Annotated in this window: 52 protein-coding genes, 1 pseudogene and 1 riboswitch (1 of these 54 only partly in view); of the genes and pseudogenes, 23 read left to right on the top strand and 30 right to left on the bottom strand. The window is 71.1% G+C overall.

The window, feature by feature from the left end; genetic code table 11:
* From ACFXMG_RS36640 to ACFXMG_RS36610, 7 genes are all read right to left on the bottom strand, one after another.
* On the bottom strand, nt 1–1014 hold the 5' portion of the coding sequence (locus ACFXMG_RS36640; RefSeq protein WP_383830929.1) for a ribonucleotide-diphosphate reductase subunit beta. It extends 3 nt beyond the left edge of the window; the window shows 1014 of its 1017 coding nt (coding positions 1–1014); its start codon is at nt 1012–1014; its stop codon lies beyond the left edge, outside the window.
* Complete coding sequence (locus ACFXMG_RS36635) at nt 1014–3386, bottom strand: ribonucleoside-diphosphate reductase subunit alpha (protein WP_383830932.1); 2373 nt, start codon at nt 3384–3386, stop codon at nt 1014–1016. The genes ACFXMG_RS36640 and ACFXMG_RS36635 overlap by 1 nt, the downstream gene beginning before the upstream one ends.
* A gap of 127 nt (nt 3387–3513) precedes the next feature.
* Nucleotides 3514–3652, bottom strand: a riboswitch (cobalamin riboswitch).
* Nucleotides 3653–3701: 49 nt separating this feature from the next.
* Nucleotides 3702–4205, bottom strand: a complete 504-nt coding sequence (locus ACFXMG_RS36630) for a GNAT family N-acetyltransferase (protein ID WP_383830935.1) — start codon at nt 4203–4205, stop codon at nt 3702–3704.
* Between the two features lie 19 nt (nt 4206–4224).
* Nucleotides 4225–4815, bottom strand: a complete 591-nt coding sequence (locus ACFXMG_RS36625) for a hypothetical protein (protein WP_383830938.1) — start codon at nt 4813–4815, stop codon at nt 4225–4227.
* 81 nt (nt 4816–4896) lie between these two features.
* A complete protein-coding gene (gene mctP / locus ACFXMG_RS36620; protein ID WP_383825686.1) occupies nt 4897–6498 on the bottom strand; it encodes a monocarboxylate uptake permease MctP in 1602 nt (533 codons plus the stop codon).
* Entirely contained in the window at nt 6495–6758 is a 264-nt protein-coding gene (locus ACFXMG_RS36615; RefSeq protein ID WP_383825683.1) for a DUF3311 domain-containing protein, read from the bottom strand. Before ACFXMG_RS36615 ends, mctP begins: the two co-directional genes overlap by 4 nt.
* A gap of 199 nt (nt 6759–6957) precedes the next feature.
* The gene (locus ACFXMG_RS36610) at nt 6958–7722 is read right to left on the bottom strand and encodes a GntR family transcriptional regulator (protein ID WP_383825700.1); all 765 of its coding nucleotides are present in this window, start codon (nt 7720–7722) and stop codon (nt 6958–6960) included.
* Between the two features lie 282 nt (nt 7723–8004).
* Here ACFXMG_RS36610 and ACFXMG_RS36605 point away from each other — a divergent pair, with 282 nt between their 5' ends.
* The 4 genes from ACFXMG_RS36605 (at nt 8005) to ACFXMG_RS36590 (ending at nt 12942) form a co-directional block, all read left to right on the top strand.
* Nucleotides 8005–9297, top strand: a complete 1293-nt coding sequence (locus tag ACFXMG_RS36605; RefSeq protein WP_383825680.1) for an extracellular solute-binding protein — start codon at nt 8005–8007, stop codon at nt 9295–9297.
* Between the two features lie 208 nt (nt 9298–9505).
* Nucleotides 9506–10528 (top strand): carbohydrate ABC transporter permease, encoded by a 1023-nt coding sequence (locus ACFXMG_RS36600; RefSeq protein WP_383825677.1) that lies wholly within the window; start codon nt 9506–9508, stop codon nt 10526–10528.
* A gap of 41 nt (nt 10529–10569) precedes the next feature.
* Entirely contained in the window at nt 10570–11406 is an 837-nt protein-coding gene (locus ACFXMG_RS36595; RefSeq protein ID WP_383825697.1) for a carbohydrate ABC transporter permease, read from the top strand.
* A 9-nt stretch (nt 11407–11415) separates the two neighbouring features.
* Nucleotides 11416–12942 (top strand): glycoside hydrolase family 3 protein, encoded by a 1527-nt coding sequence (locus tag ACFXMG_RS36590; protein ID WP_383825675.1) that lies wholly within the window; start codon nt 11416–11418, stop codon nt 12940–12942.
* Nucleotides 12943–13066: 124 nt separating this feature from the next.
* On the opposite strand, the gene nagB is transcribed toward ACFXMG_RS36590, so the two are convergent.
* Together nagB and ACFXMG_RS36580 are read right to left on the bottom strand one after the other, a co-directional pair.
* A complete protein-coding gene (nagB, locus tag ACFXMG_RS36585; protein ID WP_383825672.1) occupies nt 13067–13852 on the bottom strand; it encodes a glucosamine-6-phosphate deaminase in 786 nt (261 codons plus the stop codon).
* Between the two features lie 205 nt (nt 13853–14057).
* Nucleotides 14058–14810 (bottom strand): SDR family oxidoreductase, encoded by a 753-nt coding sequence (locus ACFXMG_RS36580; RefSeq protein ID WP_383825669.1) that lies wholly within the window; start codon nt 14808–14810, stop codon nt 14058–14060.
* 82 nt (nt 14811–14892) lie between these two features.
* Between ACFXMG_RS36580 and ACFXMG_RS36575 the strand changes: the two genes are divergently transcribed.
* Complete coding sequence (locus ACFXMG_RS36575; RefSeq protein WP_383825666.1) at nt 14893–15489, top strand: TetR/AcrR family transcriptional regulator; 597 nt, start codon at nt 14893–14895, stop codon at nt 15487–15489.
* Nucleotides 15490–15918: 429 nt separating this feature from the next.
* Entirely contained in the window at nt 15919–17385 is a 1467-nt protein-coding gene (locus ACFXMG_RS36570) for a sensor histidine kinase (RefSeq protein ID WP_383825694.1), read from the top strand.
* A gap of 210 nt (nt 17386–17595) precedes the next feature.
* Here ACFXMG_RS36570 and ACFXMG_RS36565 read toward each other — a convergent pair whose 3' ends face one another.
* The gene (locus ACFXMG_RS36565) at nt 17596–17853 is read right to left on the bottom strand and encodes a WhiB family transcriptional regulator (RefSeq protein WP_003953983.1); all 258 of its coding nucleotides are present in this window, start codon (nt 17851–17853) and stop codon (nt 17596–17598) included.
* Between the two features lie 318 nt (nt 17854–18171).
* A complete protein-coding gene (locus ACFXMG_RS36560) occupies nt 18172–19140 on the bottom strand; it encodes a diacylglycerol/lipid kinase family protein (RefSeq protein WP_383825663.1) in 969 nt (322 codons plus the stop codon).
* 124 nt (nt 19141–19264) lie between these two features.
* Between ACFXMG_RS36560 and ACFXMG_RS36555 the strand changes: the two genes are divergently transcribed.
* A complete protein-coding gene (locus ACFXMG_RS36555; protein WP_383825660.1) occupies nt 19265–19693 on the top strand; it encodes a hypothetical protein in 429 nt (142 codons plus the stop codon).
* Nucleotides 19694–19697: 4 nt separating this feature from the next.
* On the opposite strand, the gene ACFXMG_RS36550 is transcribed toward ACFXMG_RS36555, so the two are convergent.
* From ACFXMG_RS36550 to ACFXMG_RS36540, 3 genes are all read right to left on the bottom strand, one after another.
* The gene (locus ACFXMG_RS36550) at nt 19698–20885 is read right to left on the bottom strand and encodes an RNA polymerase sigma factor SigF (RefSeq protein WP_383825692.1); all 1188 of its coding nucleotides are present in this window, start codon (nt 20883–20885) and stop codon (nt 19698–19700) included.
* Complete coding sequence (locus tag ACFXMG_RS36545) at nt 20774–21187, bottom strand: anti-sigma regulatory factor (RefSeq protein WP_383825658.1); 414 nt, start codon at nt 21185–21187, stop codon at nt 20774–20776. Before ACFXMG_RS36545 ends, ACFXMG_RS36550 begins: the two co-directional genes overlap by 112 nt.
* Nucleotides 21188–21472: 285 nt before the next feature.
* Nucleotides 21473–21733 carry a UBP-type zinc finger domain-containing protein gene (locus ACFXMG_RS36540; RefSeq protein ID WP_383825655.1) on the bottom strand — a complete coding sequence of 87 codons (261 nt, stop codon included), beginning with the start codon at nt 21731–21733 and terminating at the stop codon, nt 21473–21475.
* A gap of 76 nt (nt 21734–21809) precedes the next feature.
* On the opposite strand from ACFXMG_RS36540, the gene ACFXMG_RS36535 reads away from it, so the two are divergent.
* The gene (locus ACFXMG_RS36535; RefSeq protein WP_383825652.1) at nt 21810–23405 is read left to right on the top strand and encodes a Na+/H+ antiporter; all 1596 of its coding nucleotides are present in this window, start codon (nt 21810–21812) and stop codon (nt 23403–23405) included.
* Here ACFXMG_RS36535 and ACFXMG_RS36530 read toward each other — a convergent pair.
* Nucleotides 23402–24298: a 1-aminocyclopropane-1-carboxylate deaminase/D-cysteine desulfhydrase gene (locus ACFXMG_RS36530; RefSeq protein WP_383825649.1), complete on the bottom strand. Its 897-nt coding sequence runs from the start codon at nt 24296–24298 to the stop codon at nt 23402–23404. The genes ACFXMG_RS36535 and ACFXMG_RS36530 overlap by 4 nt on opposite strands.
* 150 nt (nt 24299–24448) lie before the next feature.
* Nucleotides 24449–25039, bottom strand: a complete 591-nt coding sequence (locus tag ACFXMG_RS36525) for an N-acetylmuramoyl-L-alanine amidase (protein ID WP_383825646.1) — start codon at nt 25037–25039, stop codon at nt 24449–24451.
* Nucleotides 25040–25298: 259 nt separating this feature from the next.
* Here ACFXMG_RS36525 and ACFXMG_RS36520 point away from each other — a divergent pair, with 259 nt between their 5' ends.
* The 4 genes from ACFXMG_RS36520 to ACFXMG_RS36505 all read left to right on the top strand — a co-directional run bounded on the left by ACFXMG_RS36520 (nt 25299) and on the right by ACFXMG_RS36505 (nt 30134).
* The gene (locus ACFXMG_RS36520) at nt 25299–26711 is read left to right on the top strand and encodes a family 2B encapsulin nanocompartment shell protein (protein WP_383825642.1); all 1413 of its coding nucleotides are present in this window, start codon (nt 25299–25301) and stop codon (nt 26709–26711) included.
* Nucleotides 26712–27564: 853 nt separating this feature from the next.
* A complete protein-coding gene (locus ACFXMG_RS36515; protein ID WP_383825640.1) occupies nt 27565–28617 on the top strand; it encodes a family 2 encapsulin nanocompartment cargo protein polyprenyl transferase in 1053 nt (350 codons plus the stop codon).
* Between the two features lie 104 nt (nt 28618–28721).
* Nucleotides 28722–29303 carry a dihydrofolate reductase family protein gene (locus tag ACFXMG_RS36510; RefSeq protein ID WP_383825637.1) on the top strand — a complete coding sequence of 194 codons (582 nt, stop codon included), beginning with the start codon at nt 28722–28724 and terminating at the stop codon, nt 29301–29303.
* 393 nt (nt 29304–29696) lie between these two features.
* On the top strand, nt 29697–30134 hold the full coding sequence (locus ACFXMG_RS36505) for a DUF6304 family protein (protein ID WP_383825632.1): 438 nt from the start codon (nt 29697–29699) through the stop codon (nt 30132–30134).
* A 61-nt stretch (nt 30135–30195) separates the two neighbouring features.
* Here the strand turns inward: ACFXMG_RS36505 and snpA are convergent, their stop codons facing one another.
* Complete coding sequence (gene snpA / locus ACFXMG_RS36500) at nt 30196–30873, bottom strand: snapalysin (protein WP_383825629.1); 678 nt, start codon at nt 30871–30873, stop codon at nt 30196–30198.
* A 189-nt stretch (nt 30874–31062) separates the two neighbouring features.
* On the opposite strand from snpA, the gene ACFXMG_RS36495 reads away from it, so the two are divergent.
* Nucleotides 31063–32022 (top strand): LysR family transcriptional regulator, encoded by a 960-nt coding sequence (locus tag ACFXMG_RS36495; protein WP_383825626.1) that lies wholly within the window; start codon nt 31063–31065, stop codon nt 32020–32022.
* Nucleotides 32023–32528: 506 nt separating this feature from the next.
* The gene (locus tag ACFXMG_RS36490; RefSeq protein WP_383825623.1) at nt 32529–34979 is read left to right on the top strand and encodes an SIR2 family protein; all 2451 of its coding nucleotides are present in this window, start codon (nt 32529–32531) and stop codon (nt 34977–34979) included.
* Nucleotides 34980–35001: 22 nt separating this feature from the next.
* On the opposite strand, the gene ACFXMG_RS36485 is transcribed toward ACFXMG_RS36490, so the two are convergent.
* The 5 genes from ACFXMG_RS36485 to ACFXMG_RS36465 form a co-directional block, all read right to left on the bottom strand.
* Nucleotides 35002–36054, bottom strand: coding sequence for a hypothetical protein (locus ACFXMG_RS36485; protein WP_383825620.1), 1053 nt, complete (start codon nt 36052–36054; stop codon nt 35002–35004).
* A 599-nt stretch (nt 36055–36653) separates the two neighbouring features.
* The gene (locus ACFXMG_RS36480; RefSeq protein ID WP_383825618.1) at nt 36654–37274 is read right to left on the bottom strand and encodes a DUF5753 domain-containing protein; all 621 of its coding nucleotides are present in this window, start codon (nt 37272–37274) and stop codon (nt 36654–36656) included.
* A gap of 100 nt (nt 37275–37374) precedes the next feature.
* On the bottom strand, nt 37375–37737 hold the full coding sequence (locus tag ACFXMG_RS36475) for an ASCH domain-containing protein (RefSeq protein ID WP_383825615.1): 363 nt from the start codon (nt 37735–37737) through the stop codon (nt 37375–37377).
* Nucleotides 37734–38849, bottom strand: coding sequence for a hypothetical protein (locus ACFXMG_RS36470; protein ID WP_383825613.1), 1116 nt, complete (start codon nt 38847–38849; stop codon nt 37734–37736). Before ACFXMG_RS36470 ends, ACFXMG_RS36475 begins: the two co-directional genes overlap by 4 nt.
* The gene (locus ACFXMG_RS36465) at nt 38846–39346 is read right to left on the bottom strand and encodes an ATP-binding protein (protein ID WP_383825610.1); all 501 of its coding nucleotides are present in this window, start codon (nt 39344–39346) and stop codon (nt 38846–38848) included. Before ACFXMG_RS36465 ends, ACFXMG_RS36470 begins: the two co-directional genes overlap by 4 nt.
* A gap of 104 nt (nt 39347–39450) precedes the next feature.
* Here ACFXMG_RS36465 and ACFXMG_RS36460 point away from each other — a divergent pair, with 104 nt between their 5' ends.
* On the top strand, nt 39451–40788 hold the full coding sequence (locus tag ACFXMG_RS36460; protein WP_383825607.1) for a helix-turn-helix domain-containing protein: 1338 nt from the start codon (nt 39451–39453) through the stop codon (nt 40786–40788).
* Entirely contained in the window at nt 40785–41714 is a 930-nt protein-coding gene (locus tag ACFXMG_RS36455) for a class I SAM-dependent methyltransferase (RefSeq protein ID WP_383825604.1), read from the top strand. Before ACFXMG_RS36460 ends, ACFXMG_RS36455 begins: the two co-directional genes overlap by 4 nt.
* Here the strand turns inward: ACFXMG_RS36455 and ACFXMG_RS36450 are convergent.
* Complete coding sequence (locus ACFXMG_RS36450; RefSeq protein WP_383825601.1) at nt 41606–42739, bottom strand: hypothetical protein; 1134 nt, start codon at nt 42737–42739, stop codon at nt 41606–41608. The genes ACFXMG_RS36455 and ACFXMG_RS36450 overlap by 109 nt on opposite strands.
* Nucleotides 42740–43049: 310 nt before the next feature.
* On the opposite strand from ACFXMG_RS36450, the pseudogene ACFXMG_RS36445 reads away from it, so the two are divergent.
* Nucleotides 43050–43214: pseudogene (locus ACFXMG_RS36445) on the top strand (site-specific integrase); the annotation flags it as partial.
* Between the two features lie 7 nt (nt 43215–43221).
* Here ACFXMG_RS36445 and sodN read toward each other — a convergent pair.
* The gene (gene sodN / locus ACFXMG_RS36440) at nt 43222–43617 is read right to left on the bottom strand and encodes a superoxide dismutase, Ni (protein ID WP_041131199.1); all 396 of its coding nucleotides are present in this window, start codon (nt 43615–43617) and stop codon (nt 43222–43224) included.
* 142 nt (nt 43618–43759) lie between these two features.
* Here sodN and sodX point away from each other — a divergent pair, with 142 nt between their 5' ends.
* A complete protein-coding gene (gene sodX, locus ACFXMG_RS36435; protein WP_383825597.1) occupies nt 43760–44194 on the top strand; it encodes a nickel-type superoxide dismutase maturation protease in 435 nt (144 codons plus the stop codon).
* Here the strand turns inward: sodX and ACFXMG_RS36430 are convergent.
* Nucleotides 44089–44727: a CGNR zinc finger domain-containing protein gene (locus ACFXMG_RS36430; protein WP_383825595.1), complete on the bottom strand. Its 639-nt coding sequence runs from the start codon at nt 44725–44727 to the stop codon at nt 44089–44091. The two genes, sodX and ACFXMG_RS36430, sit on opposite strands and share 106 nt — an antisense overlap.
* Nucleotides 44728–44842: 115 nt before the next feature.
* On the opposite strand from ACFXMG_RS36430, the gene ACFXMG_RS36425 reads away from it, so the two are divergent.
* Nucleotides 44843–45592: a class I SAM-dependent methyltransferase gene (locus tag ACFXMG_RS36425; RefSeq protein WP_383825592.1), complete on the top strand. Its 750-nt coding sequence runs from the start codon at nt 44843–44845 to the stop codon at nt 45590–45592.
* A gap of 87 nt (nt 45593–45679) precedes the next feature.
* Here the strand turns inward: ACFXMG_RS36425 and ACFXMG_RS36420 are convergent, their stop codons facing one another.
* The 3 genes from ACFXMG_RS36420 to ACFXMG_RS36410 are packed head-to-tail and all read right to left on the bottom strand — an operon-like array spanning nt 45680 to nt 48395.
* Nucleotides 45680–46447 carry an amino acid ABC transporter ATP-binding protein gene (locus ACFXMG_RS36420; RefSeq protein WP_383825589.1) on the bottom strand — a complete coding sequence of 256 codons (768 nt, stop codon included), beginning with the start codon at nt 46445–46447 and terminating at the stop codon, nt 45680–45682.
* Nucleotides 46444–47394 carry an amino acid ABC transporter permease gene (locus ACFXMG_RS36415; RefSeq protein ID WP_383825587.1) on the bottom strand — a complete coding sequence of 317 codons (951 nt, stop codon included), beginning with the start codon at nt 47392–47394 and terminating at the stop codon, nt 46444–46446. The genes ACFXMG_RS36420 and ACFXMG_RS36415 overlap by 4 nt, the downstream gene beginning before the upstream one ends.
* A 41-nt stretch (nt 47395–47435) precedes the next feature.
* The gene (locus tag ACFXMG_RS36410; RefSeq protein ID WP_383825584.1) at nt 47436–48395 is read right to left on the bottom strand and encodes an ABC transporter substrate-binding protein; all 960 of its coding nucleotides are present in this window, start codon (nt 48393–48395) and stop codon (nt 47436–47438) included.
* A gap of 547 nt (nt 48396–48942) precedes the next feature.
* On the opposite strand from ACFXMG_RS36410, the gene ACFXMG_RS36405 reads away from it, so the two are divergent.
* From ACFXMG_RS36405 to ACFXMG_RS36395, 3 genes are all read left to right on the top strand, one after another.
* Nucleotides 48943–50154, top strand: a complete 1212-nt coding sequence (locus ACFXMG_RS36405) for an NADP-dependent malic enzyme (protein ID WP_383825581.1) — start codon at nt 48943–48945, stop codon at nt 50152–50154.
* Nucleotides 50155–50314: 160 nt separating this feature from the next.
* Nucleotides 50315–51280: a zinc-binding dehydrogenase gene (locus tag ACFXMG_RS36400; protein ID WP_383825578.1), complete on the top strand. Its 966-nt coding sequence runs from the start codon at nt 50315–50317 to the stop codon at nt 51278–51280.
* Between the two features lie 87 nt (nt 51281–51367).
* The gene (locus ACFXMG_RS36395; protein ID WP_383825689.1) at nt 51368–52825 is read left to right on the top strand and encodes a cellulase family glycosylhydrolase; all 1458 of its coding nucleotides are present in this window, start codon (nt 51368–51370) and stop codon (nt 52823–52825) included.
* Nucleotides 52826–52876: 51 nt separating this feature from the next.
* On the opposite strand, the gene ACFXMG_RS36390 is transcribed toward ACFXMG_RS36395, so the two are convergent.
* Complete coding sequence (locus ACFXMG_RS36390; protein WP_383825575.1) at nt 52877–53773, bottom strand: helix-turn-helix transcriptional regulator; 897 nt, start codon at nt 53771–53773, stop codon at nt 52877–52879.
* 1 nt (nt 53774) lies between these two features.
* Nucleotides 53775–54740, bottom strand: a complete 966-nt coding sequence (locus ACFXMG_RS36385) for a DUF4097 domain-containing protein (RefSeq protein WP_383825572.1) — start codon at nt 54738–54740, stop codon at nt 53775–53777.
* A gap of 169 nt (nt 54741–54909) precedes the next feature.
* Here ACFXMG_RS36385 and ACFXMG_RS36380 point away from each other — a divergent pair, with 169 nt between their 5' ends.
* Entirely contained in the window at nt 54910–55725 is an 816-nt protein-coding gene (locus tag ACFXMG_RS36380; RefSeq protein WP_383825570.1) for a hypothetical protein, read from the top strand.
* Nucleotides 55726–55785: the final 60 nt, after the last annotated feature.

Genomic DNA, 55785 nt, shown 5'->3' with positions numbered 1-55785 from the left:
GAAGTCCTCGTCCAGGTCGACCGTGCCCTCGACCGCCACCTGGTAGGCGGACGGGCGGCGCTCGAAGAAGTTGGTGAGCTCCTGGACGCCCTGGAGCTCCATGAACGCGAAGGGGTTCTCGGAGCCGTAGACCGGGGGGAAGCCGAGGCGGACGAGGCGCTGGTCCGCGACGCACTGGAGGTACTCGCGCATCGACTCGGTGTTCATGCCCGGCAGCCCGTCGCCGCACAGGTCGCGGCCGAACTGGAGCTCCGCCTCGACGGCCTCCTTCAGCATCTCCGTGACCTGCTGCCGGAGCGCGTCGTCGAAGAGCTCCGGCTCCTCCTTGCGGACGGTGTCCACGACCTCGAAGGCGAAGTTCATGTGCATCGTCTCGTCGCGGAACACCCAGTTGGTGCCCGTCGCCAGGCCGTGCAGCAGACCGCGGGACCGGAACCAGTACACGTACGCGAAGGCGCCGTAGAAGAACAGGCCCTCGATGCACGCGGCGAAGCAGATCAGGTTCAGCAGGAAGCGGCGGCGGTCGGCCGCCGTCTCCAGCCGCTCGATCTTCTCGACCGAGTCCATCCAGCGGAAGCAGAACTGCGCCTTCTCGCGGATGGAGGGGATCTCCTCGACCGCGTCGAACGCGGCGGCCCGGTCGTCCGGGTCGGGCAGGTAGGTGTCGAGCAGCGTCAGATAGAACTGGACGTGCACGGCCTCCTCGAACAGCTGCCGCGACAGGTAGAGGCGCGCCTCGGGGGAGTTGATGTGCTTGTAGAGCGTCAGCACCAGGTTGTTCGACACGATCGAGTCGCCCGTCGCGAAGAACGCGACCAGCCGGCCGATCATGTGCTGCTCACCGGGGGTGAGCTTGGCGAGGTCGGCGACGTCCGAGTGGAGGTCCACCTCCTCGACCGTCCACGTGTTCTTGATGGCGTCCCGGTAGCGCTCGTAGAAGTCCGGGTAGCGCATCGGGCGGAGGGTCAGCTCGAAGCCCGGGTCCAGGAGGTTCTTGTTCTCGGTGGTACTCATTACTGGCATGCCTCGCAGGACTCGGGGTTCTCCAGGGAGCAGGCGACCGCGTCGGGGTCGGCGGCCTGCTGGACGGGGATGGGGGCGGCGGTGGTCGCGGCCTGGGCGGCGCGGGCGATCCGGGTCGCCGGGCGCGAGCGCAGGTAGTACGTCGTCTTCAGACCCTGCTTCCAGGCGTACGCGTACATCGACGACAGCTTGCCGATGGTCGGCGTCTCCATGAAGAGGTTCAGGGACTGCGACTGGTCGAGGAACGGGGTGCGGTCGGCCGCCATGTCGATCAGGCCGCGCTGCGGGATCTCCCACGCCGTGCGGTACAGCTCGCGCACCTCGGCCGGGACCCAGTTGAAGCCGGCCACCGAGCCGTTGGCCTCGCGCAGCGCCTCACGGGTCTGCGCGTCCCACACGCCGAGCTCCTTCAGCTCGGCCACCAGGTACGAGTTGACCTGGAGGAACTCGCCGGAGAGCGTCTCGCGCTTGAAGAGGTTGGAGACCTGCGGCTCGATGCACTCGTACACGCCGGCGATGGACGCGATGGTCGCGGTCGGCGCGATGGCGAGCAGCAGGCTGTTGCGCATGCCGGTCGTCGCGATCCGCTCGCGCAGCGCCGCCCAGCGCTCCGGCCAGGTCAGCTCGACGCCGTAGTGGTCGGGGTGGAGGACGCCCCGGGCGGTACGCGTCTTCTCCCAGGCCGGCAGCGGCCCGTTCCGCTCGGCGAGGTCGGCGGACGCCTCGTACGCGGCGAGCATGATCCGCTCGGCGATCCGGGTGGACAGCGCGCGGGCCTCGGCGGAGTCGAAGGGCAGCCGCAGCTTGAAGAAGACGTCCTGGAGGCCCATCGCGCCCAGGCCCACCGGCCGCCAGCGGGCGTTGGAACGGCCGGCCTGCTCGGTCGGGTAGAAGTTGATGTCCACGACCCGGTCGAGGAAGGTGACGGCCGTGCGGACGGTCTCGTCGAGCCGCTCCCAGTCGATGTCACCGCCCGACACGAAGGCGCCGAGGTTGACCGAGCCGAGGTTGCAGACGGCCGTCTCGCCGTCGTCCGTGACCTCGATGATCTCGGTGCACAGGTTGGAGGAGTGGACGACCGTGCCGGGCTCGGCGGTCTGGTTGGCCGTACGGTTCGAGGCGTCCTTGAAGGTCATCCAGCCGTTGCCGGTCTGGGCCAGGGTGCGCATCATCCGGCCGTACAGGTCGCGGGCCGGCATCGTGCGGCGGGCCAGGCCCTTGGCCTCGGCGGCGCGGTAGGCGGCGTCGAACGCCTCGCCCCACAGGTCGACGAGCTCGGGCACGTCGGCGGGGGAGAAGAGCGACCACTCGGCGTCCGCGTTCACCCGGCGCATGAACTCGTCCGGGATCCAGTGGGCGAGGTTCAGGTTGTGGGTGCGGCGGGCGTCCTCGCCGGTGTTGTCGCGGAGCTCCAGGAACTCCTCGATGTCCGCGTGCCAGGTCTCCAGGTAGACGGCGGCGGCGCCCTTGCGGCGGCCGCCCTGGTTCACGGCGGCGACCGAGGCGTCCAGCGTCTTCAGGAACGGCACGATGCCGTTGGAGTGCCCGTTGGTGCCGCGGATCAGCGAACCGCGCGAACGGATCCGGGAGTACGACAGGCCGATGCCGCCCGCGTGCTTCGACAGGCGCGCCACCTGGTGGTAGCGGTCGTAGATCGAGTCCAGCTCGTCCAGCGGCGAGTCCAGCAGGTAGCAGGAGGACATCTGCGGGTGGCGGGTGCCGGAGTTGAAGAGCGTGGGGGAGGAGGGCAGGTAGTCGAGCCGGCTCATCAGCCCGTACAGCGCCGCGACCTCGTCCAGCGCGCGCGCCGAGTCGTCCTCGGCGAGGCCGGCGGCCACCCGGAGCATGAAGTGCTGGGGGGTCTCGATCACCTTGCGGGTGATCGGGTGGCGCAGCAGGTAGCGCGAGTACAGCGTCCGCAGGCCGAAGTAGCCGAAGCGGTCGTCGGCGGCCAGGTCGATCAGCGCGTCCAGCCGGTTCGCGTGCAGGGAGACGAAGGCGGCGGTGCGGTCGGCGATCAGGCCCTCGCGGTGACCGGTCGCGACGGAGGCGGAGAAGCGGACGGCGCCCTGCGAGGCCGCCTCCTCGGCGATGGTGAGGGTGAGCAGCCGGGCGGCGAGCCGGGAGTAGGCGGGGTCCTCGGAGATGAGACCGGCCGCGGCCTCGGTGGCCAGTTCGCGCAGTTCCGCCTCGTCCGACCCGGCGTGCCGGCCGCGCAGCGCGGCGGCGGCGACCCGGCCGGGGTCGGTGTCGATGAGGTCGGCGGTGAGGTCGGTCAGGGTCCGCAGCAGTACGGTCCCGGGGCCGTCGCTCTCGATCGCGGCGGCCTCGGTGGCTGACGGACCCGCAGGCGCGATGGTCACGTGGGGGCTCTCCCTCGCTCGGCCCGGGGTCACGGCGGGGAGGGGCGGACGGGCGCACACACGCGGATGCACCCGTGTCCACCGGCCCACTCCGCGAGGCCCGGACGTCGTCGGCACCCGGAACGGTCGTACCGGGCGCACTGCCGGCAGGTGCTCGGACTCGCTCCGTGGACAAGGGCACACGAAGTACACCGTTGCGGGACAGTTCCGGATTCGCACCGGATTCCCCTGCGACGACAGCGAGCACGAGCATACATGTGGGGGGCGCCGATCTCGGCACCCCCCACATGTTGTGTCCCCCTCGGGTGTGAGGTGTCAGAGCTCCAGGGTGAGGGCGAGCAGCGGGGACAGGCCGGGAACCGGGCTCCAGTCCCGCTCGGGCAGCCGCGTGAAGCCCAGCCGCCGGTAGATCCGGTGGGCTGAGGCCATCCCGTCCTGGGTGGACAGCACCAGCCGGGCGCAGCCGTCGAGGGCCCTCGCCCGGTCGGCGCAGGCCCGGACGAGCGCCTCGCCGACGCCCCGGCCGCGCGCCGCGCGCGCCACGGCCAGCAGCCGGAACTCGGCCTCGCCGGGGACCGCGATGTCCGCCCACGCCCCGCCGCCGCGCGTGAAGGTGACCCCGCCGAGCAGCGCCCCGTCGGGGTCCACGGCGACCAGGACCTCCGCCTCGGCGGCCCGCCGGGCCACGTCCTTGATCACCGGCAGGTAGTCGTCGTCCTCGCCGAAGGTGAGGTGCCCGTCGTCGAGGTAGGCCCGGGCGGTGAGCTCGCCGAGCTCCTCGTGCTCCTCGGGCCGTACGGCCCTGATCGTGAAGTCCATGACGGGAAGTCTGCCGGGCTCAGCCGCTCGCGCCGACCGAATTGTCGGGCGCCCCGTCGCCGACCGGCGGCAGGTCGCCGCGCTCGACGGGGCCGTCGGCGCCGGTCGCCTTCGGCAGGACGGCGTCGAGTTCGGTGTCGTCGGCGCGGTGGGCCTTCCCGGCGGCCTCCTTGAGGAGCTCGCGGGGGACGGTGAGCGGGGCGGCGAGCTCGACGCGGAGCCCGTCCTCGTTCCGCAGGTAGGCGTGCTGGTCGCCGGTGCGGCGGTACCAGCCGTCGCCCTCGGGTTCGCAGGTGTCGCCCCCGGCGGGCCCGGCGGCGCACTCCTCGGCGCTGAACGGCCGCCGTTCGGCGGTGAGCGTGAGGTTGCCGCCGCCCTGGCGCACGTACACGATCTGGAAGCCGTCGTCGCCGACGACCCCGGCCGACTGGAGCGCCGGCGCGTACCCCTCGGCCTCGGTGACGTAGACGTGTTCGAGGCGGGTCTGGGCGTACTGGGCGCGGGCCTCCAGGGCGGCGCGGTCGGGTGCCGGCGGGGCGCCCGCCGTCACGGTGCCGCAGCCGGTGGCGGCGAGCAGGAGCAGCAGGAGGGGCGCGGTCCGCAGACGCATGAGCGGCCTTTCGGTGGTGACGACGCGGCAGGCCGCCCGGCCTGGTGGAAGGCGGGCGGCCTGCGGAGGGTACGCGACGGCTCAGTGGCTGCCGGCGCCGACCTTCGGGAGCGTGCGGACGCCGGCGTCGCCGGCGTCGGCCGTGTAGTCCGAGGGCGAGGTCTCGTCGACGCCCTCGGGGGCCTTGACGGCCTTGAGGACGAAGGTGAGGACCACGGTCACCAGGACGTTGAGCAGGAAGGCGGTGAGACCGATGTAGCCGATCTCGCCGATGCCGGGGATCTCGGCGGAGGAGCCGCCGAAGTGCGCCTGCTTCGGCGTCGACACGTTGTACGCGGCGATCGTGCCGTACACCATGCCCACGGCCCAGCCGGCGAGCAGCGCCCAGCGGTGGAACCAGCGGGTGAAGAGACCGCCGACCAGGGCGGGGAAGGTCTGGAGGATCCAGATGCCGCCGAGGAGCTGGAAGTTGATGGCGACCGTCTTGTCCATGGTGAGGACGAAGACGAGGGCGCCGACCTTCACCAGGAGGGAGACCAGCTTGGAGACCTTGGTCTCCTGCGCGGGGGTCGCGTCGGGCTTGAGGAAGTCCTTGTAGATGTTCCGGGTGAAGAGGTTGGCCGCGGCGATCGACATGATCGCGGCCGGGACGAGCGCGCCGATGCCGATGGCGGCGAAGGCCACGCCCGCGAACCAGGCGGGGAACATGTCCTCGAAGAGCTGCGGGATGGCGAGCTGGCCGTTCTGGACCTTGATCCCGGCGGCGATGGCCATGAAGCCGAGCAGCGCGAGCAGGCCCAGCATCAGCGAGTACAGCGGCAGGATCGTGGTGTTGCGGCGGATGACCTCGCGGCTCTTCGACGACAGGGTCGCCGTGATGGAGTGCGGGTACATGAAGAGCGCGAGCGCCGAGCCGAGCGCGAGCGTCGCGTACGTCCACTGCCCGGCCTCGGTCGGCACGAGCCCGCCGGCCTTGTTGGCGGTGAACTTCTCGTCGGCGGCGGCGAAGATCGCCTCGAAGCCGCCCAGCTTGATCGGGATGTAGATGATCGCCACGGCGATCACCAGGTAGATCAGGGTGTCCTTGACGAAGGCGATGAGCGCGGGGGCGCGCAGACCCGACGAGTAGGTGTACGCGGCGAGCACGCCGAAGGCGAGCAGCAGCGGCAGGTCCTTGATGAACCAGTGGGTGTTCTCGCCGCCGCCGACGCCCATCACGTCCAGGACGGCCTGGATGCCGACGAGCTGGAGCGCGATGTACGGCATCGTGGCGAGGATGCCGGTGAGCGCCACCGCGAGCGACAGGCCCTTGGAGCCGAAGCGGCCGCGGACGAAGTCGGAGGTGGTGACGTACCCGTGCTTGTGCGAGACCGACCACAGGCGCGGCAGGAAGGTGAAGATCAGCGGGTAGATCAGGATCGTGTACGGGACGGCGAAGAAGCCGGCCGCGCCCGCCGCGTAGATGGCCGCCGGGACGGCGACGAAGGTGTACGCGGTGTAGAGGTCGCCGCCGAGCAGGAACCAGGTGACCCAGGTGCCGAACGAGCGGCCGCCCAGGCCCCATTCGTCGAGGGTGTTCTCGTTCTCGGCCCTCCGCCACTTCGCGGCGAGGAAGCCCATGACCGTGACGGCCAGGAAGAAGAACACGAACACGGAGAGCGCGACGACGTTGACGTCCTTCATCGCTCCTCACCCCCCTCACGGGTGCGGCGGGCGCGCTGGTCGCGCTGCCAGAGCATGTAGGCGACGACGGTGAGCGCGGTCGAGACCAGCACCCACAGCATCTGGTACCAGTAGAAGAACGGAATGCCGGCGAGCAGGGGGTCGATCTTCGCGTAGGAATCCACCCAGAGCATCGCCACGAACGGGGCGATCAGGCAGAGCGCGATGACGATCCTGGTCGGTGTGACGACCGGTTGTTTCCCTGTTGTGGCTTCTGACATGGTGATGTAAGTCCCCTCGCTGATCACCGGCTGATGCCGTGGAAATTTAGGGGACTGTCCAGCTCATGGGAACCCTGTCTCGAATAACGGACGTGTATCGACGGTGCCCGCATTCACCCCGGCGCTGTCGAATTCAGGGAAAAAAGACGTGCCCCGACACATCTCACGGATGCGCCGGGGCACGGGTTCAGATCGATTTTCAGCCGTTGGGCCGCTGGAGCCGGGCGACGAACTTGTAGCGGTCGCCGCGGTAGACCGAGCGCACCCATTCCACCGGCTCGCCCTGCGCGTCCAGCGAGTGGCGGGAGAGCATCAGCATCGGCAGACCGACGTCGGTGCCGAGCAGTCCGGCCTCGCGCGGGGTCGCCAGCGAGGTCTCGATGGTCTCCTCCGCCTCGGCCAGGTGCACGTCGTACACCTCGGCCAGGGCGGTGTAGAGCGAGGTGTACTTCACCAGCGAACGGCGCAGCGCGGGGAAGCGCTTGGCCGAGAGGTGGGTGGTCTCGATCGCCATCGGCTCGCCGTTCGCCAGGCGGAGGCGCTCGATCCGGAGCACCCGGCCGCCGGCGGTGATGTCGAGCAGGCCGGCGAGGGTGTCGTCGGCGGTCACGTAGCCGATGTCGAGGAGCTGCGAGGTGGGTTCGAGGCCCTGGGCGCGCATGTCCTCGGTGTACGAGGTCAGTTGGAGCGACTGGGAGACCTTCGGCTTCGCGACGAAGGTGCCCTTGCCCTGGATGCGCTCCAGCCGGCCCTCGACGACCAGCTCCTGGAGGGCCTGGCGCACGGTGGTGCGCGAGGTGTCGAACTCGGCCGCGAGCGTCCGCTCCGGTGGCACCGGGGTGCCGGGCGGAAGGGTCTCCGTCATGTCGAGGAGGTGCCTTTTCAGCCGGTAGTACTTCGGCACGCGCGCGGTGCGGGTCGCCGCTCCGCCCTCTGTCTCCGTACCGCCCGCCTCCGTGGCCATGGCCTGCCTTCCCGACTGTGCTGCTGCCGTCACCGGCTCCTCCGTCTGTCGCGGCTCACATGGTGGCACGGACCGGTCACGGGTCGTCGGCCTCCCTCAGGTGTCGGTCCGATAACGGACGCGACTGCCCTTCTTATACACCCTTGACACCCCCAAAGGTCTAGGCCAAGCTCCGGGTACTGGTCTAAACCATTTAAGGCCAGGTCCCAGCCCCACGAGCACTACCTGACGTATGTCTTCGCGCGGTGGGCAGGGGTTGCAGGCATCCCTGAGGAGGGTGGCGTGAAGCGCAAGCTCATCGCGGCGATCGGCGTCGCGGGCATGATGGTCTCTATCGCTGCGTGTGGCGGTTCCGACAACGGCGGCAAGAAGGAAGAGACCAAGGGTGGCGGCGACAAGTCGCTGACCGTCTGGGTGATGGACGGTTCCGCTCCCAAGGAGTGGATCGACGGCGTCAACAAGGAGTTCGAGGCCGCTCACCCCGGCGTCAAGGTCAAGGTCGAGGTCCAGCAGTGGACCGACATCCAGACCAAGGTCACCACGGCGCTCTCCGAGGACACCCCGCCGGACGTCCTGGAGCTCGGCAACACCCAGACCACGGGCTACGCCGTCACCGGCGGCCTCGCGGACCTCAGCGGCGACAAGGACAAGCTGGGCTACGCCAACTGGAGCAAGGGCATGCTGCCCTCCGCCGAGCTGGACGGCAAGCTCTACGCCGCCCCGTGGTGGGCCGCCAGCCGCGTCGTGATCTACGACAAGGCCGCGTACAAGAAGGCCGGCGTCACCCCGCCGAAGACCCGCACCGAGTGGATCGACGGCCTGAAGAAGCTCAAGGCCGCCGACGCCAAGTCGCAGCCCATCTACCTCCCGGGCCAGAGCTGGTACGTCCTCGCCGGCTTCCTGTGGGACGAGGGCGGCGAGCTCGCGGTCAAGGACGGCGACAAGTGGAAGGGTGGCCTGGCCACCCCGCAGGCCGCCGCCGCCATGAACTTCTACAAGGAGCTTCAGTCCTACTCGACCGCTCCGAAGGACAAGGACGAGGCGACCCCGCAGCAGTCCGTCGACATCGTCCCCAAGGGCGGCGTCGCGTCCTGGATCGGCCTCGGCTGGGAGGCCGGCGGCGCGATCGCGGCCATCGAGAAGGCCGGCAAGAAGGCCGACTTCGGCTACTTCCCGATCCCGGGCAAGACGGCCGACAAGCCGGGCTCCGTCTTCTTCGGCGGCTCCAACCTCGCCGTCGCCGAGCGCTCCAAGAACCAGGACCTGGCCAAGGAGTGGCTGGCCTTCGTCACCAACAAGAAGCAGCTCGAGTCGTACGGCACCGCCAACAAGGGCGGCATCATCCCCGTCGACACGTCCGCGCAGGTCACCCCTGAGGCCGGCTCCTTCGCCGAGGCCATGGTCAAGGTCGCCGAGGTCGGTCGCATCACCCCGATCACGGGCGGCTGGGCCAACGTCGAGACCGAGCCCAACCCGATCAAGGGCTACATGACCAAGGTCCTGAAGGGCGAGGACCCGCAGAAGGCCGGCGAAGAGGCCGACAAGGTCATCGCCGAGCGCATCAACCAGCAGTAATCCCACCCCGGTGGGGGGGGGGGGGGGCGCCCCCCCCCCCCCCCCGCGGGCGGGGGGGGGGGGGGCGGCGCCCCCCCCCCCCCCGCCCCGGGGGGGGGGGGGGGGCCCCCCCCCCCCCCGCCACCTGGGCATTGCAGTGATTGCGGCCCGCTCCCCCGGGCCGCGCCCCGGTGGGCGCGGGAGCCCCAGAACCGCGAGGAAGAAGACCATGACCGTGGACTCCCAGGGGACGGCGACCGCCGGTTCCCAGGACGCGCCCGGGAGGGCGGCAGGGAAGTCGCAGACTCCGCCACCCCCTTCCGGCGCGAAGGATTCCCTTCAGCCCTCGCGTGGCAGGCGTTCGCTGCCCAGTGGGCTACTGCCGTACCTGCTCGTCACGCCTGCCCTGCTGTCCATGGCGGGACTGCTGCTCTACCCCTTGATCAGCAACGTGATCCTCTCCTTCCAGTCGGTCAACCGGCGGGAGCTGATCCGCCGCGAGACCCCCTGGGTGGGCTTCGACAACTACACGGAGCTGCTGAGCGACCCCGACTTCTGGACCGTCGTCCTCCGCTCGGTCCTCTTCACCGCGGCCAACGTCGCGCTCATCATGGGCGTCGGCACCGGCATCGGCCTCCTGCTCAACCGCCTCGGCAAGAAGATGCGGCTCGTGCTCTCCCTGGCGCTGATGTTCGCCTGGGCCATGCCGATCGTCGCCTCCGTCACCGTCTTCCGGTGGCTCTTCGACGAGCAGTTCGGCGTCGCCAACTGGCTGATGCGCACGCTCGGCTTCGCCGGTTACGAGCAGCACAACTGGTTCGAGACCAGCCTCTCCACCTTCGTGATCATCACGGCCCTGGTCGTCTGGGGCTCCGTCCCCTTCGTCGCCCTCAACATGTACGCCGGCCTCACCACCGTGGGCACCGAGCTGTACGAGGCGGCCCGCATGGACGGCGCGAGCGGCTGGCGGACCTTCTGGTCCGTGGTCTTCCCGAACCTGAAGCCCTTCTTCATGATCACCACCTTCCTGGAGATCATCTGGGTCTTCAAGGCGTTCACCCAGGTCTACGCCATGAACCAGGGCGGCCCCGACCGCGCCTCCGAGACCCTCCCCGTCTTCGCCTACATCGAAGGCATGAGCCAGCAGCACTACGGCGTCGCGGCCGCCATCTCGATCCTCACCATCGTGATGCTCCTCGTGGCCATGTCCTTCTACTTCCGCCTGATCCTGAAGCAGGAGGACGAGCAGTGAGCACCACCGCACAGACCCCCCAGGCGCCGGCTCCGCAGAAGCTGCGCACCCGCAAGCCGCTGACCGTCGGCAATGTGGCGAAGAACGCCGCAGCGCTCGTCCTCGCCCTGGTCTTCGTCTTCCCCGTCTACTGGATGTTCTCGTCCTCGCTGAAGCCGCAGAGCGAGATCCTGACCAAGGACCCGGTCTTCGTCTTCACCCCGACCCTCGAGAACTACTCGACGGCCACCGGTGTCGACCTCTTCTGGACGTACGTCACCAACAGCCTCATCGTCACGGTCGGCGCCGTCCTCCTGGCCCTGCTCGTCGCGCTCGCCGCGAGCTTCGCGATCGCCCGCATGAGGTTCAAGGGCCGCAAGGGCATCGTCCTCATCGTGATGATGGCCCAGATGGCCCCCTGGGAGGTCATGGTCATCGCGATGTACATGATCGCCCGCGACAACGAGATGCTGAACAGCATCCCGCTGCTCACCGCGATCTACTTCGTGATGGTCCTCCCCTTCACCATCTGGACCCTGCGCGGCTTCATCGCCGCCGTCCCGGTCGAGCTGGAGGAGGCCGCCCAGATCGACGGCTGCACCCGCGGCCAGGCGTTCCGCAAGGTCATCTTCCCGCTGCTCGCCCCGGGCCTCATGTCCACCTCGCTCTTCGGCTTCATCACGGCCTGGAACGAGTTCGCCATGGTGCTCGTGCTCAACAAGGACAAGACGAACCAGACCCTGACGCTCTGGCTCACGCAGTTCCAGACCGCGTTCGGCGACGACTGGGGCGCCACCATGGCCGCCTCGACGCTCTTCGCCCTCCCCGTGCTCATCGTCTTCCTCTTCCTCCAGCGCAAGGCCGTCGGCGGCATGACCGCCGGCGCGGTGAAGGGATAACGGCGCCCCATGACCACACTCGTACGCGGCTCGGACACCCTGACCCGTGACGCGCTCACGGTGCTCCAGCCCGGCTTCGTCGGCACCACCGCACCCGACTGGCTGCTCCGCCGGATCGGCGAGGGCCTGTCGTCCGTCGGCCTCTTCGGCCGCAACGTCGTCAGCCCCGAGCAGCTCGCCCGCCTCACCGCCCAGCTCCGCGCGGAGCGGGAGGACGTCCTCGTCGCCATCGACGAGGAGGGCGGCGACGTCACCCGCCTGGAGGTCAACGAGGGCTCGTCCTTCCCGGGCAACTACGCCCTGGGCCGGGTCGACGACGTCGAGCTGACCCGGGCCGTCGCCCGCGAGCTCGGCCGCCGGCTCATCGCCTGCGGGATCGACCTCAACTGGGCCCCCTCGGCCGACGTGAACTCCAACGCCGAGAACCCGGTCATCGGCGTCCGCTCCTTCGGGCCGGACCCCGACCTGGTCGCCCGTCACACCGTGGCGTACGTCGACGGCCTCCAGGCCGTCGGAGTCGCGGCCTGCACCAAGCACTTCCCCGGACACGGCGACACCAACGTGGACTCCCACGACGCGCTGCCCCGGATCGATGTGGACCTCGCCACACTGCACGCCCGTGAGCTGGTGCCTTTCCGCGCGGCCATCGCCGCGGGTACCAAAGCGGTCATGAGCGCGCATATCCTGCTCTCCGCGCTCGACACTGAACGTCCGGCCACCCTGAGCCCGCAGATCCTCACCGGTCTGCTCCGCCAGGAGCTGGGCTTCGACGGGCTGATCGTCACGGACGGCATGGAGATGCAGGCCGTCGCGGCGACGTACGGCATCGAGCGCGGATCCGTCCTCGCCATCGCCGCGGGCGCCGACGCCATCTGCGTCGGCGGCGGGCTGTGCGACGAGGACACCGTGCTGCGGCTGCGCGACGCGCTCGTCGACGCGGTACGGACCGGTGAACTGCCCGAGGAGCGGCTGGCCGACGCCGCGGCGCGCGTGCGCGCCCTGGCGGCCTGGACCCAGGCGCACCGGGCCAGGGGGGCCGGATCGGTGCCGGGCGCGGCAGTGCAGGAGGGGACCGCGCCCGGCACCGACATCGGACTCGTGGCGGCCCGCAGGGCCCTGCGGATCACCAAGGGGGCCGGGCTCTACACCCCCGTGTCGAGCGCTCCCTTCGTCGCGTCCTTCACGCCGGTCGCCAACTTCGCCGTCGGCGACGAGACCCCGTGGGGCGTCGCCGCCGAGCTGGGCCGGCTGCTGCCGGGCACCGAGTCCGGTTCCTTCGACGCCGAGGCCACGGTCGAGTCCGTGCTCGCGGCGGCGGGGGAGCGGCGGATCGTCGCGGTCGTCCGTGACCTCCACCGCCACCCGTGGATGACCGCGGCCCTGGACGGCCTGGTGGCCGTCCGCCCGGACACCGTCGTCGTCGAGATGGGCCTCAACGAGGCGGAGCCGCGCGGCGCCCTGCACATCGCCACCCACGGCGCCGCCCGGGTCTGCGGCCGCGCCGCGGCCGAGGCCGTGGTCGGCACCGGCACCTGACACCGGCGCGAGCGGTACGAACGCGAGCGGTACGAACGCGAGCGGTACGAGCGTCAGCGGTACGAGAAGGGGCCCGGCACCTGGGATCAGGTGCCGGGCCCCTCGGCCTTGTTCCCGAGGGGGATCAGATGCCCTGCCAGGAGGGCTTGCTCGCGTAGGTCTGGCGGAAGTAGTCGGCGAGCTTCAGCTTGGAGGCGGCTGCCTCGTCCACGACCACGGTGGCGTGCGGGTGGAGCTGGAGCGCGGAGGCCGGCACGAGCGCCGCCACGGGCCCCTCGACGGTCTGCGCGACGGCCTCGGCCTTGCCCTCGCCGGTGGCGAGCAGCACCAGGTGGCGGGCCTCCAGGATGGTGCCGATGCCCTGGGTGATGACGTGGTGCGGGACCTGCTCGATGTCGTTGTCGAAGAAGCGGGCGTTGTCCACCCGGGTCTGCTCGGTGAGCGTCTTGATCCGGGTGCGGGAGGCGAGCGAGGAGCACGGCTCGTTGAAGCCGATGTGCCCGTCGGTGCCGATGCCGAGGATCTGGAGGTCCACGCCGCCGGCGTCGATGAGCGCCTTGTCGTACGCCTCGCAGGCCGCCTGGACGTTTTCGGCGGAGCCGTCGGGGCCCATGAAGTGGTCCTCCGGCAGACCGAGCGGCTCCACGACCTGGCGCAGCACGGTCGAGCGGTACGACTCCGGGTGCCCGGCGGGCAGGCCGACGTACTCGTCCAGCTGGGCGATGCGGGCCCGCGAGGCGTCCACGGAACCGGCCCGGACCTGGGCGGTCAGGGCGTCGTAGATCGGGATCGGGGTCGAGCCCGTGGCCACGCCGAGCAGCGCGTCGGGCTTGCGGCGCAGGAGGTCGGCGATGCCGTCCGCGATGAGCTCTCCGCCCGCCTTGGCGTCCTTGACGATGACAACTTCCACGCTGTGCCTGCCGATCTGGTGAGGGGCTGGGGAGGGGCCATGTGGTATAGACCAATCAAAGTCCAAATCTAGCAGAGGGAAGCCCGTCTCCTCATGCCGTTCCGCACCCCGGACGGCCCGCGCCTCCCGGCCCCTCTCCATGGTCGGCCGCCCCCGCCCCACCAGCCACCTGGGCCGCCCCGCCCCTCCTGCGCCCGGGGCCGGCTCAGGTCAGCGAGCCTCCCGTGGCGTCGATCCAGGCCCCCGTCACCCAGCGGGCCTCGTCCGAGGCGAGGAAGGCCACCACATCGGCTATGTCCGCCGGGCTCCCGACCCCGCCGAGCGCCGAGTGCGCCGCCGCCCCGGCCCACGCCTCCTCGCTCCCGCGCAGCCATCCGGCGTTGATGTCCGTGTCCACGATCCCGGGCGCCACCGAGTTGACCGTGATCCCGCGCCCGCCCAGCAGCTTCGAGAGGTCGCGGGTGAAGACGTCCAGGGCCGCCTTCGACATGGAGTAGGCGATCAGGTCCGGCATCAGCGCCGTCCTGCTCAGCCCGGTCGACACATTGACGATCCGGCCGCCGTCCCGCAGCCGCTCCGCCCCCAGCCGCGCGAGGAAGAACGGCGCCTTCGTGTTTACAGCGAACACCCGCTCGAACTCCTCCTCGCTGATCGTCGCGAAGGGGCGCGAGGCCGCGATGCCGGCGTTGTTCACCAGGATGTCCAGTCCCTCCGCCCGCGCGTCGAAGGCCGCCCACAGAGCCTCCGCGTCCCCCGGCACCCCCAGCTCCTGCCCGATCGCGAACGCCTCGCCGCCCGCCGCCTCGATCGCCGCGACCGTCTCCTTGGCCGCCGCCTCGTTCGTCCCGTAGTGCACGGCCACCCGCGCCCCGTCCCGCCCCAGCCGCTCGGCGATCCCCCGTCCGATGCCCCGGCTCGCTCCGGTGACCAGTGCCGTCTTGCCCGTGAGCACGCCCATGGCGACGCCCCCCTCATTCCCTAGCGGTCGTTACAGAAAGAACCGTAGCACCTTCTTTAGCGCCCGCTATAGAATTGGCGACATGACGCCAGGACAGCGCGGCCGACCGCGCTCCTTCGACCGCCCGACGGCGCTGGAGCAGGCCACCATGGCCTTCTGGGAGCACGGCTACGAGACGACCTCGGTCTCCGACCTGACCCGCGCGATGGGCATCAGCGCCCCCAGCCTCTACGCCGCCTTCGGCGACAAGAGGACGCTCTTCGAGGAGGTCGTGGCGGCGTACGTGGTCTCGCACGGGGCCTTCGGCACCCGCGCCTTCGAGGAGGAGCCGACGGCCCGCGCCGGCGTCGCGAGGATGCTCAGGGAGGCCGCCGACCACTACACGGAGCCCGGGCACCCCCGCGGCTGCATGGTGATCTCGGCGGCGATCAACTGCTCCACCCCGGAGGTGGAGGAGGACCTGCGGGCCCGGCGCAACGCCAACCTGGCCGCCATCGAGGAGCGGATCCGCCGGGACGTCGACACCGGCGCGCTGCCCCCCGGCACCGACCCGCGCACCCTCGCCCGCCTGAGCGGCGCCGTGCTCCAGGGCATGTCCCAGCAGGCCCGCGACGGCGCGACGGCGGAGGAGCTCACGGCGGTGGCGGAAACGGCGATGCTGTCCTGGCCACCGGCCTGACGCTCACCCCGGAAGATCCCGGGAAAAACCGCCGCCCTCGGAAACGCCCCCGGACACGCCCTCGGAAACGCCCCCGGACACGCCCTCGGAAACGCCCCCGGGAACGACCGCGGGCCGCGGCGCCTGGCGGGACCCTCAACCCGCCCGGCACCGCAGCCCGGGTGTGCCCGGCCGGGGGTGTGCGGACCCTCGGCCGTGAAGGGAGGTCTCGGCGCAGTCAGGGCAGAGAGCGCCGGGTACCTCGTCCATCCTCCTGTGCGGGGAGGATGGAGGCTGTGTGGAGTTCGATGCCTTCATTGTGGACTAGACCATTCTTGTCTGTCCATCCACCTGAACGCGGTGTTTCCGGGCCCATCCTCCAACACGGAGCCCGGGAGATCCAGGTTCACCCGCTGTTAATTCCGCGGGTACGCTCGCACCGTGCCCTCCATGAACGACCTCGTCCACCAGCACACCGCCCTGAGCGACTCCGACCTGGAGTGGCTCCACCTGCTGGTGTCGGAGTGGCAGCTGCTCTCCGACCTCTCCTTCGCCGACCTCGTCCTGTGGGTCCCCACCCTCGACGGCACCCGGTACGTCTCCGTCGCCCAGATGCGGCCCAACACCGGCCCCACCTCCTACCAGGACGACATGGTCGGCCACCTCGTCCCGCGCGGCCGCCGCCCGCTCCTGGACGCCGCCCTGGACGAGGGCCGGATCGTCCGCGAGGGCGACCCCGAGTGGCGCGAGGAGGTCCCGGTCCGGGTCGAGTCCATCCCCGTGCGCCGCGAGGGCCGCGTCCTCGGCGTCATCGCCAGGAACACCAACCTGCTGACCGTCCGCACCCCCTCCCGGCTGGAGCTCACCTACCTCCAGTCGGCCTCCGACCTCGCCCAGATGATCGCGGCCGGCACCTTCCCCTACCCCGGCGAGCAGTCCGACATGGACTCGCTGCCGCGGGCCGGCGACGGCCTGGTCCGCCTGGACGCCGAAGGCATGGTCCAGTACGCCTCGCCCAACGCCCTCTCCGCCTACCACCGGCTCGGCCTCGCCGCCGACCTGGTCGGCCAGCACCTCGGCCAGATCACCGCCGAACTGGCCCCCTCCCGCGGCCCGGTCGACGAGGCGCTGGTCAAACTCGCCTCCGGGTACGCCCCCCGGAACTTCGAGGTCGAGGGCAGCGGCGGGGTCATCCAGCTGCGGTCCATCCCGCTCAAGCCCAAGGGCAGCCGGATCGGTTCCCTGGTCCTGCTCCGAGACGTCACCGAACTGCGCCGCCGCGAGCGCGAGTTGATCACCAAGGACGCCACCATCCGGGAGATCCACCACCGGGTGAAGAACAACCTCCAGACGGTGGCCGCCCTGTTGCGCCTCCAGGCCCGCCGGATGGACTCCGACCGCGGCCGCGAGGCGCTCAACGAGGCGGTCCGGCGCGTCGGTTCGATCGCCATCGTCCACGAGACGCTGTCCCAGAACCTGGACGAGCGGGTCGAGTTCGACGAGATCGCCGACCGGGTCATCGCGATGGTCGCCGAGATCTCCCCGGGCAAGGTCACCTGCCGCCGCAACGGCCGCTTCGGCATCCTGGACGCGGAGGTCGCCACCCCGCTCTCCATGGTCCTCACCGAGATCCTTCAGAACGCCCTGGAGCACGCCTTCGCCCCCGGCGAGCACGGCACGGTCGAGGTCAGCGCGGTCCGCGGCGAGCCCCGCCCCGACAGCCGACTCCTCATCACCGTCCGGGACGACGGCCGTGGTCTGCCCGAGGGCTTCGACCCGCAGACCGCCGGCAACCTCGGCCTCCAGATCGTACGGACCCTGGTGGAGGGGGAGTTGGGCGGCACCTTCGACATGCGCCCCGGCAGCGAGCGCGGCACGAAGGTGGTCCTGGACATCCCGGTGCGCCCGCAGAAGTGACGGCCGGCGCCGCCCCGCCCGGCAGCGCCACGTACAGCAGAGCCACGTACCGGCGCCACGTACAGCAGCGAGCCCCGGACCGAGGTGATCGGTCCGGGGCTCGAATGCTGTGGGGTACTGCTGTGTTGCTTTACTGCTGCGCGCTGCGGCTCGGGAGCGGTGAATGCGTACGCGGTGTACGCGCCGCGTGCCTCAGGCTGTGCAGGTGGCTCAGGCGCTGGCGTTGCGCGCCCGGTTGCGGGCGGCGCGGCGCTTCATCGCACGACGCTCGTCCTCGCTGAGGCCACCCCAGACGCCGGAGTCCTGGCCGGACTCGAGCGCCCACTGCAGGCACTGCTCCATGACGGGGCAGCGGCGGCAGACGGCCTTGGCTTCCTCGATCTGCAGCAGCGCAGGACCGGTGTTGCCGATGGGGAAGAACAGCTCGGGGTCTTCCTCACGACAAACGGCGTTGTGACGCCAGTCCATGGCTGCTACCTCTCTTGGTTATTACGTGCAAGTTGCTTGTGAATGTGAACGCTTTCACGAATCCCTCAACAAGTGAAGGGCCGACTGCCGGATGAACCGGTGTGGTCCTTGGTTTGAGGAGGGGTTCTGGCTCTCAGTGGAGGCCGGTCTTGCGGGCCGTCCCGATCGCCAAGAAGAGACTCGCAAACCTCGGCAGCGGATACAACCCCTTCCGGAAAGTTTTTTTTGATTCCTCGGTGTCGGCTAGGTCACAGCCGTACTTCTAAGGGGTGGATGCGCGCCTAAACGTTCGAGTGCAAGGACTTTCGGCCCTTCCACTCACACAATCACACGCAGTGCACGGCGTACGCCTGTGAACGTCACGCTCGTACGCAGTCCCAGGTGGTCTCCGTCCATCTGGAGGGGGAGAGGCACCTTCGAATGCAAGGTGAAGTCGGTCAGGTCGTGCAGAGTCACGGCGTGCTTGCCGCGAGGGCCCTTTTCGGGGCTGGAAGTGAGCAGCTGGGTGGCGTACCGGGCCACCGCCGGCGTCGACAGACGGCTCAGTCCGAGCACGTCGAGCGCGGTCTCGAAGGACGCCTCCGGGGACGCGTACACCGGGCGATTGCCCAGGTAGGTCCAGGGGGAGGTGTTGCAGATTATGGAGAGGACCAGGTCCTCCACCGGCTCGGCGCCGGGCCGCTCCAGGGTGATCGTCCCGTGCCGCCGGTGCGGTTCCTCCAGGAACTGGCGGAACACCTGGCGCAGATAGAGCGCGTGCGTGGACCGCTTGCCGCGCTCGCGCTGCTGTTCGACCCGGCCGATCACGCTGGCGTCGAAACCGAGTCCGGCGCAGAAGGTGAACCAGCGGGCCGGCACCTCCTCGTCCGGGGTGCCCGGCGTCCCCGAGGCGAGCCCCAGGCTCACCGTCCGGGCGCGCCGCTCCCGCAGCGCGTCCAGCAGGGCGCCTGTCGCCTCCACGGCGTCGTTCGGCAGCCCCAGCGCGCGGGCGAACACATTGGTCGAACCGCCCGGCACGACCGCGAGGCCCGGCAGCCGGTCCGGATCGGGCCCGCCGTGCAGCAGTCCGTTCACGACCTCGTTCACCGTGCCGTCGCCGCCGAGGGCCACGACCAGGTCGATCTCCCCCGACTCGGCGGCCCGCCGGCCGAGGTCCCGCGCGTGCCCCCGGTACTCGGTGCTGACGGCCTCCAGCTTCATCTCGCTCGCCAGCGCGTGGATCAGCACGTCACGGGTGCGGGCACTGGTGGTGGTGGCTGCCGGGTTGACCACGAGAAGTGCGCGCATGACCGCCAGCGTACCTACCCGGCGGTACCGATCCCAGTCCTGCCCGACCCCCGGACACCTCCGCCGGGACCCCGCCCCGGGTCCCGGACCCGGCTCCCCGGCCGCCCCCGTTACGCTGCCCTCCATGAGCAGTGCGGAGCAGAGCAGTACGGAGCAGACCCCCCGCCCGACCCGGCTGGCCGCCGCCGCGGGCGTGGCCCTCGTCGAGGCCCTCGGGCTCCTCGCCGGAGGTGTCTACCTGCTGGTGCGGACGCTCCTCGACGGCGGCGCGGACCTCACCGGCGGGGTGACCGGCGGTGTGACACTGCTCGCACTCGGCCTGATCCCGCTCGCCGCCGCCCGCGGCCTGTGGCGGATGCGCTCCTGGAGCCGCGGACCGGCCGTGATCACCCAGATCCTCGCCCTGCCGGTCGCCTGGCAGATGCTCCAGTCCGAGGGCGTGATCCCGTACGGGATCGTCCTCGCCGTCCTCGCCGTGACCGGGCTCGTCCTCCTGGTGAACCCGGCCACGACCGAGGCGCTCGGCATCCGGCGCCCCGGCCAGGAGAGCTGACCCCTTACTCCTCCACGAGGAGCTTCTCCCGCAGCTGCGCCAGGGTCCTGGCGAGCAGCCGGGAGACGTGCATCTGGGAGATGCCGACCTCCTGCGCGATCTGCGACTGGGTCATGTTCCCGAAGAAACGGAGCAGCAGGATCCGCTTCTCCCGGGGCGGCAGGTCCTCCAGGAGCGGCTTGAGCGACTCCCGGTACTCGACCCCCTCCAGGGCCTCGTCCTCCGCGCCCAGCGTGTCCGCGACGGCCGGCGACTCGTCGTCGGTGTCCGGCACGTCCAGCGAGAGCGTCGAGTAGGCGTTCGCCGACTCCAGGCCCTCCAGGACCTCCTCCTCGGAGATCCCGAGCCGCTCCGCCAGCTCGTGCACGGTCGGTGAGCGCCCGTGCTGCTGCGACAGCTCCGCCGTCGCCGTCGTCAGCGACAGGCGCAGCTCCTGGAGCCGGCGCGGCACCCGGACCGCCCAGCCCTTGTCGCGGAAGTGCCGCTTGATCTCGCCGACCACCGTCGGCGTCGCGTACGTGGAGAACTCCACGCCCCGCTCCGGGTCGAACCGGTCGACCGACTTGATCAGGCCGATCGTCGCCACCTGCGTCAGGTCGTCGAGCGGCTCGCCGCGGTTGCGGAAGCGCCGCGCCAGATGCTCCACGAGCGGCAGGTGCATCCGTACCAGCCGGTGGCGCAGCTCGGCCTTCTCCGGGGAGCCCTCCGGCAGCGCCCGCAGCTCCACGAAGAGCGCGCGGGCGCCGCTGCGGTCCTGCGGCTGGTGACCCTGCGGGGCCCCGTCACCGGCCGCCACCGCCTCCATCACCTCCGCGGCCTCCGCCGCCACGTCGGCCTCGGCCTCGGCCTCGGCCTCGGCCGTCGCGTCCGCCTCCGCGGCGTCCGCCGTGACCGACGCGTCCGCCGTGACCGCCGTGGCGTCCGCCGTGCCGTCCGGTGCCGTGGCCGGGGCGTCCGGTGCCGGGGGAGCCCCGTCGTGCTGCTGCTCGTGCTCGCTCATCTGGTCCGCCTGCTGCTCCGTAGCGACCTCATGCGGCCGTGCCTGCTGCCCAGGGATGCCGGCCGTCGCGTCCCCGCTCCTCACGCCGGGCCTGGCCCCGCGCCGCGCTGTTTGTACAGGCTGATCGAGACGGTGTTGTCGTCCGCGACCGTGGACTCGACCTTCCCGGCCAGCGCCGACAGCACCGTCCAGGCGAAGGTGTCCCGCTCGGGGGCCCGGCCGTCCGTGGTCGGCGCGGACACGGTCACGTCGAGGGAGTCGTCCACCAGCCGGAAGACGCAGCTCAGGACCGAGCCGGGCACCGCCTGCTGGAGCAGGATCGCGCACGCCTCGTCCACCGCGATCCGCAAGTCCTCGATCTCGTCGAGGGTGAAGTCCAAGCGCGCCGCGAGACCGGCCGTGGCCGTACGCAGCACGGACAGATAGGCACCCGCAGCGGGCAGCCGGACTTCCACGAAGTCCTGGGTCCCGGGCTCGCCTGCGATCTGGGACACCCTCACCTCCAAGGTGGCACAAGCTCATTCGGGGCCCGGGGGAAGGCCCCGGACCGGGCGGGTCACGCAGGGGCTGCGCTGTCCGCCGTGACGCTATCGCGATCCATCCTGCCGTGTCGCCGCAAGCCCCCGGGCCCCCGATCGCGGCCCCTCACTCATGGTAGGCCCATGGGTGCGGACCGTGGCCAGGGGTGTGCGGAGGCCAAAAGAAGGCGACCGGCGGAGGGGTGACGTACCCAATGCCCCACCCGTCGAACCGCCCCGCGGCGAACGGACCGGGCCGCCTCAGACGAGCGACTCGTCCAGGAAGCACCAGCGCCACGCCTCGCCCGGCTCGAAGGTCCGCATCACCGGGTGCCCCGTCGCGTCGAAGTGCCCGGTCGCGTGCCGCCCCTGCGAGGAGTCGCAGCAGCCCACGTGCCCGCAGGCCAGACAGAGCCGCAGCTGCACCGGGTTCGTCCCCTCGGCCAGGCACTCGGGGCAGGTCTCGTGGAGCGGGGCCGGCTCGGGGCGCGGCATTTCTGCTACGTGCGGGCACTCGATCATGATGGCCAGGGTACGGGGCGGACGGCCTGGACCCGGGCTCACGGGACGAGCGGCGCGAGGGACGGTGGAGGGCGGCATGGACGCACTGCGGCTGGTGGCACTGGTGGCGGCGAGCGCGGCGGTGGCGGGCTTCGCCCGCCGCACCCCGGTCCCCGCGCCGCTCCTCCTCGTCGCGGTCGGTCTGGCCGCCTCGTACCTCCCCGGGGTCCCCGACTACACCCTCGATCCGCACATCGTGCTGCCGCTGATCCTGCCGCCGCTGCTCTACACGGCCGCCGTCGAGTCCTCCTACCTGGACCTGCGCGCCAACATCCGGCCCGTCGCGCTGCTCTCCGTGGGGTACGTCCTCTTCGCCACGGTGGCCGTCGGTTGGCTGGCGTACGTCCTCGTCCCCGACCTGCCGCTCACCGCCGCCCTCGTCCTCGGCGCGGTGATCGCCCCGCCGGACGCGGTGGCCGCCACCGCCATCGCCCGCCGGCTCGGCCTGCCCCACCGGATCACCACGATCCTCCAGGGCGAGTCCCTGGTGAACGACGCGACCGCGATCACCGCCTACAAGGTCGCGCTCGCCGCCGCCGTCGGCGAGGGCATCAGCTGGGCCGGCGGCCTCGGCGAGTTCGCCCTCGCGGCGGTCGGCGGCATCGGCGTCGGCCTGGTCCTCATGGTGCCGATCCACTGGATGCGGACGCGGCTCACCGAACCCCTCCTCCAGAACACCCTCTCCCTCCTCATCCCCTTCATCGCCTACGCGGCGGCCGAGCAGTTCCACGCCTCCGGGGTCCTGGCCGTCGTCGTGGTCGGCCTCTTCCTCGGGCACAAGGCGTGGAAGGTCGACTTCGCCACCCGGCTCCAGGAGGAGGCGGTGTGGAAGATGGTCGCCTTCGTCCTGGAGTCCGCCGTCTTCGCCCTCATCGGCCTCCAACTGCCCTATGTCGTCCAGGGGCTCGGCCAGTACGGCATCGGGGAGGCGCTCTGGTACGCCTTCGGGGTCTTCGTCTTCGTCGTCGTGGTGCGTTTCGTCTGGGTCTTCCCGGCCACGTTCCTGCCCCGCAGGCTCTCCGCGCGGATCCGGGAGCGCGAGCCCGGCGTCGACTGGAAGGCGCCCGTGGTCGTCGGCTGGGCCGGCATGCGCGGGGTGGTCTCCCTCGCCATCGCCTTCTCCATCCCCGAGGTCACCGACGGCGTCGAGTTCCCCGCCCGCAACCTCGTCCTCTTCCTCACCTTCACCACCGTCATCGCCACCCTCGTCGTCCAGGGCCTCACCCTGCCCCCGCTGATCCGCGCCCTGAAGCTCCCGGGCCGCGACCGCTACCAGGAGACCCTGGCCGAGGCGCAGGCCCAGAGCGAGGCGTCCCGCGCCGCGGAAGCCCGCCTCGAAGCGCTCCTCGCCGACGAGCGCAACGCCCTCCCAGGCCCCCTCGCCGCCCGTCTCCGCACGGTCCTGGAGCGCCGCCGCAACAGCGTCTGGGAGCGCCTCGGTTCGGTCAACGACCTCACCGGAGAGACCGCCGACGACACCTACCGCCGCCTCTCGCGCGAGATGATCGAGGCCGAGCGCGAGGTCTTCGTCCGGCTGCGCGACGAGCGCCGCATCGACGACGAGATGATGCGTACCCTCCTGCGCCGCCTCGACCTGGAGGAGGCCGCCGCCTACCGCGAGGAGGCGGACTAGCTGCCGCTAGCCTCGGACCCGGTGATCACCGCGGCGAGGCGGCTCCCGGGCGGGAAGGCGCCCTCCTCGGCGAGGGACACCAGTGCGAGGAGCATTTTGGCGACATACAGCCGCTCGATGGCGAGTCCATGCCGCGCCTCGAAGTCCTGTGCGAACGCGCCGAGCGCCGGGGTCGTCCTGCCGTAGCCGCCGCAGTGGAAGCGCTCGTCCAGCCACCAGTCGCCGCGCGGGCCCCCGAAGGCCGCCTCCTGGAGGGCCCGCACCTCACCGCCGAGGAAACCGCCCTTCAGCACCGGCACCCCCAGCGTCCGGCCGCCGAAACCGGCCGCGAGACCCGCCAGCGTGCCGCCCGTGCCGCAGGCCACCGCGGCGACGTCCGCGCGCCCGTCCAGCTCCCGGCCCAGCGCCGCGCACCCCTCCACCGCGAGCGCGTTGCTGCCGCCCTCGGGGACCACGTACGTCCCCTCCGGGGCCCGATCGAGCAGCGCGGCCAGCACCGCCGGCTCGTTCTTGGTCCGGTACGTGGAGCGGTCGACGAACTCCAGCCGCATCCCGTCCGCCGCGCACCGCGCCAGCGAGGGGTTCAGGGGCCGCCCGGCCAGCTCGTCGCCGCGTACGACCCCGATGGTGGGGAAGCCCAGCAGCCGGCCGGCGGCCGCGGTGGCCCGCAGGTGGTTGGAGTAGGCGCCGCCGAAGGTCAGCACCGGCCGCCCGGCCGCCGCCCGCAGGTTGAGCGCGAGCTTGCGCCACTTGTTGCCGGGCAGGTCGGGATGGATCAGGTCGTCCCGCTTCAACAGGAGCGTCAGCCCGCGCCGGGTGAACCGCTCGTCCTCCACCGGCTCCAGGGGAGAGGGGAGCCGGGGCCGCAGGGCGGAGAGGTCGTACGTGTCCACCCGCCCATTCTCGCGGGCCACGCGCGCGTGGGGAGCCGGGGCCCCGCCGTACCGCCGGACTGGGGCCCCACCGTGCGGCCGGGCCGGGGCTCCGCCGTGCGGCCTGGCTGGGGCCCCGCCGTACGGCCGCCACGCGCGCGTGGCGCGGGTTCAGCGCAGGAGGTCGGCGATCCGCTCGCGCAGGGAGGCCATGGTGAAGCCGAGGGGGTCGATCTTGCCCGGCTGCCACTCGCGGTGACCGATCACCGAGCGCTGGGTCCAGCCGTGGGCCCGGCAGAGCGCCGCCGACGCCTTCGCGATCGCCTCCAGCTGGACCTTGGGCCAGGGGTCCTCGCCGTCGCCGAGGTTCTCGCACTCGAAGCCGTAGAAGTGCCGGTTGCCGTCGGTGGTGGCCTCGTCGTCCGACGGCAGGCCCTGCTCCGCGATCACCGCGCGGAGCACCTCGTCGTCGCCGAGCCCGGCGTGGTTGGCGCGTCCGTGGCCGACCAGGTGGACCTGGCCGTCCTTGGCGATGACGCCGTGGCACAGCGGACCCGGCAGCCCCTCGTAACCGTCGCGGCAGATGCGGACGGTGTTCGCGGTGCCCCGGGTGACGGTGTGGTGGATCATCACCCCGTGCACGGGCCCCCAGAGGCCCTTGTGGTTCCTGTTGTGGGTGGACCAGTCGTCGACCTCGACGACCGACAGGCCCTCGCCGCGCAGTGCGCCGAGGATCCTGCTCGCGGACAGCGGAACCGCCATGGCGTGCTCCTTCCAGCCTTCCAGCGGAACGGACCGAATCTCCGGAGTACCGGAGTGACTCCCTCCGCTGCCATCCGTTCGATCCGCGTGCGAGCCGATCCGGACAGTCCGGCCGAGTCGCGCGCCCCTCCGACCGGCGGGAAATCGGGGGACATGCCCCGAAGATCGCCGAACAGTCCCACCCGATTGTGTAATGGCGTCGGCACGCTCCGTGCTGCAAGGCTTCCTGTCGCAAGTCAGACGTACGAGAGGGAGTTCCATGTCCGTTGGTTCGGTTGGCGACGAGGTCCTCGCGGAGCAGGCCCCGCAGCAGAGTCTCGGCACCGCCGCCGCGCGGAATCTCGCCTCGACCACCAAGTCGGCCCCGCAGATGCAGGAGATCACCTCCCGCTGGCTGCTGCGGACGCTGCCCTGGGTCGAGACGAAGGGCGGTGCCTACCGGGTCAACCGGCGGCTGAGCTACTCGGTGGGTGACGGCCGCGTCACCTTCGTCCAGACCGGTGAGCGGGTCGCCGTGATCCCCGCCGAGCTCGGCGAGCTGCCGGCCCTGCGCGGGTACGAGGACGAGGCGGTCCTCGGCGAGCTCGCGGCCCGCTGCACCCAGCGCGACGTCGCCGTGGGCGAGGTCATCGCCATCGCCGGCGCCCCCGCCGACCGCGTCCACCTCCTCGCGCACGGCCGCGTCGAGCAGATCGGCGAGGGCCCGTACGGCGACGAGGCGGTGCTCGGCGTCCTCGCCGACGGCTCCTACTTCGGCGAGGCGTCCCTCCTCTCCGAGGACGCCCGCTGGGACTGGACGGCCCGCGCCGCCACCCCCTGCACGATCCTGGAGCTCACCCGCGCCGACGTGACCGCGCTGGCCGCCCGCGCGGGCTCGCTCGCCTCGCACCTCGCGGGGGTCGCCGGCCGGCCCGAGCAGTCCACCAACAGCTTCGGCGAGGCCGCCATCGACCTCTCCGCCGGCCATGTCGGCGAGGCCGTCGTCCCGCACACCTTCGTGGACTACGAGGCCGCCCCGCGCGAGTACGAGCTGAGCCTCGCCCAGACCGTGCTCAAGGTCCACACGCGCGTGGCGGACCTCTACAACCACCCGATGAACCAGACCGAGCACCAGCTGCGGCTCACGGTGGAGGCCCTGCGCGAGCGCCAGGAGCACGAGCTCGTCAACAACAAGGAGTTCGGCCTCCTCGCCAACTGCGACTACGGGCAGCGGATCCAGCCCCACGACGGCGTCCCCGGTCCCGACGACCTTGACGAGCTGCTCTCCCGCCGCCGCGGCTCCAAGCTCTTCCTCGCCCACCCGAAGGCCATCGCCGCGCTCGGCCGCGAGCTCAACCGGCGGGGCCTGGTGCCCGAGACCCTCGACGTCGCCGGCACCCGGATCCCGACCTGGCGCGGGGTCCCGATCTACCCCTGCGACAAGATCCCGGTGACCGCCGCGGGCACCAGCTCGATCATCTGCATGCGTACCGGCGAGTCCGACCAGGGCGTCATCGGCCTGCACCAGACCGGCCTCCCCGACGAGGTGGAGCCCGGCCTCTCCGTCCGCTTCATGGGCATCGACGAGCAGGCGATCATCTCCTACCTCGTCACGACCTACTACTCCGCGGCGGTCCTCGTACCCGACGCGCTAGGCGTCCTGGAGAACGTAGAGGTAAGCCGCCGCCGCTGAACCCCGGCCGGGCCGGGGGCCCCACCCCCGGCGCGGCCGGCCCCCGGGGGCGGGCGCCGGAGGGCGCGCTGCGGTCCGGCGTCGGCCGCCTGGGTCGGCCGGAGGCCAAGCCCGTTGGTCGGCCGCGGCCGCCAGGCGCGGCCGCTGGCCACGCCTTGCTGTCGGGCCGCCCGGTCCGGCCGCCGGCGACGCCTTGCTATCCGTCCCCGACTGCCCGCCCAACCGCCGTCCCTGACTGCCCCGCCCAACCGTCGTCCCCGACCGCCCGGCCCGACCGCCCGGCCCAGCCACCGGGCTTAACCGCCCGGCCTGGGCCGCCACCCACGCCTCGGTGTCCGTTCCGTCCGGCCCGACCGCGGGTGACGCCTGCGGTTCGGCCCCTACGCCTGCCCCCTGACCACCCGGCCACGACCCACTGCCGGCCCCGACTGCCCGTCGGCCCGACCGCCCGGCCCCCGACGGGCCCGACCGTCCGACCCCAGGCCACCTGGCCGGGACCGCCCGGCCCCGACCACCCGGCCGGGACCGTCCGGCCCCGGCCACAACCGCCCGACCGTCCGGCCCCGACCGCCGGGGCACGCCCCCCCCGGCGCCAACGGCCGGGTCGCGCCCGGCGCCGTACTGCCCGATGCCCCTTCTCCGTCCCGCAGCCCCACTGCCCGCCGCATTGGCCCCCACCGCCAGCCGTCCCACCACCCCGCCGCCAGCCGTCCCCACTCCCCACCGCCGCGCGGCCCCCGCCGCGGCACCGCCCGCCACCGCACCACCTCCACCACCGCTCCACCTCCACCGCCCACCACCCCACCCGCGTGCCCCGGCGCGCGGGGTGTCGTGAAGAAGGACGATCAAGACCGTGACCCTGACGAGCGCGGACCCCGTCACCGACGGGCCGGGCGCCGTGGCGCTTCTCGACCGGACGAGGACCGCCGTCGACCCCCAGATCCGCTCCACCGTCGAGACCCTGCCGGGCTCGATACGCCGCGTGGCGATGTACCACTTCGGCTGGGAGGACGCCGACGGCACCCCCGTCGCCGGCCAGGCCGGCAAGGCGATCCGCCCCGCCCTCGTGCTCGCCGCCGCCCGCGCGCTGGGCGCGGAGGAGACCCGGGCCGTGAAGGCGGCTGCGGCCGTCGAGCTGGCCCACAACTTCACCCTGCTCCACGACGACATCGTCGACGAGGACCCGACCCGCCGTCACCGGCCCACCGCCTGGACGGTCTTCGGGATCCCCGACGCGATGATGGCCGGCGACGCCATGAACGCGCTGGCGCTCCGGCTGCTCGCCGAGGACCCGCACCCCGCCTCCGCCAAGGCCACCGCGCGCCTCGCCGCCTGCGTCATCGAGCTCTGCGCCGGCCAACAGGCCGACTGCGCCTTCGAGTCGCGCGGCCCCCGCGAGATCTCCCTCGACGAGTGCCTCGCCATGGCCACCGCCAAGACCGGCGCCCTGCTGGGCTGTTCCTGCGCCCTCGGCGCGCTCTACGCGGGCGCGGGGGAGGAGGAGGTCTCGGCGCTCGACTCCTTCGGCCGCGAGGCCGGTCTCGCCTTCCAGCTGATCGACGACCTCATCGGCATCTGGGGCGACCCGGAGCGCACCGGCAAGCCGGCCGGCGCCGACCTCGTCGCCCGCAAGAAGTCGCTGCCCGTCGTCGCGGCCCTCACCTCCGGCACCGCCGCCGGCGAGGAGCTGGCCGAGCTGTACTCCCGTACGACCGCCCTGGACGAGCGGGCGGTGCGGGCCGCGGCCGCCGCCGTCGAACGGGCCGGGGGCCGGGACTGGGCGCAGGCCCAAGCGGCCGAGCGGATGGGCCGCGCCGTCGAGCACCTGGCGCGGGCGGTGCCGGACCTCTCGGCGGCCGAGGACCTGCTGGCGCTCGCGGAGTTCGTGACCCGCAGGACCCGCTGAAGAAAAATCAGTGCCCTTTCGGGGTTGCGCGACCACTACAGATGAAGCACTATGTCTGTCGTGGTCGCGCTCGCGGCCGCGCCCCCAAAGAATCAGGACCCGGTTTGCGCAAGCTCACGTACTACATCGCCTGCTCCATCGACGGCTTCATCGGCGACCCGCAGGGCGATGCCTCGTCCATGTACACGTTCGTGAACGAGGAGTACCAGGCGTTCATGAACGCCGAATACCCGGAGACCATCCCCACGCACATGCGCGGGGCACTCGGGATCGACGCCGACAACAAGCACTTCGACACCGTGATCCAGGGCCTCGCCTCGTACCGCATCGCCCTGGACGTCGGCATCACCAGCCCGTACGGCCACCTCCGCGAGTTCGTCGCCACCCGCTCGCTCACCGAGTCCCCGGACCCGAACGTCGAGCTGATCGCCGACGACCTCGTCGGCCGGATCCGGGAGCTCAAGGCCGAGGAGGGCGGGCTCGGCATCTGGCTCTGCGGCGGCTCCACCGTCGCGGGCGCGCTCGTCGACGAGATCGACGAGCTGGTCATCAAGACCTACCCGCAGGTGTACGGCTCCGGCATGCCGATGTTCGGCGCCGGCTTCGAGCCCCGGGACTTCGACCTCGGCACCGTCCGCGCCTTCGACAACGGCGTGCTGGTCCGGACGTACACCAGGAAGCGGTAGCGGGCGGCCCGCGGCGGGGCGGCCTACCCTGGAGGCATGGGTGACGAGACGCCCCGCACGCTGAGGGACCCGCTGGCCGCGCCCGCCTGTCCGGGCTGCGGCCGCCCCCGTGCCACCGTCGCCACCCGGCACAAGGTCCTCGGGGCCTGGGTGCCGGAGTGGCAGGTGCAACCCTGCGCCCACCCCGGCTGCCCGAGCCGAGAGGCGGTGGGCCCCGGCGGAACGGAACCTGCCGGAACGGGCGCCGCCGTAACGTCCGCCGCCGCAACGGGCGCCGCCGGAACGGAAGCCACTACCACGCAGGTCACCGGCAAGAACGGCGAGAACGGGAGAAGTCCGGCCACAGGGTGACCGGCCGCGCGCCGGAGCCGGTCATACCGCTACAGTCCGCGCATGTCATCGGAGTCGACAGAAGTCTGGACCGGTTGGTACCGGGACCGCCGTGGTGCGGAAGCGATCGTCATCACGGCCGACGGCGGGCGCGTCACCGCCCGCGTCAGGGGAATCGAGTACACGGGCGCGAGCTTCGCCACGCTCACCGCCGCCGGCGGGGGCGGTGAGGCCGGCGAGGGCGGTGAGGTCCTCACCGGATGCGTCATGGAGTGGGACCTGCCGCTCCCCGTCGTCACCGACGGCACCGCCCAACAGGCCACGCTCAGCTGCCTGATCACCCTCGGCGAGCGCGCCGACCTCAGCCTCACCCTGCACTACGGCGGCACCGCCTTCGAGGCGGTCGTCGCCGGCGGCGACTTCGAGGGGGCGCTGGCCCGGCTGCGCGGCCAGCTCCCCGAGGGCGCCGACTTCGGCCGACGGATCCTGTCGGCCGCGTGACGACGGCGCCCCCGGGAGAGGGGCGCCGCCGCCGTCCGTATCGCCCGCCCTGCCGGGCGGGTCAGCCCTTGAAGGCGGAAGCGAGCCCGTTGCGCCACAACTGGTCGACGCGGGCCCGCTCCTGGGCGTTCGGGGTGGCGTTCTGGCAGGACGTGCCGGGGCCGCCGCCCGACATCAGCTCGCTGCACGGACCGCTGTAACGGTCCGGGAGCCCGAGCACGTGCCCCGTCTCGTGGGCGGTCACGCGGGTGGAGTTGTACTGCTGGTTCTGCCGGTAGTCGAGGAAGATGTAGCCGCTGCCGTGCCCGTCGGTGCTCGCGTACGAGCCCCGGGAGTCGTTCCCCTCGTAGTAGCGGAAGTCCGGGTTGCTGCCCTCGACGAGCCGCACGTTGACCACCGAGCTGTTCCATATCTGCGTGGAACGGGCGATCTGGGTACGGAAGCTGGGGGCGTTGGACGCGCTGTAGACGACGGTGACGGCCGCGGCGGCGCTCGGGTTCGCGGCCCGCTTCTCCGCCACCGACCGCATGACGGCGTCGAAGAACGCCTTGTTGGCCTTGGCCTCCGCCGCGGAACCGGCGTAGGCGGCGTACGTGTGCGCGGTGGTGGCGTGCGCGGTGGTGCCGGGCGCGCCGGTGTCCGGCGCGGCACCGGCCGGCGCGGCGGCGCCGAGCGAGACCGCGAGACCGAGGCCGAGGGCGGCGGTGAGGGTACGGGCGAGGACCTTGGGGTGTCGCATGGGGGGCTCCTCCTGATCGGGGTCGGGAGAGAGTCTCGGGGCGACAGGGGCACCGGGGGAATGATGTCAACGCCCGATAGCGCGCAAGCATCACCCCAAAAGGCTGGGCCCAATTGGCGTCTGTTTCACGGCAGTTGAGGGGATCCGGGCGTCTGGTGCGGGACCGGAACACCGCCCTACGCTCAGGGCATGGAGCTGGAGGTGAGACACCTGCGCGCGCTCTGCGCCATCGCGGACACCGGCAGCCTGCACAAGGCCGCCCGGCAACTGGGCATGAGCCAGCCCTCCCTGACCACCCAGCTGCGCCGCATCGAGAACGCGCTCGGCGCCGAGCTCTTCTCCCGGGGCCGCACCGGCTGCCGCCCCACCCCGCTCGGCCGCTCCGTCCTCAGCCGGGCCCGCCCGCTCGTCGCCGACATGGCCGCGCTCGTCACCGAGACCCTCGCGGAGGCGGCCCGCGCCGAAGGCCCCGAACTCCGCGTCGGCTCCACCGCCAGCCGGGCGCTGCCGGGCTGGCTGCGGCGCCTGCGCGACCGCTTCCCGGGCACCCACGTCGGCCTGCGCGTCGACGTCTCCGCGCACGCGCTGCTCCGGGAGGTCGCGGGCGGCCGGCTCGACGTGGCCTTCGTCCACGAGGTGGAGGGCTGCCCACTCCGCGTCCCCGACGGCCTGGTCCATCGCGTCCTGGTCGCCCGCGAGCCCCAGTTCGTCTCCCTGGCCCCCGCCCACCCGGCCGCCGCGCACCCCGTCGTGGACCTCGCGGACCTGGCCCGGGACCACTGGATGGTCGACCCCAGCGTGGACGGCGAGTGGGACGGCCTGCGCCGCGTCCTGACGGCCGCCGGCATCGACCCGCCGCTCCTCCACGGCGACTACCACACCGCCGCCTCGCTGATCGCCCTGGGCGAGGCCGTAGCCCCCTGCCAGCCGACCTCCGTCCCCCGCGAGGACCTGGTCGTCCGCCCCCTCCGCGGCGACCCCCTGGCCGTCCGCCTCCTCCTCTATGCCCGCCCCGCCACCCCCCTCGACCCCCTCCACGCCGACCTCACCGCCGCCTACCGAGAAGCCGCCCACCGCTCACCCCCCTACCGCACCTGGCTCCACACCGGCGGCACAGCACCCCCCTGCCTCCCCGACCTCAGAACATGACGAAGGGGCCCCACCGCTTGAGACGGCAGGACCCCTCCGAAGGAACCGCGAAGGTCAGGCCTTCTTCGTCTCCTAGTAATGGGCCAGGTCGGTGACCTGCGGGGATCTTCCCTGCGGGGCGCTGACCTGGTCTTTTGCTGTTGGCTGGCGATGGGGTGCGACGGTCTTGATCGGGTGTCCTGCGGACTGTGTGCGGACTGCTGGAGCTTTGCGACCCCTTCGTCCGGCAGGAGCACCTGGTGTCCTTTACGCCGGACGACCCTGCCGGCTACGGCCTTGGCCTGCAGTCCTCCGCAACGATGGCGATGCAGAGCGTGAGCGCGGTCACCCTGGCCGTCGCATCCGCCTCGTCCACGGCCCGGACTCGATACGATCTACCCGACCGGAGTATGCGAAATCCTCAATGAACAAGTCCTGTCGTGCTGACTGCTCGGCCCTGTCATGGGGGGGGGCGCTCACGCTCCGGCATAGCACCGCGCTCACGCATCTCAAGAAGGGGACGGGTCGTGTCAGCACCGTGGATGTCGGACGAGCAGTGGGACAGCATGATGCGGGCCATCACCGAGTCGAGGTACCAGCTGCTGCTGGGCGCCGGTGTCAGCCTGGACTCGGAGGGGCCGCTGGGGCGGCTGCCCGGCGGCTGGGACCTCGCCCAGGAGATGGCCACGGCGTTCTCGCTGCCCGGCAATCCGCGCGGGAACCTGCGCCAGGTCTTCTCGATGTCGAGGTCGCGCGCCACGGCGGACGGCCAGAACGTCCTGGCCTATATGGCGGACCGCTTCGCCAACTGCACCGCACCGTCGTGGTACGCCGACCTCGTCTCTATCCCGTGGCGTTACATCTGGTCGCTGAACATCGACGACTCGGTGGAGAACGCCTACAACAAGCAGTTCACCGAGCACGCGGCCAAGGAACTTGTCTCCGTCTCCTGGACGGACTCCCACCGCGTTCCTTCGGGCCACCAGGTCATCCTCGTCCACCTCCACGGTGTCGCCTGGGCGAAGAAGACGGAAGACCTCGTCTTCGACATCTCGTCTTACCTGTACGCGGCCACCCAGCGCCACCGCTGGCACAACATCTTCGCCGACAGCTACTTGGAGACGCCCACCATCATCCTCGGCGCGAGCCTCAACGACGAGATCGACCTGGAGAACGTCCTAGAGAAGGGGCGTGTGCAGGGCGGCTCCGAGCCCTCAGTCATCGTCATGCCGACGATCGGCGAGTTCGACAAAGAACGCTTCCGTGAGTGGGGCCTCATCCCGGTCGAGGCCACGGCCGAGGAGTTCCTCGCCGAGGTCCGGGCCAGCTGGCCTGACTACTTCCAGCAGGCCGATGTGTCGGCGGATAACCCCAGCCGCATCAACCCCAACGTGCTGAGCTTCCTGAGCCAGTGGCATCCCATCCACACGGGCTCCGAGTACCGCCTCGACGACCGGCACGACTTCTACGCCGGGCACGAACCTCTGTACTCCGACATCCTGCGCGACCTCGACTCACGCCGCGCCCTCACCGATAGCGTCTTCCGTGAGGCGATGTCGGACGAACCGCAGAAGGTCGTCTGCCTGACCGGTTCCGCGTTCACAGGGAAGAGCACGATAGCCCTGCGGGTGGCGAGGAAACTCGCGGAGCAGAACTGGACGCCGTATCTACTCGATCCCGAACTGCGGCCCTCCCTGGAGGCCACCCTGTGGTGGCTCAGGCAGCATCCGCGGACCCTCCTCATCGTGGAGGGCGCCGCCGACTTCGCGAACGACCTCGCCAACATGGCCCGGCGCGCCAAGGAGCGGGGCATTCCCTTCAAGCTGCTGGCTGTGGAACGGCGCTCGCGCGCCCGCGAGATGCGCCGTAGCTTCACGGGCGTGGGGTTCGCCGACGCGGAGGTCTCCGACAAGCTGAAGGACACGGAGATCGAGGCTCTGATCCGGCAGCTCAAGGGGCACGGACGGCTCGGCATCGTGGCCGACGCGGGCCACACCGAACAAGTTAAGTACTTCACGCAGAAGCACGGCAGGAACCTCTTCTCGGCGATGTCGAACCTGGAGGAGGCTGACGGGTTCCGCAGCAGGGTGCGGACGGGCTACTCGCTCCTGAAGAACGAGACCGAGCGAGCGGTGTTCCAGGCCGTGTGCATCACCTCCGCCCTCGGATACGGATTGCCGATCGGCGCTGCGGCGTCCGTCTGCGGACTGCCGGCAAGCGAGCTGAACGCCCTGCTGCACTCCGATTCGGTGCTCGCCGACTTCATCCGCGTGGTCGGGGGACGCCTCCATCCGCGGCACCGGGCATTTGGCTCGTACATGCTGGAGAACTCCTTCAGCAAACAGGAGAACTATGCCGTCACCCTGAAACTCGCCCAGCACTACGGCGTGCAGATCTCCCCGGCGGCCATCGCGTCGCGCACGTTCGCCTACCGCATGGTGCGCCAGCTCCTCGATCACGAGATGCTGACCGTGTGGCTGGGCGTGGAACGCCTGGACGCCTGGTACGAGGCACTGCAGGTGACGTACGCCTGGAACGCCCGGTACTGGGAGCAGCGGGCCCTCGGCGCGAGCAAGCGGGGTCGGCACGCTCCGGCCAGTTCGTGGGCGCGGGAGGCCATCGCCCGGCACCGTGACGCGTACGCGCTGAACACGCTGGCCACCGTGCTGTTCCGCAGGTACCTCGCCGAGGACGGGCCGGAGCAGGGCAGGACGGAGAACCTGCTGGAGGTGGCCGCGTACCTGGAGGAGGCGCGTGTCACGGCCGCCGAGGACTCGGAGTACCCGTACATCACCTTCTTCAAGTACACCCTCAACTGGGCGGAACGGGCCAAGAAGGCGAACGGATCCATCGACAGGCGTATCGTCAGCCGGTGGAACGACTGGATGTACCAGGTCAACATCTCCCCGATCATGCGTTCGCCGGAGGTCAGGGAGCAGTTGCAGTCGTTCCGCAGGAAGTGGCTCCTGCTCGCCTAAGGACCACCGGCTCTGGGTCGGGTCAGCCCGCACTCTCTGTCGAGAGCGCGGGCTCCAAGTCGAGAGCCGCCCGGCATACGGTGGCCTGTACGTCCGTGTACGCGAGCAGGTAGACGACACGGATGCGCGATGTCGTGTGAGAACGGAAGTAGCTCACGGTCGCGGCCAGCAGGGTGTCTACGGTCTTGGCGAGGTCGCTGCTGCCGCCGCCAGTCCCGAGGAGCGGCAGCACCACCGAGCGCAGCGGCTCCCCGGCGGCGGCCAGCCGGTCCACCTCAGCAAGGACATTGCGCACGCACCGCTCCAGGTCGATGACCTGCCGGTACCCCGAGCCGGGTTCTCCCTCCACGGCGGCGACATGCAGGATGCGCCGGACCTGGTGGCTCTCCTGCAGCTCTCCCGGCCCCGTGACCAGCACGGAGCCCGCCGTCACATGGGAGCGGCCCGCCATGCGCTCAGTCAGCTCCAGGGCGATGGTGTCGTGCACCAGATGGCCTGCGGTGTCTCGGCGGCCGCCGTGGTACCGGATCGTCGCGGAGAGGGTGGGTTCATCGACGCGTGACATCTCCATCCGCGTATTCTCGGAGTTGACCCACACGTCCGTCCCCAGCACGTTGGCGACGTTCCCGGTGATCATCCCGATGCGATGGCGCCGGCCGCCTTGCAACGGCAACTCGTACCGGGTGCACTGCAGGACGGGCCGCGGAGCGTCCTCCGCCGGCCGCTGCTGCGACAGCTGTCTGCGCAGCACGGTGTTCTCCCGGGTCGCCTTCTTCAGCTGCGCCGAGACCTCGTCCAGACGCCGGGTTTTGCTGAGCCATGTGAACGACGCCAGCAGGAAGAAGGCGGCGAACCCGGCTGCCCCGCCGATCCCGAAGCCCAGGGCCCGGCCCTCGGTCATCGAGTCCGGGAAGGCAGAGAACAGGAAAAGGGCCGCAGCCAGGGAGTATAAGAGAGTCACCGGCAACTGGAGAGAGTACTGCCGCCCGGCCCGGTCCGGCGCGGAGGACCATATGTGCAGGGCGATGCCAGAGATGCAGAGGACGGCAGTGATGGAGAGCTGCAGCGGACTCATCGGCTCTGGCTCCTATTGGTTGCGTCGCTGAACGGTCGATCGCTCTGCGGGACAGCCCGCCTTGCCGCAGAGCATATGCCTTGCCGTGGAGGACTAAATCGGATCAAAGCGCACAACTTCCTTGAATGTGGCCACGCTTGGTTTATGCCTTGCTCGCGGCGGAGATCTGGCTGCCGTGCGGGTTCGTTGTCGGCGCGGTTACGCGACGCCGCCCGCCGGGGAAGTCTGCCACCCAGACCGTTCCACGATCGGCCGCACACCCTCGCGCGGCCACTCACAGCTCCAGCCTGGCCAGGAGCGGGATGCCGATCAGGATGAGTAACTCCACGCCGATGTCGGCACCGACGGCCGCGGCGATCAGCAGGGTTATCGATTTGAGCGCCGACTTGAGGGCCTTCGGCCGGTCGTCGGCTGCTCGGCCAATGGGTTCCCTTCGTCGGGCGGGTTGTCGGGCATGTGAGGGCGATGGCCTCGTTAGCACTGGCTTGGGAGGCGGGGTTACCGCCGAGAGTTTGATTGCTGGCGATGGGGCGCGGCGGTCTTGCTCGGGTGCGCTTTGGACTGCTGCGCGGCGCTCCGCCGCTGGCATGTCGAGGGGCCTATTGCTGGAGCGGGGTGTTGGTCCAGAAGGAGTGGGCCTTCTTCAAGAGCTCCTCGGCGGAGTCGCCGTACGATGCCGCAGCGCTCAGCGCGGCGAAGGCTTTGTTGTAGAGATGGAGTTCACTCTGTTCCGTGATGTCCACGGAAGAGGAGACGAGTTCGACGTGGGCCCGGTCGCCATCGCCGTAGACGTTGAACGCGTGGACGGGGAACAAGTCCACCTGTGCGGTGGAGGGAAGGATCCCGAGGGTGAGCGAGGCCAGGCCGAGCTCTCGCAGAAGGCGCTGGATCTGTTCTTGCATGACTTCAGGCCCACCGACGTTCGTGTAGAGAGCCTGCTCCCCGAGGACGACGTCGTAGTGGTGCTCGCCGTCATACAGCACTTGCTGCCGCTGCATGCGCTTGGCGACTCCGGCCGGCACGTCGTTGGGGATACCGAGGAAGTCGACGACCTGGCCGAGGATCACGGTGGCGTACGCCTCGGTCTGGAGCGTGCCCCAGATCATCGTGGGCACGTATGCCTTGCCCTCGCGCGTGCTCTGGTACCAGCGCACCACGTCGTCCTGAGTCGATTCCGTACCAGTGGACAGACGATCCGTCCAGGGAACTGAACTGGTCACCGCATCCCTCCTGGGTGGTGCCGCCGGGGCGGCTTCGATGGGCGTTGCCGTTCGGTCGAGCTTGGCTCCGAGTGTCCGATCTTGTAAGGGCGGGAACCGGTCAGGCCATGCGCTTCATCTCGATGGCGAGGGCTCCGAGGGCTTCCTTCTCGGGACCGTAGATGGTGCGGATGTTGGCGAGTTGCTGGTCGCGGGTGGCGGTCGGGTTGACGTTGGAGGGGCCCTCGCCGTCGAGGAGGGCCTCGAAGTCGGGGTACTCGGTGACTCGGAGGACTTCGACATCGCAGGTCTCGTCCGTGCCCTTGATGCGGAAGCGGATGGTGTCGCCGGCGGCGAGGTCCGCGAGGTGCGGGTACTTGACCCGCACCTCGACGGTCTTGGTGCCTGCGGCGACGAGCTCGAAGTACTGGCGGTAGAGGTTGAGCTCGCGGACGCGGTCGGTGCGGTCGGTGCGGTCGGTCATCGGGAGGGAACGCTCCTGGGGGACGGTGCGGTGACCAGGCGGCCGATCTCGGCGGCCGAGTACGAGCGGAAGAAGTGGCGGGGGTCGGAGAGCAGGGTCTCGGCCATGGCGAGCAACTGGTAGGCGTACTCGGTGACGGTGCCGGGCCACTGCCGGGTGTCGAGCATCCAGGGGGCGGCTCCCCCGGGCAAGGGGGCACGGCCTTCTCGTATGAGGGATTTCGACAGCTTGGCGCCGGTGTCGGTGACGACCTGCGGGCAGAACAGGCGGGCCGGCAGCTGGGCGCGCGTGAGGCCCACCGCCTGGAGTGCCTCGTCGACGAGGTGGGAGCCGAAGACCCAGTCGCCGCCCTTGACCATGACGTGCAGGGTGCCCTGGGGGCTGGTCAGGGCGAGTTCCTTGACCAGGTTGCGGTAGAGGGTGGCCAGGTCGAGGTAGCCGCCGGCGGTGGGCGTGATCGTGACCTCGTACGGGCCGTGGTGGAGGCACGTCGCGGAGACTTCCGCCGACTCGGGGCCGACGAGGTGGGCCCGGGTTCGTTCGGCGTGCTTCTCCGTCCAGCCGCAGCCGGGGTGCGGGCAGGGGACGCGGAGGTGCGGGGTGCCGGTGGAGGGGGCGAGCCACCAGCGGGCGGCATCAACGCGGGGGAGCAGGCAGAGCCAGGTGCGGCGGTAGCGCTCGCCGGCCTGCTGCTGGGTGTACGTCTCAATGCGGTGCGGGATGCCCAGGCGCCTGGAGAGGGCCGTGAAGAGGGGCTGGTAGAGGGCGGTGACGAGGTCGTGCAGGGCCTGTTCGCCGAGGGCCTGGGCGTAGGCGCGCTGGTAGCGGTGTCCGCTGGCCGGGTCGGTGGTCAGCTCGTACGGGGCGTTGTCGAGGGCGCTGAAGAGCACCTCGGCGGGGAGGCCGAAACGGTCGCGCAGTCGGGCCGCCATGGCGAAGGCCAGGGACTGCACGAGCGAGGTGCCGATGTGCGGGGCGCCGTTGATCTGGGTGCCGACGATCAGCACGATCCGCTCGGGCGGGGCAGCCAGGATGCGCGGGGTCAGGACGTCCTCGGCGTGGTGCAGGGCGTTGGCGAGAACGGTGTTCGGCGAGACGGGGTGCGTGGTCACGGGGCGTCTCCCTGGGGTCCGGTGGTGCGGGGCGGCAGGGGCACGGCCCCGCTCGTGGCACGGTCGAATGCGGCCCAGACGCACTTTCCGGGGCCCGTCCGCTCCTTCACGCCCCAGCTGTCAGCGGTCGCGGCGACGATCAGCAGACCGCGGCCGTCGACGGCGGACTCCTCGGGAACCTGCTGCGTCGGCCTGTTCTGGCCGCCGTCGTGGACCTCGATCCGCAGCTGCTTGTCGAGGGACTCGACGCGGACGAGGACCAGTCGGCCCACGGGTGCCCCGTGAAGCACGGCGTTGGTGACGAGCTCCGAGGTGCACAGCCGCACGTCGTCGAGGCGGCTCGTCTCGCCCCACTCGGTCAACGTGGTGACGACGAAGTTGCGAGCGGTACGCGGCGTGGTCCGGCGGCGGGGGAACAGCATGGTGCGGTGCCGCCCCGTGCCCGGAAGGAGGACCGGGGTCGTGTCGGTGGCCTGGTTGGTGAGTCTGCTTGCCATGGCCAACAGCAAAGCGAATTAACTCATTTGGGTCGGGAGCCAGCATGGGGGCCAAGGCGGGGGCCACTATGGGGGCCAGAGGTCACGTGCTCCTGGGAGACGGCATGGGCGACACCGGGATCGGCGCCTTGCTCATCCGGCTGCGTACCGCGCGCGGCTGGAGCCAGCAGAGGGTCGCCGACGAGTACAACGCCCTGGAGGGGCGTTCCGCGAAGACCGGCAAGGAGATCGGGCGGTACGAGCGCGAAGCGCGAGTTCCCGTTCCCTACGCCCGGAAGTACCTGGCGCAGGTCTTCGGTGTCGATGTCGCCGTGCTCGACCAGGCTGTTGCCGTCAGCAAGGGGCAGCGGGACGGGGCCGACGCCGCCGAGTTCGAGATCGTGCCGTCGGTGCTGCCGTCCGAAGACACTCTCGTCCGTGGAGACCCGCTCTCTGAGGACGCTGTGCGGTCGGCCGAGTTCGCCCGGTTCATTGCGCAGCGGAACACCGACGAGTTCGTGGTGGAGCAACTGGAGGCAGACGTCGGCCGGCTCGCCCGTACGTATGTCAGTCACCCGCTGATGGAGCAGTACGTCGAGATCAAGCGGTTACGGGATGGGGTGTTCGAGCTGCTGCGTGGGCGGCAGCACCCCCGGCAGACCACTGATCTCTATCTCTCCGCTTCTCGCCTTTGTGGCCTGTCCGCACATGTCTGTCTTGACCTTGGCGCCTACGACTCCGCCGCCACCCACGCCCGTACCGCCCGCGCCTGTGCCGAAGCGGCTGGGCACGAGGGGATGCTGGCTTGGGTACGGGCCGTGGAGTCGTTGATCGCGTACTGGACAGGGCGGTACGAGCAGGCGGCCCGGCTGGCCCAGGTCGGCCGGCGGCACAGGGCCAGCGGCAGCATCGGCGCACGGCTGGCGAGTCTGGAGGCGCGGGCGTTGGCGATAGTCGGCGACACGACAGGCGCGCTCGCCGCCCTGTCGGATGCCGAACGATCTCGCGAGGCGATCTCGGGTCGGGACGAGGTACTGGGAGTCTTCGACTTCCCCGCGGCCAAGCAGTTCGCGTACGCCGGAACGACCCTCCTGGCCGTAGGTGGGCAGGAGCACGTCCACCGGGCCATCGTCAGCGCGGAGACGGCGATCCGCCTCTATCGCAGCGCGGACGGAGACGACCAGTCGGTCGGTGACCTGTTCGCCGCGCATCTCGACCTCGCCCGCGGGCACCTGCTCCTGGGTGACCTGGACGGCACGGAAGAGATGCTCGGCTTCGTTCTCCGATCCTCGCCGGAGCGCATGTCGGCCAGTATCGTGCGTCGGCTCACCGTTCTCGGGCGGGAGTTGGAAGGGCCGCAGTACGGTGGAGCCGCGCAGGCAGTGCACCTGCGCGAACGACTCCAGCACACGGCCGTCCGTGCGTCCCTGCCCGCCGCCCACCCAACGGAGTTGCCGACGTGACCGACCTGTCCGCCGCCCACGACGCCGCCGTCACCGACCGGGCCCGCCTGGCGGGCAGCGCCTACAACGGAGACCGGGACCTGGCCGCCCGGCAGTCGCTCTACCAGTGGCAGACGCCCCGGTATGACCTCCCCGGCCTAGTGGCCGAGCGGTTGGGCGACGTACGCGGACGCGTCGTCGACATCGGCTGCGGCAACGGCAAGTTCATCCAGCGACTCCGGCAGGACCGCCCGGACCTGTCCCTGCTCGGCCTCGACATCGCGCCCGGCATCCTCGCCGGCGTCCCCGGCCCGGTCGCCGTGGCGGACGCCACGCGGCTTCCGCTGGCGGAGGGGAGCGTCGACGCCGCTCTTGCGCTCCACATGCTGTACCACGTGCCTGAGATTCCCCAGGCGGTCAGGGAGTTGGCCCGTGTCGTCGCCCGTGACGGGCTGGTGGTCGTCTCCACCAACAGCGACCGCGACAAGGCTGAACTCGACGACCTCTGGCAGCGGGCCGCCGGCGACGTCCTCGGCGTCGAGCGCGGCCCGGCCCGGATCTCTCTCAGCGCCCGCTTCTCCCTGGAGAAAGCCCCGGCCTTCCTCGGGGAGGAGTTCAGCCGCGTGGAGGTCGTCGAACTGCCGGGGACCATCACGGTCTACGACCCCGAGCCCGTCATCGCTCACATGGCCTCCTATCGCGCCTGGGCGGACCAGCACGACGTGCCCTTCGACGCGACTATCGACCGCGCCCGCACCCTCGTCGCCGACCACATTGCCCGGCACGGGGCGTACGAGATCACCTGCCTTGGCGGCATCCTCGTCTGCCGCCGGTTAGATCACGCCTGTGGCGGCCAGGGCCCGGTGAGTAGGCGTCGTGCCTCCTCGACGATCGAGTCCGCCAGGGGATTCCGGGCGCTGCGTGGGACCGCCGCCCCGTCGTTGTAGGCGTCGGTCTTGTCGACCAGGGGTCTGAGTGACTGCGGGTGGGCCAGTGCGCCCCAGCCTTCGTACGTGATCAGGTCGCCGCCGGCGGCGGGGTCCAGGCTGTCGTTCACGATCAGCTGGAGCCACCAGCGGACGAGTTCCCAGCGGGCTGCTTCCCACGGGAGGTCGGTGGTGTCGGCGGGGAGGTCCTGGAGTAGGCCGAGTTCGTCCAGGACCTGGTCGAACAGGGCGTCGGCCTGCTCGTGCTCGGAGCGGGACAGTCCGGCGAGGAGAGGGAGGGAACCCGTCTCGATGTCGAGGACCAGGGCCGTGAGGCCGGCCTCGATGAGCTGCTCCGGGTAGTGTCGTCGGCCGATCAGACGCTCCACCGCCAACATCCGGAGGCAGGCGACGGCCTCCGGTGCGCTCGTGGCGTACGGAGTGAACGGCGTGGGCAGGGTGACGTCGATGCCCGGTCCGCCCTCGACGAAGTACGACCAGAAGTCGACGGTCGTACGGGAGAGGAGGCCGCTCGACCGGCCGGCGAATTCGTGGTGGATGTAGTCGGCGAGGTCGTTCCCGTACAGGATGATGTCGGTCTGGTAGACGGACAGGACGGGGTGCCCGTGCTCGCCCGCCGTGCCGGGCAGGTAGCGGTGTCCGTAGACCGGAACCAGTTGCGGCACGCTCTCCAGCTCGGCCCTCGCGACGTGCAGTGCCTCGGATCTCTCCGCCGGCCTCGACGGCCAGGCGGGATGCCAGAACACGTTGTGCTCCACGTCGAAGAGCACGCCCTCCACCGGCCACGCCAGTCGCCCGGCCAGGTCCTCGGGGTCGCCGTCGCGCCAGTCGGGCCACCGCGACGAGCCGTGCGGGAGCCCGGCGGAGAGGAAGACGCGGTGGTCGGCCGAGAAAGTGAAACCGAACCGCGCCTCGACCCCGTCGAGCTCCCGCTCGGTGAGCCCCGGTCCGATCTCGGTTCGAAGCATGCCCTGAAGGGCACGGGCGGCGTCCAGGGTCAGTCGTGAGGTCGACGGCGTGTTCACGCCTGCCAGCGTAGTGAGCGGTACGGCCCACCTGCCCGGAGGTGGTGGCACTCCGCTATCTCGTCGCCTATTCGCTGCGCTGAATGACGGACAGGGGAAAGCCGCAGGTCGTTGCGAACCGATGGGCCGACCTTTCGGACCGGCGCCGGGAGGGCGTGGGATTTTCTGGGACCTCTGCTCCTGCTTCGACCAGTCCAGGCCCATCCGCGAACCCGCGTCGGGCTCCATACCGAGGGGCAGGACCCCGCCGCGCCGGGCTGGCGGCGTCTGCTGGAGCTGGTCGAGGAGGCTGCCGCCGACGGCGGTCGGCCTCGGGCACGCGTCCGCCGTCATCACGCTGCGGATCTACGCGCACCTGTGGCCCGGCGAACAAGACCGCACCCGGCCCGTCATGGACGCCGTGCTCGGCGGCCTGCGGACCGGGTGCGGACAGGTAGGCGCCCTGACCCGCGAAGCCGCAGGTCAGAGCGCCTGACCAGAGATCAGGCCTTCTTGGTCTCCCAGAAGATGCGGTCGATCTCGGCGATGAGTTCGAGCGCCTTTTCGCCGGTCTTCGGGTCGGTGGACGCCTTGGCGGCCGAGAGGGCCTTCAGGGTGTCGTTGACCAGCTGGTTGAGCTCGGGGTACTTCTCGAAGTGCGGGGCCTTGAAGTAGTCGCTCCAGAGCACCGAGACGTGGTGCTTGGCGAGCTCCGCGCGCTGCTCCTTGATGACCGTGGCGCGGGCCCGGAAGTGCGGGTCCTCGTTCGCCAGGTACTTCTCCTGGACAGCCTTGACGGACTCGGCCTCGATGCGGGCCTGGGCCGGGTCGTACACGCCGCAGGGGAGGTCGCAGTGGGCGCTGACCTTGACCTTGGGGGCAAACAGGCGGGAGAGCATTGAGCCGTCCTTCCTCGTGATCGTCTTCTCAAGTGGGAGATTACTCGGTGAGAAGGGCGTTTTCGCGAGCGCCCCCTGGGGCTTAGGTCAAAAGTCCGGGGTTCGGCTGGGACTCGTGTACGAGTCGACGAGGGGAGCAGGAGTGGAGCGGGAGGCTACCGCGGCGGCCGGGGCGCCGTTCGGGATCGCCGAGGTGACGGGGGTGTCGATGGTGCCCACGCTGCTGCACGGCGACCGGCTGCTCGTGCGGTACGGGGGGCGGGTGGCGGTCGGCGACGTGGTCGTGCTGCGCCATCCGCTCCAGCAGGATCTGCTCGTCGTGAAGCGGCTGGTCGAGCGACGGGACGCCGGGTGGTGGGTGCTCGGGGACAATCCGGGCGCCGAGGGGGACAGCCGGGTGTTCGGGGCCGTACCGCCCGAGCTGGTGCTCGGGCGGGTGCTGGTCCGGTACCGGCCGGTGACGCCGGGGCGTCAGCGCTCGGCCGGGGTGGTGCTCTCCTGGCTGTTCTCGGCGGTGCGGCCGGTGAGGTCCGTACGGCCCGCCCGCTCGGCCTCCAGGCGCTTGCGGGCGCGGTAGGCGGCGACGTTGGCGCGGGTGGCGCAGCGGTCGGAGCAGTAGCGCCGGGAGCGGTTGGTGGAGGTGTCCAGGTAGGCGTTGCGGCAGGGCGGGGCCTGGCAGAGGCCGAGCCGGTCGGCGCCGAACTCGGTGAGGTGGAAGGCGAGTCCCATCGCGGAGATGGCCGCGTAGCCGGCGGTCGCGTTGGACGAGTGGTCGGCGAGGTGCATGTGCCAGCGGGGCCGGCCCTCGTCGTCGAGGTGGTCGTGGCCGGAGATCTGCGGGCTGACCGGGAACTCCAGGAGGAGCGAGTTCAGGAGGTCGACGGCGCCGGTGTGGTCGTCCTCGTCCGCCGCCGTGAAGATGGCCCGCAGCCGGGTCCGGATCGCGCGGAACCGGGGCAGGTCCGCCTCGGTGACCCGGCGGGCCATCTGCCCGGCGGGGCCGAAGAGTTCCTTGACCGCTTCGACGGTGGTGAGGCTGTCCCTGCCGCGGGCCGGCTCCTCGGTGTTGACGAGGCGCACGGCGTAATCCGAGTAATAGGCCAGTTCCACTTGTAGTCCTTACGGTGGCGGGCTAGGGTCGGCGTCGAGGGGGTAACTGGTGTTCCCCCTCCGAGGGTATTACGTTCTCGGTTTTTCTGTGGCGTCGACGACGGAGGGTACGGGCATGAGCGACACCGACTGGGCGGACTGGCAGCAGAGCTGGGACCGTCAGCAGGAGTGGTACATGCCGGACCGCGAGGAGCGGTTCCGCGTCATGCTCGACATGGTCGAGGCGCTGGTCGGGCCGAAGCCCCGCGTCCTCGACCTCGCCTGCGGTACGGGAAGTATCACGGACAGGCTCCTCAAGAGGTTCCCGGAGGCGGTCTCCACCGGCGTCGACCTCGACCCCGCGCTGCTCGCCATCGCCCGCGGCACCTTCGAGGGCGACGAGCGCGTCACCTTCGTGACGGCGGACCTCAAGGACCCCGAGTGGACCGCGAGCCTGCCCCACACCTCGTACGACGCCGTCCTCACCGCCACGGCCCTCCACTGGCTCCACAGCGAGCCCCTGACCACCCTGTACGGGCAGGTCGCCGGGCTGGTCCGGGACGGCGGGGTCTTCATGAACGCCGACCACATGATCGACACGGCCACCCCGCGGATCAACGCCGCCGAGCGCGCCCAGCGGCACGCCCGGATGGACCGGGAGAAGGCCGACGGGGTCCTCGACTGGGCCGACTGGTGGGCGCTCGCCGCGAAGGACCCGGTCCTCGCCGAGCCCACCGCCCGCCGCTTCGAGATCTACGGCGAGCACGCCGACGGCGACATGCCCCCGGTGGGCTGGCACGCCGACACCCTCCGCGCCGCCGGCTTCGGCGAGGCGCGGCCGGTGTGGTGCTCGCCCTCGGACACCCTGCTGCTGGCCGTGAAGTAGGCCGGGGCAGGGGACAGGGGCGGTACGCGAAGAGGGGCGGTACGGGCTCAGGCCCGTACCGCCCCTCCTTCCGTCTTTCCGTGCGCCTTACAGCACCTTCGACAGGAACGCCTTCGTCCGGTCGTGCTGCGGGTTGGTCAGGACGTCCCTCGGGTGGCCGGACTCGACCACCACGCCGCCGTCCATGAAGACCAGCGAGTCGCCGACCTCACGGGCGAAGCCCATCTCGTGGGTGACGACGATCATCGTCATGCCCGACTCGGCCAGGTCCCGCATGACGTCGAGGACGTCACCGACGAGCTCCGGGTCGAGCGCCGAGGTCGGCTCGTCGAAGAGCATCAGCTTCGGCTCCATCGCCAGCGCGCGGGCGATGGCGACGCGCTGCTGCTGGCCGCCGGAGAGCTGGGACGGGTAGTTCCCCATCTTGTCGCCGAGGCCCACCCGGTCGAGCAGGCGCTCGGCCCGCTCGCGGGCGACGGCCTTGGACTCGCCCTTCACCTGGATCGGTGCCTCCATCACGTTGGCCAGGGCCGTCATGTGGGGGAACAGGTTGAAGCGCTGGAAGACCATGCCGATGTCCCGGCGCTGGGCCGCGACCTCGCTGTCCTTCAGCTCGTACAGCTTGTCGCCCTTCTGGCGGTAGCCCACGAGCTGCCCGTCGACCGACAGCCGGCCGCCGTCGATCCGCTCCAGGTGGTTGATGCAGCGCAGGAAGGTCGACTTGCCGGAGCCGGACGGGCCGACCAGGCAGAACACCTCTCCGCTGCGGACCTCCAGGTCGATGCCGCGGAGGATGTGGGCGGGGCCGTAGGACTTGTGGACGCCCTCCGCCTTGACCATGAGCTGACCGGTCATCGCGTCGCCTCCGGGGAGCGCTTGAAGGTGGCGAGGTTCGTCTTGACCCGCTGCCAGGGGGTGGGCGGCAGGCTGCGGAGCGAACCCCGGGCGAAGCGGCGCTCCAGGTAGTACTGGCCGACGCTGAACACGCTGGTCAGCGCCAGGTACCAGATGGAGGCCACGAAGAGCATCTCCATCACGGCGCTGGACGTGCTGCCGATGTTCGACGAGGCGCGGAGCAGCTCGGTGTACTGCACGGCCGAGACCAGCGACGAGGTCTTCAGCATGTTGATGAACTCGTTGCCCGTCGGCGGCACGATCACCCGCATCGCCTGCGGCAGCACGATCCGGCGCATGGTCTTCGTCTGGGACATGCCGAGCGCGTGCGCCGCCTCGGTCTGGCCCTCGTCGACCGACTGGATGCCGGCGCGGACGATCTCCGCCATGTACGCGCCCTCGTTCAGGCCGAGGCCGAGGAGGGCCACCATGAACGGCGTCATGACGTCCACGGTCTCGTTCTTGTAGATCGGCCCGAGGTTCACGTACTCGAAGATCAGGGCCAGGTTGAACCAGACGAGCAGCTGGACGTAGACCGGCGTGCCGCGGAAGAACCAGATGTAGAGCCATGCCACCGCGCCGGTGACCGGGTTCTTCGACAGGCGCATGACGGCGAAGACGATGCCGAGCACCAGACCGAGCGCCATCGAGGCGACGCTGATGATGATCGTGTTCCACAGGCCGTCGATGATCGACGGGTCGAAGAGCTTGTCCCCGACGGTGCTCCAGTAGACCTTGCCCTGGGAGAAGGCGTAGACGAGCCATCCGAGGAGGGCCACGACCACCACGGCGCTGATCCAGCGCCCGTAGTGACGTACGGGGACGGCTTTGATGGCCTCGTACGGCGTGGCCGGGGAGCCGGACCCGGACGGCGTGGGGGCCGGGTCCTTGCTGAGCTTGTCAGTCATGACGACTGCCCTTCAGTGGTGCGAGGGGGGAAGAGGGCAGGTCACTTGCCGGCGTTGATGGTGGCCGACTTGACCGCGCTGTCCTCGACGTCCCACTTCTTCAGGGCCTCGGCGTAGGTGCCGTCCTTGATGATCGCGTCGAGCGCTTCCTTGACGGCGTCGCGCAGCTGGGTGTTGTCCTTGGAGACGGCGATGCCCATGAGGCCGACGTCGGTCTGGTTGCCGACGACCTCGAAGTCGTTGCCGCCGCCGGAGGTCTTCGCGATGTACGCGGCGACCGGGTAGTCGTTCAGGTCGGCGACCGCGCCGCCGGCCTTCACGCGGGTCTGGGCCTCGGCGTCGGTGTCGAACGCCTGGATCGTCAGCTTGTCGGAGCCGCACTTCGTGGCCTGGGCCTTGAAGGTGTCCTCGTAGATCGTGCCGCGCTGGACGGCGACGGTCTTGCCGCAGAGGTCGTCGAGGGAGTTGACGCCCTGCGGGTTGCCCTTCTTGACCAGCAGGGAGACGCCGGAGGAGAAGTAGTCGACGAAGTCGACGCCCTTGCCGATCTTCTTCCCGTTGTCGTCCAGGCCCTCCTGGCGCTTCTTGTTGTCCGTCATGGACGACATGACGACGTCCTGGCGGCCGGACTCCAGCGAGGTGATCAGGCCGTCGAAGGTGCCCGAGGTGAACTTGAACTCCACGCCGAGCTGCTTGCCGAGGGCGGCCGCGATGTCCGGGTCGACACCGACGATCTTGCCGTCCTGGGTGAACTCCATCGGCGCGTACGAGGCGTCCGTGCCGACCTTGATGACGCCGGCCTTCTGGATGTCGGCGGGCAGCTTGGAGAAGAGCGGGGCGGAGTTGGCGGCGGTGCCGCCCTCCTTCGTGGAACCGCTGTCGGTCTGGTCGCCGCAGGCGGTCAGCAGCATCGAGCCGGCGACCGCGATGGCGGCGACCGCGGCAAGACGGGAGGTGCGGGTCTTGGCGGCGGTCGTACAGCGCGTGGAGCGTGCGGTCATGGTCGGGATCCTCCGGCGTGTGAGGGAGTTGCCATAGGCGTTGACAAGGGGCCGCGTACGCGTCTTCGAGTGCCGCGACCTCGTGTGATTACGGCATCTTGCCATTCGGACCGCCTCAAACCGACGGCCACGGATGTCAAAATCGGGTAACGGGTCGCGGTCGAATCCCGACAGGCCGGTACATCAAGGCCGGATCTTCTTTCGTGACCTTCCCCGTCCGCCGAAAAATCTGCTGTTGATCTCGCCATTCGGACGACACGAAGGGCATCAAACGGGTGGTCGGGGCATCTGTCCGGACATCGAGTGACGAGTCGTTCTCCGTCCGCGTCCGGAAGCAGTCGGTATGAGTCGCGTCACCGAGCGGATACGGACTCGTCTGCGGTGCCGTCTGTCCGGTAAGAAGGATCCTTACACCCCTCATCCGGGGCTCAGGGCGCGTTGTGCGGCGCGCCCGCGCGGCTGCCCGACACGGCGGCCGCGGGACCCGCCCACCGCTCCACACCAGGAGCGGAAACCCTCGACAACAGACATAAGGGGTCTCACCCACATGGCAGCGGAGATCGTCAATCCTCGCAGCGAGAGCGGTACGGAAGGAGCTCCCGAGGAGCCCTTCGACCCGGCTTTCGCCCTCCACCGCGGCGGCAAGATGGCCATCCAGGCCACCGTCCCCGTCCGTAACAAGGACGACCTGTCCCTCGCGTACACCCCTGGCGTCGCCAAGGTGTGCACCGCCATCGCCGAGCAGCCCGACCTGGTCCACGACTACACGTGGAAGTCCCAGGTCGTCGCCGTCGTCACCGACGGCACCGCCGTGCTCGGCCTCGGCGACATCGGCCCGGAGGCTTCCCTCCCGGTCATGGAGGGCAAGGCGATCCTCTTCAAGCAGTTCGGCGGCGTGGACGCCGTCCCGATCGCCCTCGCGACCACCGACACCGACGAGATCGTCGACACCGTCGTCCGGCTCGCCCCGTCCTTCGGCGGCGTGAACCTGGAGGACATCTCGGCGCCGCGGTGCTTCGAGATCGAGCGCAAGCTCCAGGAGCGCCTCGACATCCCGGTCTTCCACGACGACCAGCACGGCACCGCCATCGTCACCCTCGCCGCCCTGCGGAACGCGGCGAAGCTGACCGGCCGGACCCTCGGCGACCTGCGCGCCGTGATCTCCGGCGCGGGCGCGGCGGGCGTGGCCATCGCCAAGTTCCTGCTGGAGGCCGGCATCGGCGACGTCTGCGTCGCCGACCGCAAGGGCGTCGTCAGCAGCGACCGCGAGGACCTCACGGACGTCAAGCGCGAGATCGCCGGGCTCACCAACAAGGCGGGCCTGTCCGGCTCCCTGGAGACCGCCCTCGCCGGCGCCGACGTCTTCATCGGCGTCTCCGGCGGTACGGTCCCCGAGGCGGCCGTCGCCTCCATGGCCAAGGACGCCTTCGTCTTCGCCATGGCCAACCCGAACCCCGAGGTCCACCCCGACGTCGCGCACAAGTACGCGGCGGTCGTGGCCACCGGCCGTTCGGACTACCCCAACCAGATCAACAACGTCCTCGCGTTCCCCGGCATCTTCGCCGGCGCGCTCCAGGTCCGGGCCTCCCGGATCACCGAGGGCATGAAGATCGCCGCCGCCGACGCCATCGCCGGTGTCGTCGGTGACGCGCTCGCCGCCGACTGCGTCATCCCGTCGCCGTTCGACGACCGGGTCGCCCCGGCCGTCGCGGCCGCGGTCGCCGCCGCCGCGCGCGCCGAGGGTGTCGCCCGCCGCTGACCCCCGTCCGCGGAAGGCTCCCGAGAGGGCCTCGTCCCGGTCCGCCGCATCGGACCGGGACGGGGCCCTCTCGCATGCGTACGGCCCCGGGGGCGAGGGGACGCGCGTCACACCGGCGTGTGGTTCCGCGCGGTCGCCGTCGCCGCCTAGGGTCGGGGCCATGTTCGCTGCCTACGCCGCCCGAATCGACCGTGACCAGCCCCTGAACGGCCTTGAGTTGGGTGAACGCCCCGAGCCCGGGGCGCGCCCCGGCTGGACGACCGTCACCGTCAAGGCCGCCTCGCTCAACCACCACGACCTGTGGTCGCTGCGCGGGGTCGGACTGCCCGAGGAGAAGCTGCCGATGATCCTCGGCTGCGACGCCGCCGGGATCGACGAGGACGGCAACGAGGTCGTCCTGCACTCCGTCATCGGCCAGACCGGCCACGGCGTCGGACCGGACGAGCCCCGCTCGATCCTCACCGAGCGCTACCAGGGCACCTTCGCCGAGCGCGTCACCGTCCCCGCCTGGAACGTGCTGCCCAAGCCGAAGGAGCTCTCCTTCGCCGAGGCCGCCTGCCTCCCCACCGCCTGGCTGACCGCCTACCGGATGCTCTTCACCAACGCCGGGGTCCGCCCCGGCGACTCGGTCCTCGTCCAGGGCGCGGGCGGCGGCGTCGCCACCGCCGCGATCGTCCTCGGCAAGGCCGCCGGCCTGCGGGTCTTCGCCACCAGCCGGGACGAGGCCAAGCGGAAGCGGGCCGTCGAGCTCGGCGCCGTCGAGGCGTACGAGCCCGGGGCGCGGCTGCCGCAGCGGGTGGACGCCGTCATCGAGACCGTCGGCGCCGCCACCTGGTCGCACTCCGTCAAGTCGCTGCGCCCCGGTGGCACCCTCGTCATCTCCGGCGCCACCAGCGGCGACCGTCCCTCGCACGCCGAACTGACCCGGATCTTCTTCCTGGAGCTGAAGGTGGTCGGCTCCACCATGGGCTCCAAGGACGAGCTGGAGGACCTCCTCTCCTTCTGCGCGGCCACCGGGGTCCGCCCGGTGATCGACGAGGTGCTGCCGCTGGACCGGGCCCGTGAGGGCTTCGAGAAGATGGCCGCCGGCGACCTCTTCGGAAAGATCGTGCTGACGACCTCTTGATACGGGTCGGTCGACCTGATGGGATCTCCGGCACGTGAAACGTGAACAACGCTCACTTCCTCGTGCCGGAGGTCCGTCGTGTCCCGCTTGTCGCGCACCACCCTCGTGGCGACCGCCGTCGCCGCCTCCCTCCTCGCCACCCTCGCCCCCGCCGCAACGGCCACCACCAAGGCCGCCGCCACGGCCGCCGCCCCCGTCGCGCGCACGGAGCCCGCGCCCCGCACCGGAACCGCCGGGGACAAGATCCCCGCCCTCACCGACTCCCGCGGACGCGTCCTCACGCTGCGCGGCTGGAACGTGGAGGACAAGGCCAACCGCGGTGACGCGGCCCTCTCCGCCGTGACGGAGAAGCACTTCCGCGACATGCGCGCCAAGGGCTTCAACTTCGCCCGCCTCCTGGTCTTCTGGGACGACCTGGAGCCGCGCCCCGGCCACTACAGCCAGGAGTACCTGCGGAAGATCGAGCGGGTCCTGGACTGGGCCCACCAGCACGACGTCAAGGTGCTGCTCGACGCCCACCAGGACGTCTTCGGCCCCGCCTTCGGCCACCGCGGCATCCCCGCCTGGGCCACCCGGACCGACGGGCTGCCCTTCACCCCCCACCCCGACGACTGGTTCTCCGAGTACTTCGAGCCCGCCGTCCAGCGCGCCTTCACCCACCTCTACGAGGACGAGGACCTCCGCCGCGCCCAGACCCGCATGTGGCGCGTGCTCGCCGAGCGCTTCGACGACCACCCGGCCGTCCTCGGCTACGACCCCATCAACGAGCCGATGGGCGAACTCCGCGAGGGGGAGGACCTCCCCACCGCCGCCCGCCGCATCGAACGCGAGCAGCTCACTCCCATGTACAACCGGATCGCCGACGCGATCCGCACGGCCGACCGGGACGCCTGGATCTTCGTCGAGCCGACCCCGATCGTCGGCGAGGGAGTGCCCACCGGCCTCGGCCGGATCGACGACCCGAAGATCGTCTACGCCCCGCACTTCTACAACACCGGCATGGAGGCCGGGGCCGACTACGAGCCCTCCGCCGGCTGGATCGAGAACTACGAGCAGGCCGTCACCCTCTACCCCCGGCAGTACAAGGTCCCCGTGGTGGTGGGGGAGTGGGGCCCCCTCAACAACTCCCTCCCGAACATGAACCGCTTCTACCGCGACGCCATGGCCTCCCTCGGCCGCTACAGCTCCGGCTGGGCCGGCTACGTCTGGTGCTACGGAGGCGGCTACTGCGCCGTCGACGGCACCGGCGCCTTCCGTACCAACAAGGAGCTGACCGCCGAGCCGTACGCGGAGGCCGTCGCCGGACGGGTGCGCTCCGCCGCGTACCAGCCGGCGACCGGCGTCTACCGCCTGGAGTACGACGCCGCCGGCCGCCGCGGCTCCCGCGTCACCGAACTGGCGCTGCCGCCCGGCGACTGGAAGGTGACGGCCCGCGGCGCCGCCCTCGTCCTCCGCGACCGGGACCGGAGCCGGGTCCGCGTCCTCGCCGCCCCGGACGCCCGGGTCACCGTCACCGCGACCCTGACCGGCGCCGGCCGCCCCTGACCCCTGCCCCTCTGCCCCCCGACTTCCTCGACGGGCGTCGGGCGGGGCCGGTCAGACGCCGGAGCGGCGGTGGAGTATCCCGGTGATCCGGCTCGCCGCCTCGGCCAGGTGGTGGCGGGCCTCCGCGAGCTGGGGGTCCGTCACCCCGTGGTCCCGCGCCGCGTCCCGGATCTCGTCCCGGAACCGGTCGAGCAGCCGGTCCAGGTCTCGGGCCGGATCGCCCGACCCCTCCGTGTCCCGCGCCCACGCGGGCTCCTCGCCCGCCGTCACGGGCGCCTCCGCCCGGGGGGCGGCCGGCGGCGCGTCCGCGGCCCCGGCCCGGGCCTTGGGGTGGCCCGAGACCAGGTCGCCCAGCTGGGCGGTGATCCCCGACAGGCCCTCCCAGACGGTCTGCGGCCACTCGCCCTTGGCGAAGCGGTTCTGGACCTCGTCCTGCACCTGCTGGGCGATCCGCTGGAACTCCTTCGCCTGGAGCTTCGCCGAGCGGGCCTCCTCCTTCGCCTGCCGGGCCTGCTCCTTCCACTCCCGCTTGGCCTCGGCGAAGGCCCCTCCCTCCGTCGTCCGGGTCCGGCTCGCCGCCGCGCGCATCTCGCTGCGCACCCGGCCCGCCGCGCCCCGTACGTCCTCCCGGATCTCGGCGGCCAGCTCCGAGACGGAGTCCCGGATCTCCCGCTCCAGGGCGTCGAGTTCGGCGTCCCGGCCGGCCAGCTCGGCGCGGCCCGCGTCGGTGATCGAGTAGACCTTCCGGCCGCCCTCGCTGGTGTGGGTGACGAGCCCCTCGGCCTCCAGCTTGGCCAGCCGCGGGTAGACCGTGCCCGCCGAGGGGGCGTACAGGCCCTGGAAACGCTCCTCCAGGAGCCTGATGACCTCGTAGCCGTGCCGGGGGGCCTCGTCGAGCAGCTTCAGCAGGTAGAGGCGGAGTCGGCCGTGCGCGAAGACGGGGGACATGTCAGAGCACCTTTCCGGACGCGGGGGAGGTGGAGTCGGAGGGGCCGGCGGGGGAGCCGGGGGCGGTGGAGGGGCCGGAGGGGCCGTCGGCGGCGCCGACGGGATCGGCGGGGCCGGCGGGGCCCTTGGGCGGTGCCTCCGGGTCCTCGGCGGGCTCCGGGCGGCGGAGGAGGGCGATGGAGCCGGAGACCGTGGTCGCCTTGAGCGTGCCGCTGCCCGCGCCGAGCGTGCCGGTGATGGACTTGGTGCCCCACTCGCCGCCCACCCGCAGGTCCTCGAAGGCGTTCGTCACCGCGCCGCTCGTGGTGCTCGCCTCGACCCGGGCGTCCGCCGGGTGCGGCAGCCGGATCGCGACCTCGCCGGAGACGCTGGTGAGCCGGATGTCGGCCGGCGGGGCTCCGGCCGGAGCCGGGTCCAGGTCCAGGACCATGTCGCCGCTGACCGTCTCCGCCCGTACCGCCGAGCCGGAGCCCTCGATCACCGTCACGTCACCGGTCACCGAGACGACCCGCAGCGCGCCCGTCACCGACTGGGCCTCCAGGGCGCCCGAGACGTTCTCGGCGCGGACCGGGCCGGAGAGCCCTACCAACGTCGTGGACCCGGTCACCCCGCGGACCTCGGTGCGGCCGCGCAGACCGGAGATCACCGTGTCCGCCGTGACCGCCCCCACCTCGACCTCGGCACCGGCCGGGACGGCGACCGAGACCACCGCCCGCCGCTTGTGGGCCTTGCTGTCGATCCACTTGAGGATGCCCTTCCAGTGCAGGTCCTCATAGGTCACGGTCAGGGTGGAGCCCTCCTGCGTGACGATCAGGGGCGGGCCCTCGATCTCCGAGACCTCCACCCGTGCCGTGCTCTCGTCGGTGCCCACCACGTTCACCGCGCCGCCCACGACGCGCACGCGCAGCCGTGTCACGGGGTCGGCGGGCGCGAGTTTCACCGGCTCGGTGACGGACCACTCGGTCATGGTGCGGACCTCCCGTTTCCTCAGAACATTCCTGCGCCTGGCGACGCAACATATCGCGACTTCGAGATTCACGATATATCGCGGTGTGACGGAGTCAACCCTGATTCATCCCTGACAGGGTCGGAGCAATCACCGCCGTACACGGACAAACTGGCCTAGCGTAGGGCCCATGAACGCGACATCCGGACCCGGCCCCGCCGGGGCGCTGCTGCTGTGCCGAGCCGACCCCCCGGCGGTCCGGCCGCCCGCCCAGCTCCTGCGGGAGCCGCTGCTCCTCGCCCCCGCCGGAGCCGACTGGAGCGTCCTCGTACCGGAGGGAAAGCCGTGGCAGGACGGCGAGGAGCCGGTCGAGCGGGTCGTCACCGGCTGGGCCACCGCCCTCGCCGTCTCCGCCGCCACCTGGCCCGTCCTCGCCCTCTGGTGGGACCGGGACCGCGCCGGCGTCACCCTCGCCGCCGGCTTCCGCCGCACCGTCGGCTACACCTGGCTCGCGGACGGCACCCCCGCGGGCGAGGACGAGGCCATGCGGACGCTCGCCGACCGCCTCGCCCTCGACCCCGTCCTCGACGTCCAGGCACTGGAGCCGCTCACCCTCCCCGACCCCGAGGCCGACTCCCGTACCCGCCTCCTCGGCCTCGTCGCCGTCCTCGCCCGCACCGGGCTCGCCCTGCCCGCCGGCATCGACCCCGGCGAGGCCCCCGACCGGCTCCGCGAGGCGGCCCTCACCGCCGGCGCCGAGCAGCTCGCATGGCCCGGCTGGCGCGATGCCGTCCGCGCCGAGCTCGACGCCGTCGAGGAAGGCCCCCTCGGCCCGTACCTCCGCGGCCCCAGGGCGCGCCTCCTCAGCGGCGCCCAGCTCGCCGCGGGCGTCCCGCTGCTCCTCTGGGCGCTCGGGCGGCGCAGCGGCGGCTGGGCGACGGCAGGCGCCCTCCTGGTCGCCCACGGCGCGGGCGGACTCGCCTACGACCGCCTCCGCGAGCACTGACCCGCAGAGCAACGCCAAGAGGCCCCCTCCCGCGCGGGAGGGGGCCTCTTGGCGTTGCTC

The organism is Streptomyces sp. NPDC059201 (genome assembly GCF_042754585.1).
Classification (GTDB): Bacteria; Actinomycetota; Actinomycetes; order Streptomycetales; family Streptomycetaceae; genus Streptomyces.
Note: the sequence above shows the minus strand (reverse complement) of the source record. Positions and strands in the feature narration are given on the sequence as shown.

Bases quoted from the DNA above. Each gene is read 5' to 3' on its own strand.
- ACFXMG_RS36630 (WP_383830935.1), bottom strand. From the start codon at position 4,205: ATGGACTTCACGATCAGGGCCGTACGGCCCGAGGAGCACGAGGAGCTC.
- ACFXMG_RS36625 (WP_383830938.1), bottom strand. From the start codon at position 4,815: ATGCGTCTGCGGACCGCGCCCCTCCTGCTGCTCCTGCTCGCCGCCACC.
- mctP (WP_383825686.1), bottom strand. From the start codon at position 6,498: ATGAAGGACGTCAACGTCGTCGCGCTCTCCGTGTTCGTGTTCTTCTTC.
- ACFXMG_RS36615 (WP_383825683.1), bottom strand. From the start codon at position 6,758: ATGTCAGAAGCCACAACAGGGAAACAACCGGTCGTCACACCGACCAGG.
- ACFXMG_RS36610 (WP_383825700.1), bottom strand. From the start codon at position 7,722: ATGGCCACGGAGGCGGGCGGTACGGAGACAGAGGGCGGAGCGGCGACC.
- ACFXMG_RS36600 (WP_383825677.1), top strand. From the start codon at position 9,506: ATGACCGTGGACTCCCAGGGGACGGCGACCGCCGGTTCCCAGGACGCG.
- ACFXMG_RS36590 (WP_383825675.1), top strand. From the start codon at position 11,416: ATGACCACACTCGTACGCGGCTCGGACACCCTGACCCGTGACGCGCTC.
- ACFXMG_RS36580 (WP_383825669.1), bottom strand. From the start codon at position 14,810: ATGGGCGTGCTCACGGGCAAGACGGCACTGGTCACCGGAGCGAGCCGG.
- ACFXMG_RS36575 (WP_383825666.1), top strand. From the start codon at position 14,893: ATGACGCCAGGACAGCGCGGCCGACCGCGCTCCTTCGACCGCCCGACG.
- ACFXMG_RS36570 (WP_383825694.1), top strand. From the start codon at position 15,919: ATGAACGACCTCGTCCACCAGCACACCGCCCTGAGCGACTCCGACCTG.
- ACFXMG_RS36565 (WP_003953983.1), bottom strand. From the start codon at position 17,853: ATGGACTGGCGTCACAACGCCGTTTGTCGTGAGGAAGACCCCGAGCTG.
- ACFXMG_RS36560 (WP_383825663.1), bottom strand. From the start codon at position 19,140: ATGCGCGCACTTCTCGTGGTCAACCCGGCAGCCACCACCACCAGTGCC.
- ACFXMG_RS36555 (WP_383825660.1), top strand. From the start codon at position 19,265: ATGAGCAGTGCGGAGCAGAGCAGTACGGAGCAGACCCCCCGCCCGACC.
- ACFXMG_RS36540 (WP_383825655.1), bottom strand. From the start codon at position 21,733: ATGATCGAGTGCCCGCACGTAGCAGAAATGCCGCGCCCCGAGCCGGCC.
- ACFXMG_RS36535 (WP_383825652.1), top strand. From the start codon at position 21,810: ATGGACGCACTGCGGCTGGTGGCACTGGTGGCGGCGAGCGCGGCGGTG.
- ACFXMG_RS36525 (WP_383825646.1), bottom strand. From the start codon at position 25,039: ATGGCGGTTCCGCTGTCCGCGAGCAGGATCCTCGGCGCACTGCGCGGC.
- ACFXMG_RS36520 (WP_383825642.1), top strand. From the start codon at position 25,299: ATGTCCGTTGGTTCGGTTGGCGACGAGGTCCTCGCGGAGCAGGCCCCG.
- ACFXMG_RS36505 (WP_383825632.1), top strand. From the start codon at position 29,697: ATGTCATCGGAGTCGACAGAAGTCTGGACCGGTTGGTACCGGGACCGC.
- snpA (WP_383825629.1), bottom strand. From the start codon at position 30,873: ATGCGACACCCCAAGGTCCTCGCCCGTACCCTCACCGCCGCCCTCGGC.
- ACFXMG_RS36495 (WP_383825626.1), top strand. From the start codon at position 31,063: ATGGAGCTGGAGGTGAGACACCTGCGCGCGCTCTGCGCCATCGCGGAC.
- ACFXMG_RS36485 (WP_383825620.1), bottom strand. From the start codon at position 36,054: ATGAGTCCGCTGCAGCTCTCCATCACTGCCGTCCTCTGCATCTCTGGC.
- ACFXMG_RS36475 (WP_383825615.1), bottom strand. From the start codon at position 37,737: ATGACCGACCGCACCGACCGCACCGACCGCGTCCGCGAGCTCAACCTC.
- ACFXMG_RS36465 (WP_383825610.1), bottom strand. From the start codon at position 39,346: ATGGCAAGCAGACTCACCAACCAGGCCACCGACACGACCCCGGTCCTC.
- ACFXMG_RS36460 (WP_383825607.1), top strand. From the start codon at position 39,451: ATGGGCGACACCGGGATCGGCGCCTTGCTCATCCGGCTGCGTACCGCG.
- sodN (WP_041131199.1), bottom strand. From the start codon at position 43,617: ATGCTCTCCCGCCTGTTTGCCCCCAAGGTCAAGGTCAGCGCCCACTGC.
- ACFXMG_RS36425 (WP_383825592.1), top strand. From the start codon at position 44,843: ATGAGCGACACCGACTGGGCGGACTGGCAGCAGAGCTGGGACCGTCAG.
- ACFXMG_RS36420 (WP_383825589.1), bottom strand. From the start codon at position 46,447: ATGACCGGTCAGCTCATGGTCAAGGCGGAGGGCGTCCACAAGTCCTAC.
- ACFXMG_RS36415 (WP_383825587.1), bottom strand. From the start codon at position 47,394: ATGACTGACAAGCTCAGCAAGGACCCGGCCCCCACGCCGTCCGGGTCC.
- ACFXMG_RS36410 (WP_383825584.1), bottom strand. From the start codon at position 48,395: ATGACCGCACGCTCCACGCGCTGTACGACCGCCGCCAAGACCCGCACC.
- ACFXMG_RS36405 (WP_383825581.1), top strand. From the start codon at position 48,943: ATGGCAGCGGAGATCGTCAATCCTCGCAGCGAGAGCGGTACGGAAGGA.
- ACFXMG_RS36400 (WP_383825578.1), top strand. From the start codon at position 50,315: ATGTTCGCTGCCTACGCCGCCCGAATCGACCGTGACCAGCCCCTGAAC.
- ACFXMG_RS36390 (WP_383825575.1), bottom strand. From the start codon at position 53,773: ATGTCCCCCGTCTTCGCGCACGGCCGACTCCGCCTCTACCTGCTGAAG.
- ACFXMG_RS36385 (WP_383825572.1), bottom strand. From the start codon at position 54,740: ATGACCGAGTGGTCCGTCACCGAGCCGGTGAAACTCGCGCCCGCCGAC.
- ACFXMG_RS36380 (WP_383825570.1), top strand. From the start codon at position 54,910: ATGAACGCGACATCCGGACCCGGCCCCGCCGGGGCGCTGCTGCTGTGC.